The following is a 57184-nucleotide window of genomic DNA, read 5'->3' as shown; positions in this document are numbered from 1 at the left end:
GGGTCAGGCCCAGCCGGATAGAGGAGAAGATCCATTGCGGCATGGTGGTCGAACCCGGACCGGACAGGAAGGCGGTCAGCACATAATCGTCCAGCGAGATGGTGAAGCTCAGGAGCCAGCCAGAAACCAGGGCCTGCGAGATCACCGGGATGGTGATGACGAAGAACACCTTGAAAGGGTGGCAGCCCAGGTCCATGGCAGCGTCTTCCAGTGAGCGGTTGAGCTCCTTCAGGCGCGACTGCACCAGCACCGCCACATAGGCCATGCACAGCGTGGTGTGGCCGATCCAGATGGTGATCATGCCGCGCTCGCCAAAGGCCCAGCAACCCAGCCGCGCCCACAGGCCCTGCGGACCACCCTCGGCACTGCAGCCCATGCCGGTCTGCAGCGCCACGAACAGGAGCAGCATGGAAAGGCCCACAATCACCTCGGGCATCACCATGGGCGCCGTGGTCAGGCCGGCGAACAGGGTATGGCCGCGGAAGCTGCCAAAGCGCGCCAGCACAAAGCCGGCGATGGTACCCAGCACCACCGCCAGGGTGGCCGACATAAAGGCGATCTTGAAGCTCAGCCCGGCGGCATGCAGCAGGTCGGCGTCATTGATCAGCACCTCGTACCACTTCAGCGAGAAGCCACCCCAGACGGTCACGAGGCGCGACTCGTTGAAGGAGTAGATCACCAGGCTCAGGATGGGCGCATACAGGAAGAAGAAGCCCAGCCCCATGAAAATGCGGTTGGATAAAGGCATGCGGCTCATTATTCGGCCTCCTGCTGCTTTTGTTCGATGCGGTGGAACCAGACGATGGGCCCCCCCAGCAGGACCAGCATGATGACCGCCACCGCCGAGGCCTGCGGCCAATCGAGGTTGGCGCCGAAGTCATCCATCAGCTTGTTGCCGATGAACACCACGTCACCGCCACCCAGCAGGGCTGGGATCACGTACTCACCCACAGCCGGAATGAACACCATCATGCAACCGGCGATGATGCCGGCCTTGGACAGCGGCAGGGTGATCTGGAAGAAGGTGGTCCAAGGCTTGGCACCCAGGTCGGCGGCCGCCTCAAAGAGCCGGCTGTCCAGCTTCACCAGGTGGGCGTAGAGCGGCAGGATCATAAAGGGCAGGTAGTTGTAGACCATGCCCAGGAGTACCGAACCCGGGGTATACAGCATCTCGATCGGCTCATTGATCATGCCGGTGGCCAGGAGGATGTTGTTGATCACCCCGTTGTTCTTGAGGATGCCTATCCAGGCATAGACCCGTAGCAGGAAAGAGGTCCAGAACGGGATCATCACCAGCATCAGGAGCGTGTTGCGGGTCGCCTCATTGGAGCGGGCGATGTTGTAGGCGATGGGGTAGCCGATCAAGAGGGTCAGCACCATGGTGAAGAACGCCAGCTTGATGGCATTCCAATAGGCCACCAGGTACTGGCTCTCTTCCTTGGCTTCAGACCAGCTCTTCTCGAAGAAAGCATCGACCTCGCCGAACACGGTCTTGTACTTACTCGTATCGAGCACCACCGTGGTCTTGTTGTCCTCCTGCTTCACGAGCGGGGTATAGGGGGGCTGCGAGATATCGGGCTCGGCAAAACTGATCTTGAGCACGAAGAAGAACGGCAGCACGAAGAAAAACAGCAGCCAGACATAGGGCACGGCGATCACGCCCGTGCGCCCCTGTGGCAGCCAGCGTTGGAGGAGGGATTTGATCATTTGGTCAGCACCGATCCAGGTACCCAGCCGTTGGCACCGTCGCTCCACTTCACCACCACCTCGTCACCCCATGTGGCCGGCTTTTCGCTGCCCCAATGGCTGGTCGGTACGTTGGCGATCACGATGCGGCCGGAAGTCAGTTGCACGTGGTAGACCGAGTGGGAGCCCAGGTAGGCGATGTCGTGCACCTTGCCTTCGGCCCAGTTGTACTGCGAATCAGGCTTCTGCCGGCACAGGGTGATGTCTTCCGGACGGATGGAATACCAGACCGTCATGCCCTTGGGGCCGGTGATGCCATGGTCGACGTAGATGCCACGACCCAGGTCCGCGCTGTCAATCACGATATGGTCCGGCTCGTCCACCGACAGGCGGCCCTCGAAGATATTGGTCGAACCAATGAATTCGGCGGTAAAGCGGCTGTTCGGGAATTCGTAGATTTCACGCGGGCCGCCAACCTGCTCCAGCTTGCCCTCGCTCATGATGGCGATGCGGCTGGCCATGGTCATGGCCTCTTCCTGATCGTGGGTCACCATGATGCAGGTCACGCCCACGGTCTCGATCACATTCACCAGCTCGAACTGGGTCTGCACCCGCAGCTTCTTGTCCAGCGCGCCCAAGGGCTCATCCAGCAAAAGGAGCTTGGGCCGCTTGGCCAACGAGCGGGCCAGTGCCACACGCTGCTGCTGACCGCCGGAGAGCTGGTGTGGCTTGCGCTTGGCATACTTGCGCATCTGCACGAGGTCGAGGAGCTTGCCAACACGCTCGATGATCTCGTCCTTGGGTACCTTGTCCTGCTTGAGGCCAAAGGCCACGTTCTGCTCCACCGTCATATGCGGGAACAAAGCGTAGGACTGGAACATCATATTGGTCGGCCGGTGATAGGACGACTGGTCGGTGATGTCCTCGCCGTCCAGGATGATGCGGCCCTCGGTCGGGGTTTCCATGCCGGCCAGCATGCGCAGCAAGGTGGATTTACCGGAGCCTGAGCTGCCCAAGAGGGCAAAGATCTCATTCTTGGGGATCACGAGATTGACATCATCGACCGCATAGAAATCGCCAAACTTCTTGGTCACGCCCTTGATCTGCAGGAATTGCTGTTTGCTGTCGCCAGCAGCGACGTCGTTCGGGGTTACCGCCACAATAGAGACTCCATCCTGGGTTGGGTCATTGCCAAGTCAAACGCGCATTCTACAAAAACGAGCGTTTGATTTGGTAACGGATGCTGACATGGAAAGGGCCGGATTGCTCCGGCCCCATGGGCACTACTTTGCAGTCTTGAACTGGTTGAAATACTTGGTGATCAGCTTCTGCGCCGCCGGATCGATCGGCTTCTTGGCCTGCAGCTTGCTCATGGACTCGGCCGTCAGATAGATCTTGGGATCGCTGGTCAGCTTCTTGTCCACGAAGGGCGTGGCCTTGAGGTTGGGGTTGGCGTAGTTCACCTTGTTGGAGATGCCGGCCGCTTCCTTGGGGTCAAGAATATGGTTGATCCACTTGAAGGCGTTGTCCGCATTCTTGGCGTCCTTGGGGATGGCCATATTGTCCACCCACATGATGGTGCCCTTCTGCGGCACGATGTACTCGATCTGCTGCTTCTTCTTGGCCTGCTCGGCGCGGTCCTTGGCCATATAGGTATCACCATTGAAGGCCATGGCCACGCACACGTCGCCGTTGGCCAACAGGTCGATCGGCGAGGAATTGAATACCCGCACGTCCTTGCGCACCTTCTTGATGGTCTCGGTGGCCTCCTTGAGTGCCGCTTCGCTGTGGTCGTTGGCGTCCTTGCCCAGATAGATGTTGACCATGGAGAACACATCGCTGCCGGTATCCATGAAGGAGATGCCGCAGGACTTGAGCTTGCTGGTGTACTTGGGGTTGAAGATCAGTTCCCACTCATCCGTCGGCATGGGCTCGCTGCCGAGCGCCTTCTTGACCTTCTCGACATTGATGCCGAAGGCCGTGGTACCCCACATATAGGGCACCAGGTACTTGTTGCCCGGGTCGGCCACTTCGGCCTTCTTGAGGATCTCGGGGTTGAGGTTGGCGTAATTCGGGATCTTGCTCTTGTCGAGCGGCAGGTAGATGCCAGACTGGATCTGCTTGGCCGCAAATTCCAGCGAGGGGACCACCAGGTCATAACCGGACTTGCCGGTCATGAGCTTGGCCTGCAATACCTCGTTGCTGTCGTAGACGTCGTACTTCACCTTCACGCCGGTCGACTTCTCGAAGTCGGCCACCGTGGTGTCGCCAACATAGTCGTTCCAGTTGTACACATTCAACTGGCCAGCCGCCTGCGCGTGCAGGGCAAGGCTGCTGAGGCCCAGGGCTAGCAAGGTCATGCCGAACTGCTTCGTTGCCATCAGTTTGCTCCTGTGAAAAAAGGGTGCTGCCAAGTAGCTTTGCCTACATCCACGATCGCGCGGCCAGCTTGGGCTGCCGCTGCGTCAAGCACTAACCATTCCACAGCTCGGCGGACCGCCGCCCGGTGTAACACGCGGGCGGCGCCCTCAGGCCGTTCAGGCCATGCCCAGGTCCTGTGCGGTCAGCGCAATGCACTTGGCTGCCTTTTCGACCAGCACATCGATCTCGCTGCGGCTGATCACCAGCGGCGGCGAAAGCAGCATGCGATCACCGGTAGCACGCATGATCAGGTTGTTACGGAAGCAATGGTCACGGCACTGCAGGCCGATGTCGCCACCGTTGGCAAAACGCTTGCGCGTCGCCTTGTCCTCGGTCAACTGCATGCCCGCTACCAGGCCAGCCCCCTGGATCTCGCCCACCAATGGGGAGCCCGCAAGTGCTTCACGGAGCGACTTCTGGAAATAAGGCCCCGTTTCGGTGCGTACGCGCTCGACAATGCCGCCTTCACGCAGCAGCTTGATATTGGCAACGGCGACCGCAGCCGCAACCGGGTGGCCCGAATAGGTCAGACCATGGTTGAAGTCGCCGGCGGCTATCAGTGCATCGGCCACGCGGCGGTGGATGGCAACGGCGCCCATGGGCACGTAGCCGCTGGTCAGGCCCTTGGCCAGGGTCAGCATGTCGGGCTCAAAACCGAAGTGCTGGTGGGCGAACCACTCGCCGGTACGGCCAAAGCCACCGATCACCTCATCGGCGCACAGCAGCACGTCGTACTTGCGGCAGATGCGCTGGATCTCCGGCCAGTAGGTCTCCGGCGGGAAGATCACCCCGCCGGCGCCCTGGAACGGCTCGCCAATGAAGGCGGCCACGTTCTCGGCACCCAGTTCGAGGATTTTCTCTTCCAACTGGCGAGCGCACTTGAGGCCGAACTCGGCCGGTGTCAGCTCACCACCATCGCCAAACCAGTAGGGCTGGTCGATATGGACGATGTTGGGGACCATGGATGGCATCTGCTCGTGCATATAGCCCATGCCACCGAGCGAACCACCGGCAATGGTGGAACCGTGGTAACCGTTCTTGCGCGACACCACGTACTTCTTCTGCGGCTTGCCTGCGCCGGCCCAGTATTGGTGCACCACACGCAGCACGGTGTCATTGCCCTCGGAACCCGAGTTGCAATAGAAGAAGTGCTCAAAGCCGGCCGGGGTGACCTCGGCCAGTATCTTGGACAGCTCGATCACCGGCGGGTGGGTGGTCTTGAAGAAGGTGTTGTAGTACGGCAGCTCCAGCATCTGCTTGTAGGCAACGTCGGCCAGCTCCTTGCGGCCGTAACCGACATTGACGCACCACAGGCCAGCCATGCCGTCGATGATCTTGTTGCCTTCGCTATCCCACAGGTAGACACCTTCGGCCTTGGTGATGACGCGGCTGCCTTGCTTGTTGAGCGAGCCCATGTCACTGAAGGGATGCAGGTGATGGGCGGCATCGAGCTGTTGGTATTCGGCAGTGGTGCGGGCAGCGAACACGCCACCCGCCTGGCGGGCCTCGGCGTGGATCGCAGGCCGGTTCTCGAAGGGGTTGCTCATGGTTTTTCTCCGTGACGGCCGCAAGGCGGCCGCCGGGTTGTAATGAATGAAATGCGGTAGCGCGTTATACGTTGAGCAGCAGGTGACTGCGCTCCCAGGAGCTGATCACGCGGAAGAAGGTGTCGTACTCCTTCTCCTTCACCGCGCAGAAGGCATTGACGAAGTCGGCACCGAACACCTCGGCGATATCGGCCGAATCGCGCATCAGCTCGATGGCGTCTTCCAGATGGCGCGGCAGCTCGTAGTCGAGGTCGTAACCACTGGTCACCATGGGGGCCGAAGGCTTCAGGCCCTTGACCATGCCGAGGTAACCGCAAGCCAGGGTGGCCGCCATGGCGAGGTAGGGATTCACGTCCACGCCCGGCACCCGGTTCTCGACCCGGCGCGCCTCAGGGCCGGAGTTCGGTACGCGAATACCCACGGTACGGTTGTCGTAGCCCCACTGCAGGTTGATCGGTGCCGCGGTAAAGCGGCTCAGGCGGCGATAGCTGTTCACGAACGGCGCCATGATGGGCATCACTGCCGGCATATAGCGCTGCAGGCCAGCCACATAGCTCAGGAACAGGCTGGAGGGACCACCATCGGCATTGGAGAAGACATTGTTGCCTTCCTTGTCCACGATGCTCTGGTGGATATGCATGGCGCTACCCGGCTCTTCCTGCATGGGCTTGGCCATGAAGGTGGCGTAGATATTGTGGCGCAGCGCGGTTTCACGGACTACCCGCTTGAACAGGAATACCCGGTCGGCAAGGTCCAGTGCATCGCCGTGCACGAAGTTGATTTCCATCTGGCCGGCGCCGACTTCATGAATCAGGGTGTCCACATCCAGCCGCATGGCGTCGCTGTATTCGTACACATCCTCGAAGTAGGGGTCGAATTCGTTCACCGCGTCGATGCTGTAGCTCATGCGACCGGTCTCGGCCCGGCCGGTACGGCCGATAGGCGGCTTGAGCGGGATATCCGGATCGATATTGCGCTCGACCAGGTAGAACTCCAGTTCCGGTGCCACCACCGGCTTCCAGCCGCGCTCCTCATAGAGTTTGAGGATCTTGCGCAGCACATAGCGCGGCGAGATCGAAACCGGCGAGCCATCGAAGTGCACGCAGTCGTGGATCACCAGGGCGGTCGGGTCCGGCGCCCAGGGAACGAGGCGGGTGGTGTTGATATCCGGCACGCAAACCATGTCCGGATCGGTCGGCCCGGTGATCTCGTCGTCGTCAGGCCAGTCGCCAGTCACGGTCTGAATAAGCACTGCCTTGGGCAGCCGCATATTGGCCGAGTTGAACTGGCTCTTGGGGAGGATCTTGCCACGCGCCACGCCGGTCATGTCCGGTACGACGCACTCCACCTCGGTGATGCCATGCTCACGGAAAAAGTCTTGGAACTGGTTGATAGCCATGCTTTGTTTTCGCCGCTGGGCGACGAACCTCCGGTTGTTGGCAAGCCGGCAAACGCGGGAAAGCGCGGCGAGGGGGATTCCTCGTCGCTTTCCGACGCTTCCCTGGTAATCCGCTGGGCAGCTTACTCGCGGCTTGCTTGATAGCGCCGGCAATCCTCGCCGAAAGCCTGGAACAGGCTAACCGAGAGAGGGTTGTCGGCGAATTTCCACTCGGGGTGCCATTGCACCGCGAGCGTGAATGCCTTGGCGTCCTTGACCGAGAACGCTTCCACCAGGCCATCGGGTGCGACCGCTTCAGCCACCAGGCCGTCGCCCAGCCGGTCCACGCCCTGGTTGTGGATGGAGTTGACCTTGTATTCCATAAAACCGCTGGTGCGCTCAATCAGCCCGCCCTCGGTAAAACGGACCGGATGGGCCGGGCCGTACTGCACCTCCAGCGAAGCGCTGCCATCCTCGCGGTGGTCCATCTTGCCCTCGGTCTCATGCACCTTCTGCAGCAGCGAGCCACCATGCACCACATTCATTTCCTGAAAGCCACGGCAAATGGCGAACACCGGGATGCCACGCCGGATCGCCCGCTCCATGAGCGGCATGGCGGTCTGGTCGCGAGCGGTATCGAGCTGCTGGCCTTCAGGCAGACTGGGGCCACGGTAGCGGGCCGGGTCGACCATGGAGACGCTGCCGGTGAACAGAAAGCCATCCACCAGGTCGAGGATGCTGTCGAAGTCCTGCAGCTCGCCGAGCGCCGGGATCAGCATGGCAAGGCAGCCTGCCCCTTCCACAACCGCCGTGATGTACTTCTCGCCGACACAATGAAAGGGATGCAGGCCCAGTTGCTTGCGATCCGCCACCAGGGCGACGAGGGGTTTGCGCTTCATGCTGACTCCTTCAGGCTGCTGCTGACCTTGCGGTCCAGAGCAACCTGCATTGTTGCGGTTACTGCACCATTCAAATCAACCGAGCAGATGGTCTGCCGGCACGTACTCGTAGCCCAGATCACGGGCCACTGCCTGATAGGTCACCTTGCCTTCGCAAACGTTCAGGCCGTTGCGCAGGTGGGTATCGTCGCGCAATGCGCGTCGCCAGCCCTTGTTGGCAATGGCCACCGCATGCACCAGGGTGGCGTTGGTCAATGCAATGGTCGAGGTCCGCGCCACACCACCCGGCATATTGGCCACGCAGTAGTGGGTCACGCCCTCGACCACATAGGTCGGGTCCTGATGGGTGGTTGCGTGCGAGGTTTCGAAGCACCCGCCCTGGTCGATGGCCACATCCACCAGCACCGAACCGGGCTTCATCAGCTTGAGCATATCCTTGCTGACCAGCTTGGGGGCAGCAGCACCAGGGATCAGCACCGCGCCGATCACCGCATCGGCCACCTTGAGTTCGTTCTCGATCGCGTCCTGGGTCGAGTACAGCGTCTTGATACGGCCACCGAAAGCTTCATCGATCTCCTTCAGGCGAGGCAAGGAGCGATCCAGCAGCGTGACGTCAGCGCCCAGGCCGGCTGCCATGCGGGCTGCATGGGTACCGACCACGCCACCACCGATCACGGTAACATGGCCCGGCGCCACGCCCGGCACACCGCCGAGCAGCACACCGGAACCGCCGGCCGACTTCTCCAGCGCCCGAGCAGCCGCCTGGATGGCCATGCGGCCGGCGACTTCGGACATGGGTGCCAACAGCGGCAGGCCGCCGCGGCCGTCGGTCACGGTCTCATAAGCAATGGCAACGCAGCCGGACTTCACCAGCGCCGCAGTCTGTTCAGGGTCCGGCGCCAGATGCAGGTAGGTATACAGTATCTGCCCCGCACGCAGCATGGCACACTCGACCGGCTGCGGCTCCTTGACCTTGATGATCATGTCGGCACGCTTGAAGATTTCTTCCGCAGCCTGCACGATTTGCGCCCCGGCGGCCAGGTACTGCTCGTCGGGGAAGCCGATAGCGGTGCCCGCATTGGCCTGCACCAGCACCTCATGGCCGTTGCGCTTGAGTTCCTTGACACCGGCCGGGGTCAACCCGACGCGGTATTCATGGTTCTTAATTTCCTTGGGTACACCGATCAGCATGATGTCGTCTCCATTATTTTGGCTGGTTGCCACCGCCGGCTCGTGACCCGCAGGGCTGACAGAATCACCGCCTCGGTGCGTCAAACATTCTCAACGCACTGGGCCTGTGCAATGTCAAACATATTAAACACCAGCCTCCAAACAGGGCACAAGCAGCATCGGTTGTGCGTCGCAATAAAAGCAATATCAAGGACTTTCGCGCATTTGCGCACTTGCCAGCGCGGCTTTGACCGTATAATTTCCCACCACAGAGCGTTCACAATATTGCACACTCAGTCCCGCTCTGATTAGCAAGGAAGATGCCATGTCACTGGAAGTCAGCACCCGGCTCAAGCTGGTTCGCGAGAAGCACGCGCTGTCGCAGCGCGAGCTCGCCAAACGTGCCGGCGTTACCAACAGCACCATCTCGCTGATCGAGCAGAACCGGGTCAGCCCGTCCATCTCCTCGCTCAAGAAGGTGCTCGACGGCGTACCCATGAGCCTGGCGGAGTTCTTTACCTTCGACATCGCCGAGCCGGTACGCCCCTCGCCCTTCTTCGACAAGGAACAGATGCCCGACATCGGCGGCGAGGGCGTCAAATTGTTCCTGATCGGCCACGGCGTGCAGAACCGCCACATCACCATGTTGCGCGAGGTCTATGAGCCGGGCGCCGATACCGGTGCCGAGATGCTGAGCCACGTCGGCCAGGAGGTTGGCACCGTGGTACGTGGCGAGATCGAGCTCACCGTGGATGAACAGACCCGGGTACTCAAGGCCGGCGAGGGCTACTACTTCGAATCCACCTTGCCGCACCGCTTTCGCAATCTCGGCAAGGAAACTGCCGAGATCATCAGCGCCAGCCTGGTCAGCCCCAACGCGCCGCCCAGTTTCTGATTGAGCCAACTGCCGCGCACTACGCCGGGCAGCCCATTTATCTTGCAGAGGTAAGTCCATGAAACGTTACGACAAGCTCTATATCAATGGCGCATGGGTCGCCCCGCACGGCAGCGGCTACACCACCGTCTACAACCCGGCCACCGAAGAGGGCTTTGCCGAGACATGCAATGCCGACCTCGTCGACGTGGACCAGGCCTTTGCCGCCGCCCGCGCCGCCTTCCCTGCCTGGTCGCGCACCACCGCCGCCGAGCGGGCCGACTACATCCGCAAGCTGCACGCCGCACTGGAACGCCGCAAGGACGCACTGGCACTGGCCATCAGCCAGTCCATGGGCTGCCCGCTGGAGATCGCCAAGATCATCCAGGTGAACTGCGTGAAGGCGCTGGAAAAGTTCGCCGACCGCGCTTTCGAGATGGAAGTGGAAAAGCAGGTCAACAATTCGCTGGTAGTCCGCGAGGCGGTTGGTGTCTGCGCCTTCATCACCCCCTGGAACTACCCGCTCTACCAATTGATCGGCAAGGTCGCGCCGGCGCTCGCCACCGGCTGCACCATGGTGCTCAAGCCCTCCTCCGTCACGCCGCTGCAGGACATCCTGTTCGCCGAGGCGGTGCATGAGATCGGCCTGCCGGCCGGGGTATTCAACCTGATTACCGGCAAGGGCGGCGTGCTGGGCGACGCCATGGTGACCCATGCCGAGGTCGATATGGTGTCCTTCACCGGCTCCACCGCTACCGGCCGCCGCATCCAGCGCCTGGCAGCCGACACCGTCAAGCGGGTCTGCCTGGAACTGGGTGGCAAGTCGCCCTATATCATCACCGAGGATGCGCCATTGGAGCAGGCAGTGAGCTTTGGCGTGAAGGACGTGATGATCAACAGCGGCCAGACCTGCATCGCCCTGACCCGCATGCTGGTGCCCGCCAGCCGCTATGAGGAAGCCGCCGCCATTGCCAAGCGGGTAGCGGAGAGCCTCAAGGTCGGCGATCCCATGGACAAGGACACCTATGTAGGCCCGATGAGCTCGATGTCGCAACGCGACACCGTACTCGGCTATATCGAACAAGGCATCGCCGAGGGTGCCACGCTCCTGACCGGCGGCCTGGAGCGACCCGAAGGCCTGACGCGCGGCGCGTATGTGAAGCCGACCATCTTCCGCGACGTCAACAACCAGATGCGCATTGCGCAGGAAGAGATCTTCGGGCCGGTGATCTGCATGATCCCCTACCAGAACCTGGACGAAGCCATCCGCATCGCTAACGACAGCATCTACGGCCTTTCTTCCGGCGTCTGGGCCGGCAGCCGCGAGGAGGGCATCCGTATCGCCCGTCAGATCCGTGCTGGCGGCTGCTATGTGAACGGTGGCGACTTCAACTACGACGCGCCGCTAGGTGGCTACAAGCAGTCTGGCAACGGCCGCGAATGGGGTGACTTCGGCATCCACGAGTTCTACGAGACCAAGTCCATGCAGCTCTGAAGCGGTCTGCACGCCACCTCAAAGCCCCGGCTCAGACCGGGGCTTTTTCATGCACGAACGTCGGCCAACTTCCTTAAAGAAAGCTTAATTGACGCTAACGTCAGTGACGTAAACAACAACACAAAATTGTAAATTTGTATATTTGTCCAATATCCTCATCGCTATGTTTTACATTATTGACGGCTGACCATACTGCTGCAGACTCGGGGAGAGAACTTCAGTTGGCCATCTCAGCTGTACCGAGTTGCGTACTCATTACAGGGGAATTCGATGGCTACTCTAGGCAAACTGGGGCGGGCGTTCGCCGCGTTGGGGCTCGGCGGACTGGCGCTGACGGCATCCGCCGCCGGCATCCTGAACGTCTACAACTGGAACGACTATATCGGCGACACCACCTTGCCGGACTTCGAAAAGGCGTTCGGGGTCAAGGTGAAGTACGACCTCTACGACAGCAACGAGGTACTGCAGGCCAAGCTGATGACCGGCCGCTCCGGTTACGACATCGTGGTCCCCTCACTGGAATTCGCCGCCCGGCAGATCAAGGCTGGCATCTATCTCAAGCTCGACAAGAGCAAGATCCCCAATTACGGCAATATCGACAAGACCATCCTCGAGAAGATGAAGATCGGGGACCCGACCAACGACTTCCTGATCCCCTACATGTGGGGCACCACCGCCTTCGGCATCAACGTCGATCGGGTCAAGAAGGCCTTGGGTGGCGAGCCGCTGCCGGCCGATGAGTGGGAACTGATCTTCAATCCCAAGTACACCCACAAGCTCAAGTCCTGCGGTATCTCCTTCTTTGATGCAGGTAGCGACGTCTATTCCCTGGTCAATATCTACCAAGGCCGCAAGGCCAACGACTTCAGCAAGGAAGCGCTGGAGGCGAGCACCAAGGTGCTGAAGGAAATCCGCCCCGATATCCGTGTCTTCAATTCCTCGCCCATCGACCTTCTGGCCAACGGCGACGTATGCGTGGGCATGGCCTACAACGGCGATGCCTATATGGCGCGCGACCGGGCCGAACAGGCCAAGAACGGCAACAAGATCGAATACATCGTGCCGCAGAAGGGCACCATCGTGTGGATCGACACCATGGCCGTCCCCAAGGACGCTACCAATGTCGACAACGCCTACAAGTGGATCAACAACATCCTCGATCCCAAGGTGGCCGCTGGTATCTCCAACAAGGTGAACTACGCCAACCCCAACACCGCCGCCACCCAGTACGTCAGCCCCAAGCTGACCGGCGACGCCAAGATCTACCTGACCCCGGCGGTCATGGCGGTGATGCAGCCCAAGCAGCCCATCCAGAGCGATGCGCAAAAGCAGATCAGCTTCTACTTCAACATCTTCAAGACCAGCAAGTAAGGCTGGCTTGAGACTACGATACGGGGAATAACATGCAACGGAGCATCAAACCGATCAGTCTGCTGGTCGCGGCGGCCTTTGCCAGCACGGCCGTCGCCAGCCACGCCGGCGACAAGGAAAAGCGCGAGATCAATGACCTCAAGGCCCAGGTCAAAGCCCTGCAAGCGCAGGTCGATGCACTCAAGGACGCCACCCAGAGCCTATTGGCCAAGCAGCCGGTGAATACCGCCCTGCCAGCCCCTGCCGTAGCACCTGCACCGGCACCGGCGGTGGCCAGCGACGAGCCCACCCTGGAACAGCGCGTCAACAAGATGGAACTGCAGGTCGAACAACTGGCCAGCGCCGACGCCGAAGGCCCCAACGCCGGCCTCAGCATCACCGGCTACGCCGACGTGGCCTACTTTGCCAACCGCAATGCCAAGACCAGCAGCTTCAGCTTTGGCCGGCCGAACAATTCGACCTATGCCTACGACAACTCCTCGATGGGCGATATCTACCTCGATATCAAGAAGACCTTCGGCACCGGGACGGTCATGCCGGCCCAGGCAGCCAGCGTGCTGGCCCCGACCTTCGAGGTGGTGATCGCCCCCAACCGCGGCTACGGCGCAGGCTCGACCGGTGGCAACAACATCGTCCATACCGCCCAGGTGACCTTGCCGGTGGACAAGAGCATGTCCTACTTCTTCGGCCAGATCGGCTCCTTCGCCGGCTACGAGTACTACCAGTCCAACCTGCTCAACACCATTACCCACAACCTGCTGTATGACTTTGCCGACCCGGCCTACTTCACTGGCGCCGGTGTGACCTACACCAGCGGCAACGCGGCCTGGAAGTTCATGCTCGGCAACCCGAACAGCCAGCCCTTCTCGGGCGGGGTGAAGTCGCCGACCTTCGAATACCGGCTGGACTACACCTGGGACAGCAAGACCAACATCGGCTGGTCGGGCTATGTGGGCAAGAGCAGCGTGAACAACCGCCAGGATGCCCCGACCGACTTCAAGTCGGCCGTCGTCTACACCGAGGCCGACCTCGCCTATACCCTGTTCGAGACTACCCTCAACGCGCAGATCGACTACGGTCGGCAACGCAAGGCGGCCTGGAACGGCGGCGACGCCACCTGGTGGGGCCTGTCGCTCTTGGGCAACTACAAGTTCAACGACGATTGGGCCGGTACCTTGCGCTACGACTACCTCGACAACAGCAAGAACGGCGGCGGCATGCCGGCCTACTACGGCGCGGGCGGTACCGACACGGTCAATGGCTGGGGCATCGACCCGGCCTGCCTGGCCGATGCACAGGCCAACGACCCGAGCGACTACGGCTTCGCTTGCAAGGGTGCCAAGCGCAGCGCGATCTCGGCAGCGCTGCTGTTCTACCCGATGAAGCAGGTGGTGCTGAAGAGCGAACTGCGCTTCGACCACGCCAACCTGCCGGTCTTTGCCAAGAAGAACGGCGAGCAGGTCAAGAACAACACGCTCTTCGGATTGCAGGCGGTGTACAGCTTCTAGGGCCTGTTTGCTTTCACATAGCGGCTTAGTATCTGAAGTCAGCACTGGCGCCCGGGATACCCGGGCGCTTGTCATTTGTGCGGGCAGGACGAGCGGCCCTTCCCTGATTGATTCCCCCTACTCACTGCCCCCCCCGGCGGGGAACCTCGCTGACGCTCGTCAGCACATTAAATTCGCGCCGGCGCTGTAAGCCGTTTTTCCAGAGAGTTCCCAATTTGACAGGAGCCCCTGTTTTGGGGCGCTGCACACTATTGGTGCAAACGGGCGACCACAAGTAGCAACTCGCTAGACAAACCATTGATTTTAATCAGGCAGAACATCGGCACGGCTCTTGCATAGACTCCATATAAGCGATCCGGGAGTCCCTATGCACGCCCTCACCCTGCCGGCCCAAGGCCATTACGACGAGATGCTGCTGCAAAGCGGCGCAATCCGGCCGCATTACCAGCCCTTTGCCAGCTGGCTGCACGCCCAGACGCCCGAGGCGCTGGCCAAGAAACGGGCCGAGGCCGACCTGCTGTTCCGCAAGGTGGGCATCACCTTTGCGGTCTACGGCGATGAGGCCGGGGCAGAGCGGCTGATCCCCTTCGACACCGTGCCGCGCATCGTATCCGCCAGCGAGTGGCAGATACTGGAAGCCGGCCTGCGCCAGCGGGTCACCGCCCTGAACCGCTTCCTCTGGGACATCTACCACGACCACGAGATCATCAAGGCCGGCCTGATCCCGGCCGAGCAGGTCTTCGCCAACGCCCAGTACCAGCCCGCCATGCAGGGCCTGGACCTGCCGCACGGCATCTATACCCATATCACCGGTGTGGACCTGATACGCCATGCCGACGGCGGCTACTACGTGCTGGAAGACAATCTGCGGGTCCCCTCCGGGGTCAGCTATATGCTGGAGAACCGCAAGATGATGATGCGGCTCTTCCCCGAGCTCTTTGCCCAGTACCCGGTGGCACCGGTGGCGCACTACCCTACCCTGCTGCTCAACACTCTGCGCCATGCCAGCCAGGCAGATAACCCGACCGTGGTGGTGCTGACCCCCGGCCCCTTCAACTCCGCCTATTTCGAGCATGCCTTCCTGGCCCAGCAGATGGGGGTCGAGCTGGTGGAGGGGCAGGATCTGTTCGTCAAGGACGACCACCTCTATATGCGCACCACCGTCGGCCCGCAGCGGGTGGACGTGGTGTACCGCCGCATCGACGACGCCTTCCTCGACCCGCTGGCCTTCCGCGCCGACTCCATGCTCGGGGTGCCGGGCCTGCTCTCGGTCTATAAGCAGGGCAATGTGATCCTGGCCAATGCCATCGGCACCGGCGTAGCGGACGATAAGTCCATCTATCCCTATGTGCCGGACATGGTGCGCTTCTACCTCGGTGAAGAGCCCATCCTGCACAACGTGCCGACCTGGCAGTGCCGCAAGCCGGATGAGCTCGACCATGTTCTGACCCATATGCCCGACCTGGTGGTGAAGGAAGTCCATGGCGCAGGCGGCTACGGCATGCTGGTCGGCCCCGCCTCCACCACCGCCGAGGTCGAGGACTTCCGCGAGCGGGTACGCGCCAACCCCAGCAACTACATCGCCCAGCCCACCTTGTGCCTCTCCAGCTGCCCCACCTTTGTGGAAAGCGGTATCGCCCCCCGCCATATCGACTTGCGGCCCTTTGTGCTGACCGGCCGCGAGATCAGCATGGTGGCCGGTGGCCTGACCCGGGTGGCGCTCAAGGCAGGCTCCCTGGTGGTCAATTCATCGCAGGGTGGCGGCACCAAGGACACCTGGGTGCTGGAGGGTTAGTCCATGTACACCGCCTGTCGCATATCACTCCCATGCCAAGGCCGGGCCCGTGCCGCCCGGCAGCAAAGCGAGGCTTGAATGCTATCCCGTACCGCCGCCCAACTTTACTGGCTGAGCCGCTACCTGGAGCGGGCCGAGAACCTGGTCCGCATGCTGGACGTGACCCATTCGCTCTCGCTGCTACCACAGACCCGTGGCGCACTGACCGAGCTGGCCGCGCCGCTGGCCGTCACAGGCAGCCTGGATGCCTTCCACGCCAGCCACACCAAGCTGGACGCCGACCGGCTGTTCAACTTCATGGCGCTGGACCTCGACAACCCGACCTCGGTGCTGAGCTGCCTCAAGTTCGCCCGAGAGAACGCCCACGCGGTACGCGGCCAGATTACCGCCGAGATGTGGGAGGCCATCAATGCCAGTTGGCTGGAGGCACGGCAGATGCCGCAGCGGGGCATACCCAGCGTGTCCGCCTTCTTCGACTGGGTGAAGGAGCGCTCGCACCTCTTTCGCGGCGCCACCTACGGCACCTTGCAGCGTAACGACGCCTACTGCTTTATCCGGCTCGGTACCTTTATCGAGCGGGCCGACAACACCGCACGCCTCTTGGACGTAAAGTCACAATTGATCGAACCGGCTCACGCCAGCCTGATGCCGGTGGATGCTCCAGCCGAGAGCGCGCCGGACTTCTACGCCTGGAGCGCGCTCCTGCGTTCGCTCTCGGCCTTCGAGGCCTACCATGCCGCCTACCGCGACAGCCTGGACGGGCGGCGGGTCACCGAACTCCTGATCCTGCGCCCGGACGTACCGCGCTCGCTGCGTGCCTGCTGCGACGAGATCCGCCTGATCCTGCCGCAAATCGAGGCCGCCGAAGGCGCGCTCGATGCCGGCCGGCACGTCAAGCAACTGGCCGGCAAGCTGGCGGTACAGCTGGAATACGGCTCGGTCGACGAGATCCTGGCACTGGGCCTGCACGACTGGCTGACCGGTTTTCTGGCCCGCTCGGCCAGGATCAGCGAGGCAATCTCCCAAGCCTACCTGGAGGCCGCATGATCGCCACCGACACCCGCTTGATACGCCAGGCTCGTGTAGATGACAGCGAGGCCATCGCGGCCATCTACAACCCCTATATCCTCGATACCGTCATCAGCTTCGAGGAAACACCGGTAGACGCCGCCGAGATGCGGCAGCGCATGGCCAAGGTGACCGAGGCCGGCCTGCCCTGGCTGGTGGCGGAAGAAGATGGTGAACTTCTGGGCTACGCCTATGCCACACCCTGGCGTGTGCGCAGTGCCTATCGCTACGCGGTCGAGAGCTCGGTCTACCTGGCCCCCGCCGCACGCGGCCGCGGCTTGGGCAGCCAGTTGTATAGCGAACTACTGGCCTTGCTGCGCGCGCGCGGCCTGCACACGGTGATCGGCGGCATCGCCCAACCCAACGCAGCCAGTGTCGCTTTGCACGAAAAGCTGGGCTTCAAGCGGGTGGCCATGTTCGAGCAGGTGGGCCTGAAGTTCGGCCGCTGGGTGGATGTAGGCTACTGGCAGGTGCAGTTGCTAGCCGGAGAGGACGCGGATGTACCTCGAAATCGAGCATGAGACCATCTACCGCTACGACGCCCCGGTGGCGCGCAGCACCCAATACCTGCGGCTCACGCCACGTGCCGGCCGCCGCCTGCGCATCATCGACTGGCAGCTGACCCTGCCGGCCCGCGCGAGCCAGGGTCTCGATGCCTACGGCAATGTGCTGCATGTGCTGACCCTGGACCAGCCGCATAGCGAGATCCGTCTCCATGCCCGCGGCCGGGTCGAGACCCTGGACGAGCCGCCCTCGCCAGAGCAGGACGACGGCCTGCCACCGCCCTTGTTCCTGCGCGACTCCGCCCTGACCCGCGCCGACGCCGCAATCAGCCGCTTTGCTGGGCAATTCATGGAACCCCTGGCTGCCAACAGGCAGACGGGCCTCGCGCAGCTGATGCAGGCGCTCGGCGAGCATATGCCCTACACCCCCGGTAGCACCGACGCTGCCACGCCGGCGGCCGAAGCTTTTGCCAACCGCAACGGGGTGTGCCAGGACCATAGCCAGGTCTTCGTCACCTGCGCCCGCCTCCTGGGCGTGCCGGCCCGTTATGTCAGCGGTTACCTGGCCGCCGATGTGCAACATGTGGCCAGCCACGCCTGGGCCGAGGTCTGGCTGGAGGATGGCTGGCTGGGTTACGACGTGAGCAACCAGTGCCTGGCCGACCAGCGCTATGTGAAATTGGCCGTGGGCCAGGACTATCTGGATGCCTGCCCGGTACGTGGCGTGCGCGTGGGTGGCGGGCTGGAGGCCATGCGTGCCATGGTGCAGGTCAGCCAGGGGCAGGCTCAGCAATAATCCTCACCCCGCCCCCGCCTGGCTGGGCTAAGCTGGGCGGAATCACTCGCTCCCTCGCCATACCATGACCTACTGTGTTGCCATGCGGCTCAAAGCCGGCCTGTTGTTCGCCTCGGATTCCCGCACCAATGCGGGGGTCGACCACATCGCCACCTTCCGCAAGATGCACCTCTTCGAGTTGCCGGGGCAGCGCCTGATCGTGCTGCTCAGCGCTGGCAACCTGGCTACCACCCAGAGCGTGGTGAGCCTGCTGCGGCAACGGTTGGACTTCGACGCGGTCAACCTGCACAACGTCTCCACCCTCTACGACGCAGCCACCCTGGTGGGCAACACGGTCAAGGAAGTGGTCGCCCGTGACGCCGGCACCGCCACCCAGAGCCAGGGCGTGGACTTCGGCGCCAACTTCCTGGTCGGTGGCCAGATCCGCGGCGAAGGTCCGCGGCTATTCCATATCTACCCGCAAGGCAACTTCATCGAAGCCGGCATCGATACGCCCTACTTCCAGATCGGCGAGTCGAAGTACGGCAAGCCCATCATCGACCGGGTGGTAGACCACGACACCTCCTTGGCCGAAGCCGCCAAGTGCACGCTGATCTCGTTCGACTCGACCATACGCAGCAATCTCTCGGTGGGCCTGCCCATCGACATGCTCATGTACGAACGCGACAGCTTCACCCGCGCTGCACCGCACCGCATCGATGCGGATGATCCCTACTTCAACAAGTTGCGTAAGGAATGGGGGTCCGGTTTGCGTCGGGTATTCGGGAAGTTGCCGGATGCAGACTGGTTTGGAGGTACGGACCAGCGCTCGTAGTCCATCGTCCAAAAGCGTTTAGCGGCTGTCGCCGCGTTATCCGCACCTCGTGCAGTTTAGGGTGGGGTGCGGATAACGCGGCGACAGCCGCTAAACACCCCCTTCTAGGAGGGTGGCCCTCTCAATGACCTTCTACGGTCAGAACGGCCTATCCCCCAAGATCGTCGCCCTATGCATGATGCGCCGCGCCGGCAGATAGTCCGCGACCGCATAGTGCTGCGTCACCCGGTTATCCCAGAACGCCACATCGTCCAGCTCCCACCGCCAGCGCAAGGTGAATTCCGGCCTCGCCACATGGGCGTAGAGGAAGGCCAACAGTGCTTCGCTCTCCCTGGGCTGCAGATCCACGATGCGGGTGGTGAAACCCTCGTTCACAAACAAAGCCTTACGTCCGCTGACCGGGTGGGTGCGCACTACCGGGTGCAGCAGCGGCGGGTGCTTGCGGCGGGTTTCCTCCCAATGGGCGGCGGCTTCGGGGGTGATGGCATGACGGCTGGCCGGGAAGGATTTGACGAAGTCATGCTCGGCCTGCAGGCCATCAAGCAAAGTTTGCAAAGGCTTGGACAGCGCCTCGAAAGCAGCAATGCCGCTGGCCCATAGCGTGTCGCCACCGGTGGGCGGCAATTGCTTGGCCGCCAGGATGGCCCCCAGCGGTGGGGTCTGGATAAAGGTGACGTCGGTGTGCCAGTTGTCATTGTCCGGCAGATTGTTCGCATCGGTATCCAGCACCATGATCTGCGGGTGCTCCGGGATGTTGGGATAGATCGGATGCACATGCAGGTCGCCAAAACGGGCGGCGAAATCACGCTGCTGCCGCGGCGTGATCGGCTGCTTGCGGAAGAACAGCACCTGGTGCTCCAGCAAGGCCTGGCTGATGGCAGCCTGATGCGCGTCGGCCAGTGGTTCGGCCAGGTTCAGCCCCTCAACCAGGGCACCGATGGCAGGAGTAAGCGGGGTGATACCTAACGTCATGGGGAGACTCTGCTTGTGTTTGGATCAGCCCCGGCCATGCCAGGGCACGAAACGATGTTGCAGGGCACGCAGGCCCAGTTCGAGCGAGAAGGCGACCAAGGCGATGACGGCGATACCCAACACCACCACATCGGTCACCAGAAATTGCGCAGCGGACTGCACCATAAAGCCCAGACCACGGGTGGCCGCCACCAGCTCGGCCGCCACCAGGGTGGACCAGCCGGCACCGAGGCCGATGCGCAGGCCGGTCAGGATGTCCGGCAAGGCGCTGGGCAGCACCACCTGGCTCAGCAGTTGCCAGCGTGTGGCGCCCAATGACTGGGCGGCACGCAAGCGGCTACCGTCAACCGCACGCACCGAGCTGGCAGTGGCGATCACGATGGGCGCGAGTATGGCCAGAAAGATCAGCAACACCTTGGAGAGTTCTCCTATGCCGAACCAGATCACGATCAGGGGCAGATAGGCCAAGGGCGGGATGGGCCGGTACAGCTCGATCAGGGGGTCGAGTATGCCGCGCGCCCAGCGGTTGAGGCCGATGGCCATGCCCAGCGGCACGCCCAAGGCTGCAGCCGCCAGCAAAGCCAGGCCGATACGGCCCAGGCTGGCCGCCAGATGCTGCCATAGCGTCGCCTCCATATAACCCTGGGTGGCCAGCAGCCAACCCTTGGCCAGCACCGCCTGTGGCGGTGGCAGAAATAGCGGCGCCACCCAACCCTGCCAGCTCACCAGCCACCAGGCCAGCAGCAATACCAGCACGGTCACGAGACCCAGCTGGGTGGTGCTGAGCCAGGGTGTATGGCGCAGGGTAGGCTTGGTCCGCACGGGCTCGGGCTGACTGTCTTCGTACAACGCCGGAAGAATAGGGTCATACATCGTCATGCAGCCTCCAGCTCGGTGCCCAGCACCCGCGCCAGCACCTGCTCACGCACGGTAATAAAGGACGGGTCGGACTTGATGCGACGCACCGACTCGCCAGCCGCATGGCGGCGGCCAAAGTCGAGCTTGATACGCTCGACGATGCGCCCAGGCCGGGCCGACAGCAGCAAGAGCTCGGTCGCCAGGAACACGGCCTCTTCAATGTCGTGGGTGATCAAAAAGACCTGCTTGCCGGTTGCCTGCCAGACCCTGAGCAGCAAGGCCTGCATCTGCTCGCGGTTGAGCGCATCAAGCGCGCCAAAAGGTTCATCCAGCAGCAGCACGCGCGGGTCGGCTGTCAGGGCGCGGGCAATGCCCACGCGCTGGCGCTGCCCGCCGGATAGTGCCCAGATCGGTTGACTGGCGTGCTGAGCCAGGTCCACGAGATGCAGCAACTCACGCGCCCTGGCCTCCCGCTCGGCGCGCGGCACCCCACGCAGCTTGAGCCCGAAGGCCACGTTGCCGAGCACGTCCAGCCAGGGCAACAGCGCGTCGTCCTGGAACACCACGCCACGCTCGGCCGATGGTCCCTCTACCGGCACACCGTCGAGGCTGATGCTGCCACTATCTGGCGCCACAAAGCCGGCCATCAGATTGAGCAAGGTGGTCTTGCCGCAGCCCGAGGGGCCCAGCGCCACCACCAGTTCGCCGTTACCCACGGCCAGCGAGATACGGTCCAGTACCGGTGCGGCATGGTCCTCATAGCGTACCGAGACCGACTCCAGCTGCAGGCTGCTCATGACGTATTCCTATCGAAGGGACTGTCAGCCCATAAGCCTTGCGGCCATATGTGCTGACATGAAGGTGGGATTCAGCGGCCGAGGTCCTACTTGCTGGCCACCTTGGCGGCGCTGGCCTGTTTGACGAACTTGGCCTCGACATAGGGGGCGTAGTTCGGCAGTACCGCATCGACCTTGCCCTGCTCCTTGAGGAAGGCCGAGGTGGCCGCGACTGCCTGTACCGTGCCGTTACCCAGCAGGGTGGCTTGCTCCTTGAGCGTGGGGTAGCGGTTACCGGCCAGCAGCTCGGCCACCTCCTCAGGCTTGGAGCCAGTGATACGGGCGATCTTGTCGGTATTGGCCTTGTCGGCGCCAAAGGCCTTGGGGTTGCTCTCGTAGCGGGCGTAGTACTCGCCGGTCACCTTGGCAAACTGGGTGACGAAGTCCGGGTTCTTGTCGGCAAAATCCTTGCGCACGATCCAGGCATCGAAGGTCGGCGCCCCCCACTTGGCCACGTCGGCCGAGCTGATCAGTACCTTGCCATTGGCCTTGGCGGTACCGAGCGCCGGGTCCCAGACATAGGCCGCGTCGATATCACCACGCTGCCAGGCGGCGGCGATCTCGGTCGGCCTGAGGTTGAGGATCTGTACCTTGCCGGTATCGATCTTCCAGTGCTTGAGCGCGGCCAGGAGGCTGTAGTGGGTGGTAGAGACAAAGGGCACGGCGATCTTCTTGCCCTGCAGGTCCTGCGGCTTGCTGATGCCGCTGCCGTTACGCACCACCAGCGCCTCGGCCGTACCGATCTGGGCGGCGATCAGAAAGGTCTGGATGGGCAGGCTGCGGCTGGCGGCGGCAGCGAGCGGGCTGGAACCGACATAGCCAATCTGCACGTCGCCCGAGGCTACAGCGGTGATCACGTCGGCACCGCTCTCGAACTTGCGCCACTGGATAGACTTGCCGGTGGCCTTCTCATACACGCCATCGGCTTGGGCCACCTTGGCCGGCTCCACCGTGGTCTGGTAGGCAATGGTCACGGCGTCCTCCGCCTGGGCCAGAAGGCCGGCTGTGGCAAGAGCGGCGGCGAGGGTATATTGCTTGAGCTGCTTCAACATGGCGTGCACTCCTAAAATATCGCTGGTTTACGGTCGATGGCATTGCCACCTCCGATCGCCCCCGGGGCGTGCGACCTGCAGTGGTGTGAGTGCACTGTAGCCCCCTCTATTTATGTTTAATAATTATTAAAAATTAATTTTTAATTGCCAATTAGAATATAAAGCCCAGCCATAGGCTCGGCTACGATATGGTCATCCTGTTGCAAGCCCTGGAACCGCAATGCGCGCCCTGCCTTCCCTATTGATGCTGCTCGCCGCCACCGGCGCGCTGGCAGCCGCCAAGCCCCTGGTGGTCTGTGCCGATGCCGACCCCGACAGCTTCGACCCGGCGCAGAGCGCCAACGACGCCACCCATAAGGCCTCCGCCGCCAAGCTCTACAACAACCTGATCGAATACGAGCCAGGCCCCTTCCGCTTTACACCCAGTCTGGCGCAATCCTGGGACATCTCGCCCGACGGCCTGGTCTATACCTTCCACCTGCGTCGTGGGGTGAAATGGCAGACCACCGACTGGTTCAAGCCCGGTCGCGACTTTACGGCCGCCGACGTGCTGTGGACCCTGCAACGGCAGATCGACCCTGCCCATCCGGGTGCCAAGGCGGCTCCAGGCGGCTTCCCTTACGCCAATGCCGGCGACTGGCAGCACCTCTTCAAAGCGGTCGAAAAACTCGATGACTACACCGTGCGGCTGACGCTGAACCAGCCTTATGCCCCCTTGCTGGAGCGGCTGGCCCACCCGGCCCTGGCCATCGTCTCGGCCGAATACGGCCAGCAGCTCGATGCCCGCGGCACACCGCAGCTGATCGGCAGCCAGCCGGTCGGTACCGGGCCCTATCTGCTCAAGAAGTTCGACAAGGGCGCTCAGGCGCGCTACGAGGCCAACCCGCAGTACTGGCGGCAGAAGCCCGCCATACCCAAGCTCATACTCGCCACCGTGCCCGACCCGGCGGTAAGGGCGCAGAAGCTGCTGGCCGGCGAATGCCAGCTGGCAGACACCATCAAGCCGCAAGACCTGCCCAAGTTCGACAACAACCCGCGCTTCGGCGTCACCCCGCTGCGCAATCAGGCCAGCAGCCAGCTTTTCTTCAACGTGGCCCGCAAGCCCTACGACGACAAACGCGTGCGGCAGGCCCTGGCAATGGCCATAGACCGTAGCGCCATCGTCCGCGGCGTCTACGACAACCGCGCCGAACCAGCGGCCGCGCCCTATTCGGCGCGCAGCCTGTGGGGTAGCGAGGCAGTCAAGCCCGCCGCGCCCGACCTGGCCCGCGCCCGCAAGCTCTTGGCCGAGGCGGGCTACCCGCAGGGCTTCGAGGCCGAGCTGTGGGTACGTCCAGGCGGCTCAGGCACCAACCCGAGCTTTCGGCAGACGGCCGAGTCCATCCAGGCCGATTGGGCCAAACTGGGTGTCAAGCTGACGCTACTGAATGTGGAATGGGTGGAACTGGTGAAGAAGGCCCGCTCCGGCGAGGCGCCGGCGCTTTTGAGCGGTTGGAGCGGCGCATTGGACCCGGATGGCTTCTATAGCAACCTCGCCAGCTGCGACGCTGCCAGGAACGGCTACAACTTCGCTCATTGGTGCAACAGCCGGGCAGACGCGGCACTGGATGCTGCCCGGGTGGCCACCAGCCAAGCCAAGCGCAGCCAGTACTACCGCGAGGTGCAGAAGATACTGGCCGATGAAGTGCCCTTCACCACCCTCACCTACCCGCTGCCGGTGGTGGTCTACGACCGCAACCTTGTTGGGGTAGAGCCGACCGCCAGCGATAGCTACAAGATCGAGCGGCTGCGCTGGAAGTAGCGCCGAGCAAGCCTAGATTTTAGCCAGACGCGCCCTACCCGCCTTCAGGATGGCGTCGACCAGGATGTCGACGTCTTCCGGCCGGGTGCGGTGGTTGACGAAGGCCACGCGGATGACCAGCTCACCGCGTATCAGCGTGGTCGAGGGCACGGCAATGCCATCCACCTGCAGGTCGGCCACGATCTCGGCATTGAACTGGCCCTGGTCATGCCCTGGCGCCAGGAAGCGGAAGCAGACCACGTTGAGCGCCACCGGTGCGACGCACTCCAGTTCCGGCTCCAACTCCACCCTACGCTGCAACTGCGCGGCCAGCGCGCAGTTGGCGGCAATCACCTGGCCGAGCTTGTCGGCGCCGTAGGTCTTCAGCGTCATCCACACCTTGAGTGCCCTGAAGCCACGTGAGAGATCCGGACCAAAGTCGGTCGGCCAAGGGTGGCCGGCCGCCAAGCCGCGTGCCTCACGGCGCAGATAGGTGGGCTGGGTGGCAAAGCTCGCGGCATGGATATCCGCATCGCGCACCACGATGCAGCCGGCGTCATAGGGCACCTGGGCCCATTTGTGGAAATCGAAGGCCACCGAATCAGCATCGCTGATCCCGGCCAGTAGCGGCCGCTGCGTGGGCGAGAGCATGGCCATGGCGCCGAAGGCGGCATCGACATGGAACCACAGCCCATGCTGCTTGCTGAAGGCCGAGAGCGCTGCCAAGTCATCGACAGCACCGGTATCGACCGTGCCCGCGCTGCCCACCACCATAAAGGGCCGCAGACCAGCAGCGAGGTCTCGCTGCACCGCCTCGGCCAGCTTGGCCATGTCCATGCGGTGCAGCTCGGTGCAGGGGATCAGACGTAGCGCGGCGGTGCCGAGGCCAGCCATATCCATGGCGCGCGAGACGCAGTTATGCGCCTCGGTCGAGGTATAGGCCACCAGTTGCCGGCCGCCCACGCCATCGCGGCGCACCTCGCTGCCCACGGCGCGGGTGCGGGCCACCAACACAGCGATCAGATTGGCCAAGGAGGTACCGGTCACCAAGACGCCACTGGCTCCCTTGGGGAAGCCCAGCATCTCGGCCGCCCAGCGGATCACCTGCCGCTCGACCTCGATGGGCGCATGGTCGCGCCCACCCAGGTTGGCGTTCATGCTGGCGGCGAGCAATTCACCCAACACGCCCACCGGGTTGCCGCCACCGTGCACCCAGCCCAGAAAGCGCGGGTGGATATTGCCGGTGATATAGGGTTGCACCAGGCGCTGGAAGTCCTCGTAGGTCGCCCCCAGGTCGCCCGGCCCACGTGGCATGGCCTCGCCGGTCAGCTCGGCGCGCTCGGCGTCCGGCATCTTCTGCCATACCGGCCGCTCGCGCACGCTGGCCATAAAATCGACCATATCGTCGAGCATGCGGTGGCCCATTGCACGGAAGGACTCCCAATCGGCGGGATCCAGGCTGTCGGCATCGGTATGGAAAATGGGAGATTCGGACTGGGGCAAGGTCATGGCGGCAAGCGGCAGGAAGACAGAGAGGTCCGCCACCCAGGGCGCCTGATTCGGCGCCCCGGGGACGGCGGACGAGAGTCTACCGCAGCACCCGCCGGCCGGGCAGACCGGCCGGCGGTCAGAAGCCACGCCGTTTTTCGCGCGAACGCTGCTCGCCGGCCTTGCCGATGGACTTCCACTTGGCCTGCATGGCCTTGCGCTCCAAGGGTGTCTGCTGGCCACGCCGTACTTCGCGCAGCAGCTTGTGGTAGTTGAGCAGGCGATCGGGCGAGATCCCCTCCCGTACCGCACAACCCGGCTCGTCGAGGTGCTGGCAATCGCGGAAGCGGCATTGCACCGCCAGTGCCTCGATGTCCTCGAAAGTCGAGGCCAGGGTCTCGGCATCGGCATCCGGCCGCCATGTGCGCAAGCCCGGGGTGTCGATGATGCAGGCCCCGTCGGCACACAGATGCAGCGAGCGGGCCGTGGTGGTGTGTCGGCCCCGGCCATCACCACGGCGCACGTCGCCAGTCTTCTGCCCTGCCTGGCTCAAGGTATTGGTCAGCGTGGACTTACCGGCGCCGGATGAACCCAGCAGCACCAGGGTCTGACCCATGCCCAGCCAGGGAGCAAGGTCCTCGGCCGTCTCTGCGGCGTGGGCATCCACCGCATAGACCGGCACGCTGCGCGGCAGGCGCTCATGCAGCTCGGCCATGCGGGCCTCCACCTCGGTACCGATATCCGCCTTGGTCAGCACCACCACGCCCATCACCCCGCTGGCCTGTACCAGCGCCAGATAGCGCTCCATGCGCCGCAGGTTGTAGTCATGGTCCAGACCCATCACCAGGAGGGCCGTATCCACATTGCTGACCAGGGCCTGGCGACGTCCGTCACCAGCCCGACGTGCCAAGTGGGTAAAGGGCGTCAGCCGCTCACTCACCCATAGCTCGCCATGTTCATGCAGCTCAACCACCACCCAATCGCCCACTGCCAGGCTGGTGCCCTGCAGTTGCAGGTCGGCGGTCAGCCCAGGCAAGGCACGCAGCCCGTGCTCCTGCTCACCGTCATGCGCATGCAGGCAATCGCGTTGTACTTCAGTAATCCGCATCAGCCGGCTGCCGGGCGCGGCTTGGCCGAGAAAGGCCAGTTGGCTGACGATTTGTTGTGTGAGGCCGATGTTGCGCAGTACTTCGAAATCGAATTCGATCATGGTGTCGTTGTATTCCAGGTTGCAAGCCTGCGCCGTGCGCAGGCGAACCACGGCGCCAAGGGGCGCGTGGGACGAAGGCAAATGGAAGTCGGCCGCGCGTGGCGGACGTATCAACGCACCTGGAAAACGATTCGTTCGAAATCAGACCAGACCGCTCAGGGGCGGCAGGGGTACTACAGGGGGAACGAGCTCAGGCAGCGGCCGACAGGAGGGCAAGATCAATCTGACGCATGGCACTTCTCCTGTGGTTGTGAATGGGATGCTGCAGTCTGCCGCCGCCGGCCCGGCCACGTCAAGCAACAGTGCAAGCGCTGTGGTGAGCCTGGCCACAGACTGCCCATGCCGAGAGCGGTAGTCATCCCGCCACCACTACCTTGCAGGCAGCCGTTAGCATGGGCGGCAAGACACCATCAGAGGGGGGACAGAACCATGCAGCAAGCCATACGCTGGGGCATCCTGGGCACCGGTGGCATCGCCCGCCAGTTGGCCATCGCGGTCAACGATACCGAGGGCGCGGTACTACAGGCGGTCGCCTCGCGCAGCGGCCCGCAGGCGGCGCGCTTTGCCGCCGAGCATGGCAGCCGCAGCCATTACCCGAGCTACGCCGAGCTGGTGGCCGACCCGCAGGTGGAGGTGGTCTACATCGCCACCCCGCACGCCCAACACTACGCCGCCGTCATGCTTTGCCTCGAAGCCGGCAAGGCGGTGCTGTGCGAAAAGCCCTTCACCCTCAACGCCCGTGAGGCTCGCCAGGCGATCACCTACGCCAAGGCGCGCGGCCTCTTTTTGATGGAAGCCATGTGGACCCGCTTTATACCCGCCATACGAGAGGCGGAGGCCATGGTGGCGCGCGGCGAGATCGGTCGCGTACACGCGGTGCAGGCTGATTTCGGCTTCCACCATCCCTTCGAGCCGGCCCACCGCCTGTACGACCCGGCCCTGGGAGGCGGCGCCTTGCTCGATATCGGCATCTATCCCCTGGCGCTGGGTCAGCTCTTTCTCGGCCCTGTTGCCAGCACGAACGCCCAGGCAGAGCTTGGGCAGAGTGGCGTGGATGAGCAGACCGCCTTCAGTCTGCAGCACGCGGGCGGCGGCATGACCGGCGGCTTTTGCAGCCTGCGGGCACAAACACCCTGGGAGGCGACGCTCATGGGCGAGCGCGGCAGCATCAGACTGCACAGCCCCTTCTTCAAGCCGGAGCGGCTCACCCTGACGCGCGACGGAGTCAGCACCACCTCCGAATATCCCCACCGCGGCAACGGCTATGGCTACGAGGTCGAGGAAGTAAACCGCTGCCTGCGCGCCGGGCTCTGCGAGAGCCCGCGCATGCCCTGGGCCGACACCCTGATCTCAATGGACGCGCTGGATACGATCCGCGCCCAGATCGGTCTGCGTTATCCAGGCGAATAACACCCACCTTATTTAGATGCATATAAAATACTATTTTTAGCGCAAGGCTAAAAGCGTTGCAGCGCCCAAGGCCTCGTTCCGGCGGTTGGCACGCTTGCCCTCTTCGGCCACGGCCAGGCGCAACACATAGCCGAACTTCATTGCGCTGGGGCCAAGCAGCAACATCAAATGGCCGGCCACCTGGGTAGCGAGACCCACCCGATTGTTGACCACATAACCGAAGTAGAAGCCCGTCAGGGTGATCAGTACCGACATTTCCATCAGATAGATCGATATACGGCGGAACAGGGGCAGATTGCGCATGGTGTTGCTCCTTCGAGACTTCAGTGAGGAATGGCGGCAATGTCCAGCTTGGGTCTGGCGGGGATGTGGCCCAGCTCATGCATCAGGCGCAACGATTCGGCGATCCGCTCGGCCCGCTGTAGCCAGCCTTCGGCCAGCTCAGCTGCGATATGGTCATCCAGGGTGGTGCGAAATAGCGCCAGCCAGTCCACCAGCAGGTCCGGAGTGAAGCCGGCCTCGGCATGGCGGGTCGCAACATCGTAGCGGTAGTCCAGATAGCGCTGGCCACCCAGGGTGACCCACCAGAAATGCGTCAAATGTTCCTCATGCGCGGACCAATCCGCCACCTTGGCAAACGCTGTCGCCAGCGCGCTATGGGCGCGTACCCTGGCATAGAAGTCATGGACCACGGCCTTGACCTGCTCCATGCCGATCTCGCTGGCGATATTGCGCATGCTGGACTCCACTGAGCTGGTTTACGTGGGCTCATCGTATTAAATATGTATTTATTATGCAAGATATTTGCGCAGCCAAGCAGGAAAGAAAGGCCGCCCTAGCCTGCCAGCAAGGCCAGCTTGGCCGAACGAGGCAGTTTCTTGATCGCCGCCTCGCGCTTGCTGGCTGCCGAGCGGTCGGCGCATACCTCGGACCAGGCCAGCACCACCGGCAACCGCACACGGGTATAGCGCGCCCCCTTGCCAGCGTTATGGACAGCGAGCCGCTTGGTGAGGTCGGTGGTAATGCCGCAATAGAGACTGTCGTCTGCGCAGCGCAATAGATAGACGTACCAGCCGCTGTCGTTCGCCATGCTCAGAACAGGCCCATGGCAATGCCGGCCGCCAGACCTTCGCCCAGCTCATAGGCCGCCTGCAGCTCTGCCTCACCCGGTGCGCCGTGAATAACGGTGGCCGGCACCACGGCCTTGAACGGGTAGCCGCGGGCGATGCGCTCCACTGCCGTGACCGCCCCCTGGCCATCATTGCCGGCGACCACCAGGAGCGCATAGGGCAGCCCCTCCACCTTGCCTTGGGCCGGGTAGAAGGTACGATCGAAGAAGTCTTTCAGCGCGCCGGCCATATAGCCGAACTTTTCCGGCGTCACCAGCAGGAGGCCATCGGCGGCCAGCAGTTCTTCCAGGCCAGCCCTGAGCGCCGGTAGCAAGCTGACCGTGCTCCCCCCCTCGGCACCGGCGGCACCTTCATAGGCCGCCCGTGCCAGGGCGTAGCAATGGCCAGCCTCGGATTGGCCGGCATGCAGGATCAAAAGGTGGCGAGCGGCGCCTTCCGTGGTGTGCATATCGCTAGGGATTTTCTGTAACAGTCTCGGGAACCGCGCTTGGGACCACATAGAATGCATGTCGGCACGCCAAGCCGCGCCGCATTCCCGATACTTTTGCAGAGCTTCCCGGGTGTGTGCAAGGAGCTTGCGCAGTGTCAAGGCCGGCGCTGGGCAGCGAGCTGGATTTGGCCTAGGCTGGCTAGCACAGCCAACTACTCCTTCCGCCCCATGTACTACCCGGTCAAACAGCTACGCAACCTGGAACGGCAGCATCTGGCCCAGGGCCTGCCGCTGATGCAGCGTGCAGGCCAGGCCGCTGCCGATTTCGTCAGCCAGCGCTTTGGCAGTGCAGCGCAGCTGCTGGTAGTGGCCGGGCCGGGCAATAACGGTGGCGATGCCCTGGTCACCGCCCGGCTATTGAAGCAACGCGGCTATACGGTCCACCTCTTGTTCCGCGGTGAAGTCGATCGCCTGCCGGCCGATGCAGCCGCCGCTTGGCGCGAATGGCAAGCCGCCGGTGGACTGGTGGTGGATAAGATTCCACCCCACCCTGTCACCGCGGTGATCGATGGTGGTTTCGGCATAGGCTTGAACCGGCCGCTCGATGCTGACTGGAAGACGCTGATCGCAGCGGTGAATGCACTGCAGCGCCCCCTGCTGGCGCTGGATGTCCCCAGCGGCATTGCCGCCGACAGCGGCGCCCGGCTGGGCGCGGCAATGCACGCTCGCTGGACCCTGAGCTTTATCGGCCGGGCACGTGGACTGGCTACCGGTGCCGCGCGCGATCATGTCGGAGAACTGCACTGCGATACGCTGGGCCTGGATCTCACGACCACCCCGCCCCCAATCTGCTGCAGCCGTCAGTTGGCAGCAAAGACGCGGCTGCCCCGCGAGACGGACAGTCACAAAGGACGCTTCGGCACCGTCGCGGTACTGGGCGGTAGCGCCGGCATGGCTGGCGCCGCCTTGCTGGCGGGTCGCGCCGCCCTGCATGCCGGCGCAGGCAAGGTGCTGCTGGGACTGCTCGACCCACAGGCACCATCGGTCGACCCACTACAAGCGGAGCTGATGCTGGGGCCGGCCGAGCCGCAACGGCTAGCCCCCGCCGACGTACTGGTGGTCGGCCCTGGCCTCGGCCCTACCGGCGGCCCCTTGCTGCAGTGGGCGCTGGATAGCGATAAACCGCTGGTACTGGACGCCGATGCGCTCAACCTGCTGGCCGGGGCTCCTGAGTTGCGGCACCACCTGGCAGTTCGAGCCCACCCCTGCCTGCTCACGCCTCACCCCAGCGAGGCGGCACGGCTCTTGGGCGTGGACACCGCAGCAGTACAGGCAGATCGCTACCATGCAGCCCGCAGCCTCGCCAGCGGGCTGGCCGCTACGGTGCTGCTCAAGGGCGCCGGCAGCATTGTGGACGATGGCCACCACACGGCCGTCAACCCGAGTGGCAGTGCAGCCCTGGCCAATGCCGGCCAAGGCGACGTCTTGAGCGGTCTGCTGGGTGCCCTGCTGGCCCAAGGCCTCGCGCCCTGGCAGGCAGCCAACCTGGGCGCCTGGGTGCACGGCGCCGCCAGCGATGCTTTGGTCGCCAACGACGGCCGCCTGGTCACCCCGGCCAGCGAAGTCCTGCTGGCCGTCGACCGCTTGCTCGGTGCTCAGCGAGCCTGAACAGGCTCAACCCTTGGCTTGCTCGATGGGGCGGGTAGGCACGCCCAGGTTGCAGACATTCACATGTTCGGCGCTGTGCACATACCAGTCACCACTGGCATGGCGTCGGCTTTCCACCAGCGCGCGCCAGGTATCGGTGTCGGTGCGCAGCACCTCCAGCGCCGGGCGCTCGGCAGCCGGGATATCGGCCAGCAGCTTGACCTTGCTGATCGGCACGTACTGCTCCGGCTTCTCGTAAAAGCCCAGCGCCTTGGTACCTCGTGGCAAGGCGCTCAGTGCTTCCATGCCCTTGAGTACCCGGCCCACTACGGTGATATTGAGGTCCAGCGCACGCGGCGCCTGGCCGATGATGACGTAGAGGCTGCTGCCATTGCTACTGTCCACCTCATTGCCGCGGCCGGCACCGATCACGCCGTAGCAGTGCGGTATCCAGGCCTGGTTATGCTTGGGATCGGCCGCTACCGGCAGGCCATCCAGAAAGCCGCTCACCGGCGCATAGCCGTCGGCATCCTTGAGGCGGCTGATCGGCAGGCCCTTGTAGGGTATCGAGAACTCCGCCGGCAATTTGGCCTCGGCCCCACCCAGGGATTTGGCCTTGGCGGTGTCCTCATCGGCCGGGTCGCCCCATTGGGTCACAAAATTGTCCTGCACCCGGATCACCGCCAGCCCATCGTAGTAACCCTCGCTGGCCAGCTTGCGGATATTGGCCGCATGCCGCGGCGCAAAGCGCGGCGCCAGCTCGAAGATCACCTGGCTGCCATTCACGTCCATCACCAGCGTGTTCTGCAGATCCAGCGCCCGCCAATCGGCCGGCTTGGATTGCTTGATGATGTCGGCAGGGCTCGGGTTGGGCTTCTTCGCCGCCCACACGGGCGAGGCAACACTGCCGATCAGGCAGACGGCAAGAACGGCACGGCGCAAGGTAAACGACACGGCGGATACTCCGGTAGGTGGCAAAGCCCGGACCGGATAAGCCCAGGCGCAGGCCCGCAGCATGCCATAGCCCCAGCACCACAACGATTGGCCGACCGACCGCTGTCGTATTAAGTGAACAACTCAGACCAGAAAATTTCCTGCTGCTGGCTCTACGGAGCCAGGCATCCGTAAAGCGGAGCGCAATGCCCCAAGCGTAGCGAGGCTCCCCTGCGGCGGCAGGGGCGGGGTATGGAATCAACAAAGCCAAAGCGCACTTTAACTTCATATGCAGCAAAACGCCCGGCTATGCCGGGCGTTGAACGACCACCTGAACCCAAGCAAACGCCACCAAATTTCGCTAACAAGCGTCAGCGAGACTCGCTCGCGGCGGCGAAGGCGGGGGGCCGCGGGGGCTCGGACTCAATAAAGCGAAGCCCGCTTGAACATCAACTGCTGCTTAACTCCCGGCTCAGCCGGGAGCTGAGCAGACATCAACACCTCCGCAAATCGTCTTCTATTTCATGGTGGGCATGACGAACTCCGCCCCGGAGCGTATTGACTGCGGCCACCGCGCCGTCACCGTCTTGAGACGGGTATAGAAGCGGATGCCCTCAGCCCCGTAGGCGTGGTGGTCGCCAAACAGCGACTGCTTCCAGCCACCAAAGCTCATAAAGGCCATGGGCACCGGAATGGGTACGTTCACGCCCACCATGCCGACCTGGATACGTGCCACAAAGTCACGCGCAGCATCGCCATCACGGGTGAAGATGGCGGTGCCATTACCGTAGGCATGCGCATTGGTGATGCGTACCGCCTCCTCGTAGCTGTCCACCCGCACCACGCACAGCACCGGCCCGAAGATCTCTTCCTGGTAGACCTTCATATCGGTACGTACGCCGTCGAACAGGGAGCCGCCGAGGAAGAAACCCGCCTCGCAACCGGCCACCACATGGCCGCGGCCGTCGACCACCAGCTTGGCGCCTTCCGCCACACCGGCCTCGATATAGCCCGCAACCTTGTCACGATGGACCCGGCTGACCAGGGGGCCCATCTCGATATCGTTGCCGGCGTCCCAGGCGCCGATCTTCAGCATCTGTACCTTGGGGGCCAGCCGAGCGATCAGCGCGTCGGCGACTTGGTCACCCACCGCCACCGCCACCGAAATGGCCATGCAGCGCTCGCCGGCCGAACCGTAGGCGGCCCCCATCAGCGCGTCCACCGCCTGGTCGAGGTCGGCATCGGGCATCACCACCATATGGTTCTTGGCCCCGCCCAACGCCTGCACCCGCTTGCCCTTGGCCGTGCCGGTGGCGTAGATGTACTGGGCAATGGGAGTGGAGCCGACAAAGCTGACCGCCTGGATGTCCGGGTGGTCCAGGATGGCATCGACCGCCACCTTGTCGCCGTGCACCACGTTGAAGACGCCGTCGGGCAACCCAGCTTCCTTGAGCAGCCGCGCCAGTAGCAAGGATGCCGAAGGATCGCGCTCACTGGGCTTGAGGATAAAGGTATTACCGGCCACCAGGGCCAGCGGGAACATCCACATCGGCACCATGGCCGGGAAATTGAACGGCGTGATGCCGGCCACCACGCCCAGAGGCTGCCGCAGGCTGTAGCTATCGACCGATGTGCCGACGTTCTCGGCAAACTCGCCCTTGAGCAGGTGGGGCGCGCCACAGGCAAACTCCACCACTTCGATGCCACGGATCAGCTCGCCATGCGCATCGGCGCGCACCTTGCCATGCTCCTGCGAGATGGCAGCGACGATCTCCTCGGCATGCCGCTCCAAGAGTTCCTTGAACTTGAACATGACCCGTGCCCGACGCAGCGGCGGCGTAGCTGCCCAGGCCGGGAAGGCCGCGGCGGCCGCGGCAACGGCCTGGTTCAGTTCTGCCGGGCTGGCGAGCGCGACCTTGCCGCTGACTTCGCCAAAAGCCGGGTTGTAGACCTCGCTGTAGCGGCCCGAGTTGCCGGCCACAGTCTGGCCGTTGATCCAGTGCGGTATGAGATTAGCCATGGGGTAGTTTCCTGTGTCTGGGGAGCGGGAACCGGCTCAGCCGGCAGCCTGGATGGATTCGGCCAGCACGTCGGCCATGCGCTGCAGCTCGGCCGGGCTGGAGATAAAGGTCGGCCCCATGGCGATGATGTCGCCGGTGAAGCGGAACAGCACGCCACGCTTGAGCGCCTCTTCAAACACCCGGATACCGCGCAGGCCGGGCTTGCCTTCCATGGGTGCCAGCTCCACTGCAGCCGCCAACTGACAGTTGCGGATATCGATCACATTGCTCGTGCCCTTGAGACCATGCACCACGCGTTCCAGCTCCGGCACCAGCGTGTTGACGCGCTCATAGATGTGCTCTTCCTTGATCACATCCAGCGCCGCGTGGGCGGCCGCCACCGCCAGGGCATGGCCGGAATAGGTGTAGCCATGGAAGAACTCGACCAGGTGCTCCGGGCCGGTCATGAAGGTGTCGTAGATCTGCCCGGTGGCGATCACGCCGCCCATGGGTACGAGGCCGTTGTTGACGCCCTTGGCGAAGGTGATCAGGTCGGGGGTGACGCCCCAGTGCTGGGCAGCGAACGGGGCGCCCATGCGGCCGAAGCCGGTGATCACCTCGTCGAAGATCAAGAGGATGCCGTGCTTGCTGCAGATCTCGCGCAGCCGCTTGAGGTAACCCTTGGGCGGTACCACCACGCCGGCCGAACCCTGCATGGGCTCGACGATGACGGCAGCGATGGTGGAGGCATCGTGCAGCGCCACCAGCCGCTCCAGCTCGTCCGCCAGATGCACGCCCCAGTCCGGCTCACCGCGGCTGTAGGCCATCTCCTTGAGGTTGTGGGTGTGCGGCAGGTGGTCCACCCCTTGCAGCATGCCGGCAGCAAACATCTTGCGGTTGGCCACCATGCCGCCGACCGAGATACCGCCAAAGCCCACTCCGTGGTAGCCCTTCTCGCGGCCGATAAAGCGGGTGCGGTGCGCCTCGCCCCGGGCGCGGTGGTAGGCCAGCGCCATCTTCAGCGCGGTATCCACCGCCTCGGAGCCGGAATTGCAGAAGAACACGTGCTCAAAGCCCTCAGGCGCCGCCTCGGCGATGCGTTCGGCCAGCTGGAAGACCTGGGGCGTGCCCATCTGGAAGGCGGTACCGTAGTCCAGCACATCGAGCTGCCGTTTGACCGCCTCGACGAGCTTGGGGTGGCGATGACCCAGACCGCAGCACCACAGGCCGGACAAGGCGTCGTAGAGCTTGTTGCCCTCGGTGGTCCAGTAGTAGCTACCCTCGGCCTTGGCCAACAAGCGGTTCTGGTGATGCTGCTTGTAGTAGCGGTTATGGCTGAACGGCATCCAGTAGGCATCGAGTTGCTGGTGGGGGTCTAGCTCGCTGTGGCCCATGGTCGGCTCCGTGGCTGTAGTGTAATGGTCTGTACTGAATATCTTTTGTCACGGCACTTGTGACGGCGACCCAGTATCAGCCATGATTCAGGCAATCAGCCATATACATCGGGCCCGGTTTGCAAGCCTGATGTACAGACCCTCAACCCAGTACAGTTGATCATGCTGCAACTCGACCCCCAAGCTGCCAGCTCACTAACCAGTCAGATCGTCCAGCAGCTCTCAGCAAAGATTGAGCGCGGCCTCTTGGCCGAGGGCAGCCGTCTGCCTTCGGTGCGCGGCCTGGCCGAGGCTTGCGCGGTGAGCCCCTTCACCGTGGCCGAGGCCTACAACCGGCTGGTGGCCGGCGGCTGGATCGCGGCCCAACGCGCGCGCGGTTACTTCGTCAGCCGGCGGCCGCTGGCCGCGGCCCCACAGGTGGCGCGGGCGCCAGTGGACGAGGCCTGGTTGTTACGACGGGTCTACGAGGACACGCAACTGGAATTGCAGGCCGGCGGCGGCTGGCTGCCGCACGACTGGCTTTATGAAGACGGCCTGCGCACAGCCCTGCGTAACCTGGCCAAGGCACCCGGTGAGCTCTTGACCCGCTACGGTCACCCGCAAGGCCTGCCGGCCCTGCGCCAGCATCTGCAATGGCAACTGGCACTGCGGGGTATCGAGGCGCCGGCCGAACGCATCGTGCTGACCCAGGGGGCAAGCCAAGGTCTGGATCTGGTGCTGCGGCTGCTGGTCAAGCCAGGCGACACGGTACTGGTAGACAGCCCCGGCTACTCCAACCTGATCTCCGCCCTGCTGGGGCATGGCGCACGGGTGCTGGGCGTAGCCCGCACGCCACAGGGTCCGGATGTGGCCCAGCTGGCGCAATTGGCCCAGCAGCACCGTCCGGTGGCCTTCTTCACCAATAGCGCCCTGCACAACCCCACCGGCACCTCTACCAGCGCCCATACTGCGCACCAGTTGCTCAAACTGGCCGACCAGTACGACTTCCAAGTGGTGGAGGACGACCCTTTTGCCGAACTGCAGCTGGGCCACGCGGTCAGCCTGGCCGCGCTCGACGGCCTGCAACGGGTGAGCTATCTGGGGTCCTACTCAAAGAGCATCAGCCCGGCGCTACGGGTGGGCTATCTGGTCGGCAACGAAGCGCTGGTCGCCCGCGCCAGTCGTTTGAAGATGGCGGCCGGCCTGACCAGTTCGGAGATCATGGAAGCGGCAACGCTCGCCATGCTGACCGACGGCCACCACCGCAGTCATCTGGACCGGCTGCGTGAGCGTTTGCAGGAAGCGCAGGCCAGGGTCTGCCGGCGGCTGGGGGAGCTGGGCTGGCGGGTCTTTCACCAGCCGCAGGGTGGCTTGTTCCTGTGGGCCGAGGCACCAACGGCGGTGGATGCGAGCAACCTGACCGAGCGTGCTGCCGCCGCCGGCATCGCCCTGGCACCGGGCCGCTTCTACCTGCCCGAGCCGCAGCCCTGCCGCCATTTTCGCTTCAATGCCGCCTGGGCCGACCATAGCCGGCTCTATGGCTGGCTAGCCGCCCAGGGGCATTGAAGTTCAGCCCAGGCCCTGCGCCCAACGACGGTAGATCGCCGCTGCAGTGGCCTGGCTCTGTACCAGGGTTTCGGCCAGCGTAGGCAGGATGGCCTCGGCCTGCTGTACCGCAGGCGAAGCGCTGCGTATCAGCTCATCGTGGCCAGCGATCAGCCAGCGGCGCACCTTGGTCTCGTCCACCTCGCAGTGGAACTGCATGCCCAGGTGACGACCATCGAGCACAAAGGCCTGATTGGCACAGTACGGGCCAGTGGCAATGCGCGCGGCGCCAGGCGGGATGGAGAAGGACTCGCCATGCCACTGGAAGGGTCGCAGCCGGTCTGCACCACCAAACCACTCAGCCCCCACCCCTTCCACCGCCAGATCGCTCCAGCCTATCTCGACTTGCTCGGAGGCCTGCACCGTGCCACCCAAGGCGCGGCTCAGCAGCTGCCCACCCAGGCAGTGACCGATCACCGGCTTGGCGGCATCAACCGCTTCGCGGATCAGGCCGAACAGCTGCGGGTAATAGGGCAAGGCGTCGTTGGCACTCATCGGCCCACCCAGGACAGCCAGCCCACGGTAGGCCGCCAGATCGGCCGGCAAGGTTTCTCCTGCATACATACGGTAGACCCGGTAGCTGAGCCCCTCGGCTTCCAGCCAGGTGCCAAGGTAGGCCGGGTCGTCGTTGGCGCAGTGTTCGATGATGGCGATATCGGGCATGGCAGAACTCGGAATAGGCGATTGCCGGCCGTCTTGTGGCAGCACCGGGGGTATTTACCAGCCCCAGGCTCTTTCGGCAGAATGGTGTGAATATTAAACAGAGTGATGAAATATTTCACCACCGAGGCAGACCATGCAGACCCAGACCGGCATCGCCCCTACCGCCATAGAACGGCTGATGACAGAGGAGCGGCAGCGCTATATTGCCGCCCGGCCCCGCTCCCAAGCCCTGGCTCAGCGCACCGACGCCCACCTCCTATACGGCGTGCCGCTGCACTGGATGGCCGACTGGGGCACACCCTTCCCGCTCTTCGTGGCCGAAGCGCAAGGCGCCGGCTTTGTCGATGTGGATGGCCACCACTACGCCGACTTCTGCCTGGGCGATACCGGCGCCATGTTCGGTCACGGCCCGGCCGCCGTGGCCGAAGCGGTGGCAGCGCAAGCCCGCCGCGGCTTCACCACCATGCTGCCGGGCGAAGATGCCGCCCGGGTCGGAGAGCTCTTGGCCGAGCGCTTCGGCCTGCCCTACTGGCAATTCGCCATGACCGCGTCCGACGCCAACCGTTTCGTGATCCGCTGGGCACGTGCCGTGACCGGGCGCAGCAAGGTGCTGGTCTTCAACGGCTGCTACCACGGCACGGTGGACGACGTCTTCGTCGACCTGGTGGACGGCCAACCTCGCCAGCGCGACAGCCTGCTGGGCCAGGTCTACGACCTGACCCAGCACACGGTGGTGGTGGAGTTCAATGACCTGGCAGCACTGGAAGCCGCGCTGGCCGGGGGCGACATCGCCTGTGTGCTGGCCGAGCCCGCCATGACCAATATCGGCATGGTGCTGCCCGAGCCGGGCTACTGGGAACACGCCCGCGCCCTGATCAAGGCGGCTGGTACGCTGCTAGTTTGTGACGAGACCCACACCATCTCCAGCGGCCCCGGTGGCTACAGCCGCCTGCACGGCCTGGCACCGGACTGCTTTGTGCTTGGCAAGCCGCTGGGCGGCGGCGTGCCCTGCGCCGCCTACGGTTTTACCGCCAAGCTGGCGCAGCGCATGCGGGCTGCCAAGTCGGCTGCCCCTCCCGGCCATTCCGGCATCGGCACCACGCTGACCGCCAATGCCCTGGCCATGGCGGCCATGCGCGCCAATCTGGAATCGGTCATGACGGAAGCGGCCTACCGCCATATGCATGCCCTGGCCCACCAGCTGGCCAGCGGCCTGCGCAACCTCTTGGCCAAGCATGGCTTGCCCTGGTGCGTGACCGAGCTGGGTGCCCGGCTGGAATTCCAGTTCTGTGCCACGCCACCACGCACCGGCAGCGAGGCGGACGCCGCCATGCAGCCGGCGCTGGAACACGTGCTGCACCTCTACCTCTTGAACCGCGGGGTGCTCATCACCCCCTTCCACAATATGATGCTGCTGAGCCCGGCCAGCCGGCTGGAAGACGTGGCCCAGTTGCTGCAGCACCTCGATGCAGCCATCTCTGCGCTACGGCGCTAGCGGCCCTGGCGGCGAGGCGTAGGCGCGCTCGCGCGCCAGCTCCTCGCCCAGGTAGCGGGCCATCATGCGGCGAAAGCTGCCATCGTCGCGCACCGCCTCGACGGTCTGCTTGAGCAAGGATATGTCTTGCGGCGCCAAGGCCGTGGTATCGAGCATCACCCCGACCACGACACGGCGCATGGCAGGCACCGGTAGCACCCTGACCTGCCCCTGCAGTTGTCCTCTGTCCATATACCAGCGGTAGACATAGGCATTGCCAAAGGTAGCGCCGATACGCCCGGCACCGAGCTTGCGGTAGACCGTCTCCGCATCGATCGAGACATCATGCCGGCCCGCCGGCAGATCACGCAGAAAGCGATTGACCCATTCGCCGTAGCTGGCACCCCGGATGCTGCCGAACACCAGCTTGCGGTCCTCCTCGGCTTGCCGCCAGCCCTCGATCGGCAAATCTTCGCGGATGATCAGGTCCATCGGTTCGCGCGCCATGGGGATGAACAACAGGGCAGGATTGGCTTCGGCGCTACTGGCGCCGGTAGGTGCCATGATGGGGCTGGGCCGGACTTCCCTAAGTGCACGAGCCCTTGCCGCCGGCAGTATCTCCAGCAGCAGGCGGCAGCCACTGCGATTGGCCACCTCGCGCAACAGGTCCACGTAAAAGCCGCTGGGCTCGCCTTGCTTGTCCGCGCCGCTGGCATAGCCCAGCGGTATCAGCGGTACACGGTAGCCCTCACGGCAATCGGCACTGGCCGGCATGGCCAGGAGCAACAGCCCCAGTACCCCCAACCAGCCCCGCATGTTGACTCCCTTATCGCCAAACCCAATTTCTTCTTAGCAGACGTCCCGCTGCCAGCAGATATATTCTCGCTCGCCCTGCACAGAGGGTAACGCGCAAGACATTGATCGGAAAAGCCTTCCCCCCAGTACGAAAAAAATTCGCAAAAAAAGTGCGGAAAATGTTTGACGAATGCTCGTCTTGCCCTTAAAGTGCGCCTCCTTTCCTCGATAGCTCAGTCGGTAGAGCGCCGGACTGTTAATCCGTAGGTCCCTGGTTCGAGCCCAGGTCGAGGAGCCAGATGTAAGCAAAAAGCCCAGCCTAGCTGGGCTTTTTGTTTTGCCTTGCCACCATCGCTCAGCGCATTTCACTGGCCTGCAACAGCCGCTCCAGCAAGGGATTGGTCAACCGCGCGGCGGAGGTAATGGCGTAGTAGTCCTCATCAAGCTCAGGCAGCTCCCGCACCAGCTCTACCCCATACTGCTGTGCCAGCATTTCCCCGAGCACCGTCGCCGCCGGGAAGTAACCGGCGCCATTGCCACCAAAAGTAGTCAGCAAGGCACTGTCGTCGAACTCCCCCGCCAATGGCGGCCGCAGGCCCTCGCTCTCCAACCAGCCATCCAGCCGCGCTCTGAGCGAGCTGCGCCGGCTGGGTAGCAGCAACGGCGCGCGGCTCAGGTCGCCGCCGTAGCGGGCATGCAGCGCCGGAGTGGCAAAGAGACCAGTCGGGCTGCTGGCCACCCGCCGTGCCTGCAGGCGGTGCTGCGACTGCGGCAGGTCACGGTCGGACAGTACCAGGTCCAGCTTGTGGCGCGCCAGGGCCGAGACCAGTTCGTCGAAATTACCCTCGTGGCAGGTCAGCCGCAGATTGGGCGTATCGCCCACCATGGGCGCCAAGAGCTGGTAGGCCACCAGCTTGGGGACCGAATCGGCAATGCCCACGGTCAGCCGTGCAACCCTATCCAGCGCCGGGTCGGCCAGGGCGGTCCGCAGGTGCTCACCCAATAGGAATATCTCATCCGCGTAGCGCAGCGCCTCGCGCCCCGCCTCGGTCAGCTCCAGCCGGCGGCCTACTTGGCGGAACAAGGCACGCCCCAACTCCCGCTCCAGGCTGCCCAGCTGACCGCTGATGGTCTGCGGTGTCACCTCCAACCGCTCCGCAGCGCGGGCCACTCCGCCTTCCTTGGCGACCATCCAGAAGTAATGCAAGTGCTTGAAGTTCAGTGGCTGCATGACAATACATCGAAAAAACCGATCATTCAGTCAGAATAAGCTCGATTCTTCTTTCTGCCTAGTTCACCTATCCTTAGCCCCGTAATGAGTCCGCAAGGACGGTCGGGCACCTTGTCCGCGCCACATCGTCCAAAGCGGCAAGCACTTGATTGTATTGAGGGCGCAACCACCTTAAGGGTGGTTAGCTTCCCCGGAAAGGAAATCGCCATGAAACGTGTCGTCTTATTCCTGCTGACCAACCTGGCCGTCATGCTGGTGCTGTCGGTCAGCGCCCGCCTGCTGGGCGTCGATCGCTTCCTGACCGCCAACGGCATGAACTTTGGCATGCTGCTGGTGTTCTCCGGCCTGATCGGCTTCGGTGGTTCGTTTATCTCGCTCCTCATGTCCAAGACCATGGCCAAATGGAGTACCGGCGCCGAGGTGATCAGCCAGCCACGCAACGCCGACGAGGCCTGGCTGGTGGAGACGGTGCGCAGCCTCGCACAGCGCGCCAATATCGCCATGCCCGAGGTCGCCATCTACGAAGGTGCGCCGAATGCCTTCGCCACCGGTCCCAGCAAGTCCAATTCGCTGGTAGCGGTCTCGACCGGTCTCTTGCAGACCATGCGCCGCCGCGAAGTGGAAGCCGTGCTGGCCCACGAGGTCGCCCACGTCGCCAACGGCGATATGGTGACCCTGACCCTGATCCAGGGCGTGGTGAACACCTTCGTGGTCTTCCTCTCGCGGGTGGCCGGCTATCTGGTGGACAGCTTTCTGCGCCGTAACGACGAAGAAAGCAGCGGTCCCGGCATCGGCTACATGATCGCCAGCTTTGTGTTCGAAATCATCTTTGGCATTCTGGCCAGCATCGTGGTCATGTACTTCTCGCGCCAACGCGAATACCGCGCCGACGCTGGAGCCGCCAAGCTCCTGGGCAGCAATGCCCCCATGATCGACGCGCTGCAGGTGCTCGGCGGCCGCGAGCCGGGTGAGCTACCCAAGAACATGGCCGCCAGCGGCATCGCCGGCGGCATAGGCAGCCTCTTCAGCAGCCACCCGCCACTCGAGGCACGTATCGAGGCCCTGCGCCAAGCTGCCCGAGCCTGACGGCGGGCACACTGCCCCGCCTCTGACCGGCGGCCCCGCTCGGGGTCGCCGCCCCCCTTCCGCGGGCAGACCGACCCGCAAAGACTAGACTGGAACCATCATGAGCTATCCCATCTGGATGTGGGGTACCTTTGCGGCTGTCGTATTGGTGCTGCTGGTACTCGACCTGGGCGTACTGAACAAGAAGGACCACGAGATCGGGGTCAAGGAAAGCCTCAAGCTCTCGGCTTTCTATATCAGCGCCGGCCTATTGTTCGGCGGCTGGGTGTGGTACCAGCTCGGCCCCGCGGCCGGCATGGATTACCTAACCGGCTTTTTGGTCGAGAAAAGCCTGTCGATGGACAATGTGTTCGTCATCAGCCTGATCTTCACCTACTTCGCCGTGCCCCGCGTCTATCAGCACCGCGTGCTGTTCTGGGGCATTCTGGGCGCCATCGTCATGCGCGGCCTGATGATCGGCCTCGGCGCCGCCCTGATCCACCAGTTCATGTGGGTGCTCTATCTGTTCGGCGCCTTCCTGGTGATCACCGGCGTGAAGATGCTGTTCATGAAGGACGATGAGACCGACGTGGCCAGCAACCCCATGATCGGTTGGCTCAAGCGCCACTTCCGCTTTACCGAGCAACTGAGCGGCAAGCAGTTCTTCGTCAAGCAGGCCGACCCCAAGAACCCGGCCCGTCAGCTGTGGTGGGCTACGCCGCTGTTCCTGGCACTGGTGATGGTGGAGGTCACCGACCTGATCTTCGCGGTGGACAGCGTGCCGGCGATCTTCGCGATCACCACCGACACCTTTATCGTGTTCACCTCCAACATCTTCGCCATCCTGGGCCTGCGCGCGCTCTACTTTGCGCTCGCCGCCATGGTGCACCGCTTCCACTACCTGAAGTACGCGCTGGCCGTGGTCTTGGTGTTTATCGGCGTGAAAATCTTCCTGGTGAATCTGGCGATCAAGATCCCCTCGCCCATGTCGCTAGGCGTGACCTTTGGCCTGTTGGCTGCCGGGGTGCTGTATTCGCTCTGGAAGACGCGTGGCGAGCCGATTCCGGAGACCACCGAGGGCTAAGTCCCCCCGAACCATTTTGTCCTCCCTGGTGCCCGCCCTGGCTTAGGCCTTGGCGGGCTTTTTTGCATCACTACGAGCCTTCGGGGAGTTCCCGCAGCGTAAGCCACAGACGCAGGTCGAATTCCAGCTGGTGGTAGTCGGCCAGCATATGACAACAGAGCTGGTAGAAGGCCTTGTTGTGGTCGCGCTCCTTCAGGTGCGCCAGCTCGTGCACCACGATCATCTGCAGAAAGGGCTCTGGCGCCTCGCGAAACAGGGTTGCGACACGGATTTCCTTCTTGGCCTTGAGCTTGCCGCCCTGTACCCGGGAGATGGCGGTATGCAGGCCCAGGGCGTGGTGCACCACGTCGAGCTTGCTGTCGTAGACCACCTTGTCGATGGCCGGCGCGGTCCGCAAATAGCGGTCCTTGCGCTCGCAGACGTACTGGTAGAGGGCCTTGTCGCTCTGGATGGCGTGGCCATCGGGGTAGCGGCTGCCCAGGTGGCTACCCAGTCGCCCTTGCGCAATCAGGCCGCGCACCTGCTCCTGCAGGGCGGGCGAATAGGCGGCAAGGTATTTGAGCGGTGTGGTCACGTAGGCGGGCCTGCAAAGCAAAAAGCCTGAAGCTAGGCTTCAGGCTTTTTATGTTTCTTGGTCGGAGCGAGAGGATTCGAACCTCCGACCCCTTGCACCCCATGCAAGTGCGCTACCAGGCTGCGCCACGCTCCGACTCGAAGGAGGCCGGATTATAGCCGATTTCTCGGCCCTGGCAAGCAGTCTTGTAGGCGAAAGTACCGGCCAGATTGGCGATCAACCGCCAGCCAGAGCCCGCCAGAAAAACTGCCGGTGGGTAGGCACCATGAAATCAAGCATTTACCGCCCAACAGCTTGGTCACCCAGTTCACCGACGTTGGTCGGCGAACCGGCCTGGTGCCTCAACTATCGAGGTAGGCGCGTAACGCGAGCAGCTCCTCGCGTACGCTCAGCAAGGCAGCGCTGGCCGCCTGCACCGCTTCAGCCTCGTGCTCCAGCGCCTCGCCAAGATTGGCCTCGCCATGGGCGACCGCGTCCAGCGCCTGGTGCTCCAGGCGGTTGCGGGCGCCGCTGATGGTGAAACCCTCCTCGTACAGCAGGGTACGGATGCGCCGGACCAGCAGCACCTCATGGTGCTGGTAGTAGCGGCGATTGCCGCGCCGCTTGACCGGTCGCAACTGAGTGAACTCCTGCTCCCAGTAGCGCAGCACGTGCGGCTTCACCCCGCATAGCTCGCTGACCTCACCAATGGTGAAGTAGCGCTTGGCGGGGATGGGCGGCAGTTCAGCTCTCGGTAACGAGCTTTCCATCTGCATAGTTGTCTTCCACCATGCCCTTCAGCTTCTGGCTGGCGTGAAAAGTCACCACACGGCGGGCGGAGATAGGAATCTCCTCGCCAGTCTTGGGATTGCGGCCAGGCCGCTGTGGCTTGTCGCGCAACTGGAAGTTGCCGAAGCCGGACAGCTTGACGCTCTCCCCCTCTTGCAAGGATTGGCGGATCTCTTCGAAGAAGGCTTCCACCATGTCCTTGGCTTCACGTTTATTCAGACCGACCTTGTCAAAAAGAAGGTCGGCAAGTTCAGCTTTAGTCAGTGTCACAGGCATGATTTTTTGGTGCGGAATTCGTCGCGATGGGCTCAGCTGCGGAGCTGAGCCTGGACGTGTTGTTGCAGCGTGGCGACGAGCTGGGAGACGGCGGAATCGATGTCCGCGTCCGAAAGCGTTTTCTGAGTATCTTGCAATATCACCTTGAATGCAAGGCTCTTTTTCCCATCCGGGACCCCTGCACCACGGTACACATCGAAGCCTTCGATGGTCGTCACGAAGGGTTGTTTGGCGGCCGTAAGGGCATCCAGGATCTGCTGGTACTGGACGCTTTCATCAACCACAAAGGCGAGGTCGCGGCGTACCGGCTGGAACTTCGAGACCGGTTGCGAGCGGATCAGATAGCGCTCCAGCAGCACCGCAGCGTCGAGCTCGAACAGCACCGGCGCAGCCGGCAGATCGTAGCCCTGCACCCACTTCGGGTGCAGCTCACCGATCACGCCCACGGCCTTACCGTCGAGCACGATGCGGGCGCAGCGCCCCGGATGGAAGGCCGGGTGCTCGGCACGCTCAAAGCGGGCCTGGCGCGGAGCCAACAGCGCCTCGACGTCGGCCTTCACATCGAAGAAATCGATACGTACCGCCTTGGCACCCCACTGCTCACGCTGGCGCGGGCCATAGGCGAGACCGGCCAGCTTCTCCGGCTGTTGCTCGGCTGCCACGCCATGAAACACGCGGGCCAACTCGAACAGACGCACGCGCTCGTGCTTGCGGTTCAGATTGCCGACCAGGGTATTCACCAGACCACCGATCAGGGTCGAGCGCATCACGCTCATCTGGCTGGCGATCGGGTTCATCAGTTTCACCGGAGTAGCGTTGGCGGCAAAGTCCGCCTCCCACTGCGCCTCAACAAAGGCGTAGCTGACGATCTCCTGGTAGTCGCGTGCGGCCAGGGCCAGCTTGACCGCCAAGGCCGGGCGCCGCTTACCATCCTGCGGCAGCATGGCCTGGCCGGACAGCGGCGGACGGGTCGGCACGTTGTCATAGCCGTACAGACGGGCCACTTCTTCGATCAAATCCTCTTCGATGACAATATCGAAGCGATAGCTCGGTGGCGTGACGGTCAGGGTCTCGCCATCGCGCACCACGGCCAGGCCCAGCTTCTGCAGCATGCCGCTGATCTCGTCAGCCGACAGGGTCACGCCCAACACACGCGCCACACGGGCCACGCGCAGACTCACCGCCGGACGCTGGGGCAGCTCGGCCAGGGCCTCGGTCACGGGGCCTGCCTGGCCACCACAGATCTCGAGCACCAAGGCGGTCGCGCGCTCCAGGGCCTGGCGACAGTTGCCGAAGTCCACGCCACGCTCGAAGCGGTGGCTGGAGTCCGAACTGAAGCCCAGACGACGCGCCTTGCCGGCGATCACTTCAGGAGCAAAGAAGGCGGATTCGAGGAAGACGTCCTGGGTCTCACCGATCTGCACCGAGGTCGGCATGCCGCCCATGATGCCTGCCAGGGCGACGGGGCCGCTGGCGTCGGCGATGACCAGCATGTCCGCTTCCAGCGTCAGCTGTTTGCCGTTCAGTAGCTCCAGCTGCTCGCCGGCCTGCGCCATGCGGGCGACGATATCGCCTTGCAGCTTGGCCGCGTCAAAGGCGTGCATGGGCTGACCCAGCTCGAGCAACACATAGTTGGTGATATCGACCAGGGCCGAGATCGAGCGGATGCCGCTGCGCTCAAGGCGGCGCTTCATCCAGTCGGGCGTGGCGGCACCGGCATTGACACCGCGCACCAGCCGGCCAGCGTAGCGCGGACAGGCACTACCGGCCGCCAGCTTGACGTTACGGACCGCGTCGATGGCCGGCGCGACCGGGGCGACGACCACCGGCTTCATGTTGCTGCCGGTCAGGGCGGCCACCTCGCGGGCAATGCCGGTCAGGCTCAGGCAGTCGGCGCGATTGGGGGTCAGCTTGAGGGTGTAGAGGCGGTCGTCGAGCTGGTAGTAGTCGCGGAAGGACATGCCCACGGGCGCATCCTGCGGCAGCAGCAAGAGACCATCGCTCTCTTCCGAAACGCCCAGTTCACGGGCCGAGCACAGCATGCCGAAGCTCTCCACACCGCGCAGCTTGGCTTCCTTGATCTTGAAGTCGCCCGGCAGGCTGGCGCCGACCAGGGCACATGGCACCTTGACGCCAACAGCCACATTGGGCGCGCCGCAGACAATCTGCAGCGGCTCGCCGCCCAGGCCCGCATCCACCTTGCAGACGTTGAGCTTCTCGGCGTTCTCGTGCTTGCGTACTTCCAGCACCTGGGCCACCACTACCTGGTCGAAAGCCGGCGCGGCCGGCTCATTTTCCTCGACCTCGAGGCCGGCCATGGTCAAAAGTTCGGCCAGCGCCGCATTGTCCAGCGCGGGGTTGACCAGTTCGCGCAGCCACTGTTCAGAAAATTTCATGCCTCTATCCCTCGTGGGAACGGCACGGCCCGCATGCGGGCCCTGCCTTGACGATATCGAATCGGGTTGGTCGTTCGCTCAACGGAACTGGCCGAGGAAGGCCAGATCGTTGTCGAAGAACAGGCGCAGGTCGTTGACGCCGTAGTACAGCATGGCGAAGCGGTCGAGGCCGATACCGAAGGCAAAGCCGGTGTACTTCTCCGGATCGATGCCCACGTTGCGCAGCACATTGGGGTGCACCATGCCGCAGCCACCCACTTCCAACCAGCCGCGCTCTCCGAGCACATCCACCTCGGCCGAAGTCTCGGTAAACGGGAAGAAGGAGGGACGGAAGCGCACCTGCAGGTCGTCACGCTCGAAGAAGCGGCGCAGGAAATCGCTCATGGTGGCTTTGAGGTCGGCAAAGCTCACACCCTCGGCAACCCACAGGCCTTCCATCTGGTGGAACATGGGCGAGTGGGTGGCATCGGAATCCACACGGTAGACACGGCCCGGCGCAACGATCTTGATCGGTGGCTGATGGTTCAGCATGTAGCGAACCTGGATGGGGCTGGTATGGGTACGCAGCACCAGTGGCTCGCCGTCCTTGCCGCCTTCAACGTAGAAGGTGTCCTGCATGGAGCGGGCGGGGTGGCCCTTGGGGGTATTGAGCGCCTCGAAGTTGTGCCAGTCGTCTTCGATCTCGGGGCCGTCGGCCACGTCAAAGCCCATGGACTGGAACAAGGCGACGATGCGCTCCTTGACCAGGGAGACCGGGTGCAGGCCGCCGGCGGCATTACCACGGCCCGGCAAGGTAACGTCCAGCGCCTCGGCAGCCAGCTGCTGCGCCAGCTTCTCGGCAGCAATCGCTTCGCGGCGACCATTGAGCGCCTGCTCGAAGGCAGTCTTGGCCTGGTTGATGACGGCGCCCTGGGCGCGCTTTTCCTCGGGCGGCAGAGCCGCCAGCTGCTTGAGGAGTTCGGTCAAGGCACCCGACTTGCCCAGATAGCGGGCCTTGACGTTTTCTAGCTCGATCGGGTCGTGGGTGACCGCCAGCGCGGCCAGACCTTCGTCGAGAATGGTTTGGACGTTGCCCATACTGCATCGCTCCTCATCAAATCCAAGGGTGCGACCCCGGCCGAGGTGGCCAGGATCGGCCCCAACGCTGGCGATGGATTCTCTACGCGAAAACCCATGGCGAGCGGCCCGACAGACAGGCAAGGGAAATAGGGCACGGGACAAAAAAAGGGAGGCTTACGCCTCCCTCTTTCAGCTACCGATAGCTCAGGCAGGCAGATTGGCCTTGGCTTGCGCAAAGATTTGCGCAAACGCAGCCTTATCAAACACTGCCAGATCGGCCAGCACCTTACGATCGATATTGATCGAAGCGCGCTTGAGGCCGTTCATGAACTTGCTGTAAGACAGGCCCAGTTCACGCGAAGCCGCGTTGATACGAGCAATCCACAGCTGACGGAATTGACGCTTCCGCTGACGACGGTCACGGTACGCATATTGACCGGCCTTCATCACCGCCTGTTTGGCGATGCGATAGACGTTTTTGCGACGACCGCGATAGCCCTTGGCGAGAGCGAGAACTTTCTTGTGACGAGCGCGGGCTGTTACACCACGTTTGACGCGAGGCATGGTTTATTCCTTTCCCGAGAAGATTAAGCGGCGTACGGCAGCATGGCGCGCACGGAAGCCATATTGGTCGGGTGGACCATGGTCGTACCGCGCAGCTGGCGCTTGTTCTTGGTGGTCTTCTTGGTCAGGATGTGACGCTTGAACGCTTTGGAGCGCTTGACGCCACCGTTACCCAGCACCTTCAAACGCTTCTTGGCGCTCGATTTGGTCTTCATCTTCGGCATGACGTACTCCGTTTTGCCTAGTTAGATTTGGCGATGGGCGGCGGCAAGCCGCACTTAGTACCCAACACCACGCTTATTTGCAGCAAGAGCGCCCGGCTTACGCCAGGCGGGGCTTGCTACCACCCCTTATCCATCAGCTATCAGACCTTCTTCTTGGGCGCCAGCATCATGATCATCTGGCGGCCTTCGAGCTTAGGGAACTGCTCGACGACGGCAAGTTCGCCCAGATCGGTCTCAATGCGCTTGAGCTGCGCCATGCCGATCTCCTGGTGCGCCATCTCACGACCACGGAAGCGCAAGGTGATCTTCGCCTTGTCGCCCTCTTCCAGGAAGCGCGTCACGTTACGCAGCTTGACCTGGTAGTCGTTCTCGTCGGTACCCGGACGGAACTTCACTTCCTTGATCTGGACCTGCTTGACCTTCAGCTTCTGCTCGTGCCGCTTCTTGCTCTCGCGGTACTTGAACTTGCCGTAGTCCATCAGACGGCAAACCGGCGGGGTGGCGTTCGGGGCGATCTCAACCAGATCCACCTCGCGCTCTTCCGCCATACGCAATGCTTCGGCCAAGCTCACAATACCGAGCTGTTCGCCTTCTTCGTCATTCAGACGCACCTCGCGGGCGGTAATCTCACCGTTGATCCGCGGCTCTTTGTCCTGAGCGATAGCGCTTACTCCCAAGTAAAAAACGAAAACCGCGCGACCCGAACGAAACGGCCTCGTATTTCAACGAGGCCGTCGGACTCGAACCTAGATCAGCTCGGCTTTCCAGCGCTCAACCAGCGCATCTACCGTCATCTGACCCAGATCTTCGCCACCGCGGGAACGCACGGCAACCAATCCAGCAGCTTTTTCCTTATCGCCGACAACAATCTGATAAGGCAGCTTCTGCAAGCTATGTTCGCGTATTTTAAAGCCAATCTTGTCACTTCTCAAGTCCGACTCGACCCTAAACCCCTGTTTTTTGAGGGAAGCCGTGACTTCAGCCGCGTAATCGGCCTGGTGTTCGCTGATGCTCATGACCACAGCCTGGGTCGGCGCCAGCCAGAGCGGGAAGGCGCCGGCATGGTTTTCGATCAGGATGCCCAGGAAGCGCTCCAGCGAACCCAGGATGGCCCGGTGCAGCATTACGGGGCGCTTGCGCAGGCTTTCCTCGGAGCTGACGTACTCCGCATCCAGCCGCTCAGGCAGCACAAAGTCCAGCTGCAGGGTGCCGCACTGCCAGGAACGGCCCAGCGCGTCCTTGATGTGGTATTCGACCTTGGGACCATAGAAGGCACCCTCGCCCGGCAGCTCTTCCCACTCCACGCCACAGGCGCGCAAGGCGTCGCGCAGGCCGTTCTCGGCCTTGTCCCAGGTCTCGTCCGTGCCGGCACGCTTCTCGGGCCGCAGGCTCAGCTTGACGGCCACATTGTCAAAGCCGAAGTCGCGGTAGACCGACATGGCCAGCTCGTTGAAGGCCTGTGATTCAGCCACGATCTGGTCTTCGGTACAGAAGATGTGGGCGTCATCCTGGGTAAAGCCGCGCACGCGCAGAATGCCGTGCAGCGCACCGGACGGCTCGTTGCGATGGCAGGCCCCGAATTCAGCCAGGCGCATGGGCAGGTCCCGGTAGGAACGCAGGCCGCTATTGAAGATCTGCACGTGGGCCGGGCAGTTCATGGGCTTCACGGCGTAGTCGCGCTTTTCCGACTCGGTCGTGAACATATTCTCGCGGTAGTTCTCCCAGTGGCCGGACTTCTCCCACAGCACGCGGTCCATCACCATGGGGGTACGGACCTCCTGGTAGCCCGCCTTGTCGAGGCGCTTGCGCATGTACTGCTCGACCGACTGCCACAGGCTCCAGCCCTTGGGGTGCCAGAACACCATGCCCGGGGCCTCGTCCTGCATATGGAACAGATCAAGCTGCTTACCCAGCTTGCGGTGATCGCGCTTCTCAGCCTCCTCCAGCATGTGCAGGTATTGCTCCAGGTCTTCCTTCTTGGCCCAGGCGGTACCGTAGATACGCTGCAGCATCTCGTTGCGGCTGTCACCACGCCAGTAGGCGCCAGCCAGCTTCATCAGCTTGAAGACCTTGAGCTTGCCCGTGGAAGGCACGTGCGGGCCGCGGCAAAGGTCAGTGAACTCACCCTCGCGGTACAGCGACAGCGCCTCATTGGCGGGAATGCTCTCGATGATCTCGGCCTTGTACTTCTCGCCTATGCCCTTGAAGTAGGCCACCGCCTCATCACGCGACAGCTCGTAGCGCTCGACCGGGATATCGCGCTTGGCAAGCTCGACCATCTTCTTCTCAATGGCCTCGAGGTCCTCGGGCGTAAAGGGACGCTTGTAGCTGAAGTCGTAGTAGAAACCGTGCTCGATGACCGGACCGATGGTTACCTGGGCATCCGGAAACAGCTCCTTGACGGCGTAAGCCAGCAAGTGGGCGGTGGAATGGCGGATCACCTCCAGGCCATCGGCATCCTTTTCGGTCACGATGGCCAGTTGCACGTCGCGATCGATCAGGTAGGAGGTATCGACCAGCTTGCCGTCGACCTTGCCAGCCAGCGCCGCGCGGGCCAGGCCGGCACCGATGCTGGCGGCCACGTCGGCGACGCGGACGGGTTGGTCGAAGCTGCGCTGGGAGCCGTCGGGAAGCGTGACGATGGGCATTTCATTCCACCTTTGCGTTGCATTACGAAGAGTACAGACGAAAAAAAAGTGCGACCTAAGTCGCACTTTTTTTGAACAAACGAACTTCCGAAAGCCGACTCAGCTCAGATGAGAATTGCCGGTAGTAGTAGTTCGGAATGACATAGTCGTTTGCTCCGATGTTGGTAGGCGCGATTGGACTCGAACCAACGACCCCCACCATGTCAAGGTGGTGCTCTAACCAGCTGAGCTACGCGCCTGAAGAGCTGCGCATTCTAGGGATCTCCGGGTGTTCTGGCAAGCCCTTCCTACGAAATTCTTCAAAAAACTTTTGCTACATGCCTGGCTTGCGCCAGAAGTACTTGATTACAAAGCCAGGAAAGGCCGCGATCAGAAATAGCGCGAAGGTTGGCACATAGAAGTTCAACAGCTTCTTGGGGTGCAAAGGGCCCATACGCGACTCTAGCCACAGCCCCACCCCTACCATCAGGAGATAGAGCAGTACCAGCTCCAGGAGCCGCCAACCGAAGGCCTTGCCCCCTTCCCTGCGGTTGGGCAGCAGGAACAGGATACGCTCGGCCATGAATGGCAAATTGGCGGCCAAGGCCGCCAATCCGAGAAAAGCAAACAGCGCTGCGCTCACAGCATGCCCAGGCTGGTCTTGACCGATTCGTAGCAGAGCTTGAGCAGCGACTGCGGCATCAGGCCCAGAACCAGGATGGCCAGACAGTTGATCGACAACAGCACGCGCATGTCGAACTTCACGGCGATCGGGCTCGCATCCAGCGGCTCATCCATGAACATCAGCTTGACTACACGCAGGTAGTAGAAGGCACCGACCAGCGAGAACAGCACGGCCACCACGGCCAGCCAGATCAGCTTGTCGTCCGCCACCACCGCCTGGATCACCGCCAGCTTGGCAAAGAAGCCCGAGAACACCGGGATACCGGCCATGGAGAACATCACGAACAGCATCATCCAGGCAAACCAGGGGCTGCGCTGAGCCAGGCCCTTGAGATCGGCCAGGCGCTCTGCCTCAAAGCCCTGGCGCGACATCAGGAGGACCACGCCGAAGCCGGCGACCGACATCAGGGCGTAGACGATGGCGTAGAACATGGAAGCCGAGTAACCCTGCAGCGAACCGGACAGTATGCCCAGCAGCAGGAAGCCCATGTGCGAGATAGTCGAATAGGCCAGCATGCGCTTGAGGTTGGTCTGGGCGATGGCGACCACGTTACCGATACCGATGGACAGCACCGCCAGCACGATCAACATACCTTGCCACTGCGCCTGCAGCGAGGGCAGCGCCTGCACCAGCAGACGGATGACGAAGGCGAAGGCAGCGAGCTTGGGAGCCGAACCGATCAGCAGGGTGACGGCGGTGGGCGAACCCTGGTACACGTCGGGCACCCACATATGGAAAGGCACGTTGCCAAGCTTGAAGCCGATGCCGGTGACGATGAAGACCAGGCCGAACACCAACAGGGTGGCGTTGGCGGAACCACTGGCTACCTTCTGGGCGATCTCGTGCACGTTCAGGCTACCGGTGGCGCCGTAGATCATGGACATGCCATACAGCAACATGCCGGAGGCCAGCGCGCCGAGTACGAAGTACTTCATGGCAGCTTCGGTCGCGACCTTGTTGTCACGCGGCAGGGCCACCAGGGCGTACAGCGACAGCGACAAGAGCTCCAGGCCCACGTACAGGGTCAGGAGGTTGGTGGCCGAAGCCATCACCATCATGCCCAGGAGCGCGAACAGCGAGAGCGTGAACAACTCGCCCTTGTAGATCTGCCGATCGGCGGCGTAGCTGCGGCTGTAAGCCAGCATCAGGCCCACGGCAGCGTACATGCCGACCTTGAGCACGTCGGACATCGCATCCGCCACGAACATGCCGGAGAAGGCAGCACGCGGCGCTGCCGAGTAGCCCTCGATGGTGAACACCGCGGCACCGACCAGCGCCAGCAGCGACAGCGCGTAGGTGATATCGCGCTGTTCATCCTTGAGGAACAGATCGATCAGCAGGATGGCCGAGGTTGCGCAGAGCAACCAGATTTCCGGCAGGGCGGCGACCAGATTCAAACTAGCGAGCGTCATTCTTGTTCAATCCCGTTTTCCGTATCGCTTATCAAGGCAGCTTGGACTGCTTGACCTGCGAGATCAGCGTATCGACGCTGGTATGCATCTTGGAGGTGAAGGCTTCCGGGTACAGACCCATGCCCAGCACCGCCACTGCCAGCACGGCCAGCACTGCAAATTCACGCAGATTGATGTCCTTGAGCTCGGCCACGTGGCTGTTGGCCACCTCGCCGAAGATCACGCGCTTGTACATCCAGAGGGTGTAGCTGGCGCCGAACACGAGGGTGGTGGCAGCCAGCGCGGCGTACCAGAAGTTCACCTGCACGGCACCGACGATCACCATGAACTCGCCCACGAAGCCGGAAGTAGCTGGCAGGCCGGAGTTGGCCATGGCAAACAGCAGCGCGAAGGCAGCGAACTTGGGCATGGTATTGGCCACGCCGCCGTAGTCGGCGATCTTGCGGCTGTGCACGCGGTCGTACATCACCCCGATGCAGAAGAACATGGCGGCCGATACAAAGCCGTGCGAGATCATCTGGACCAGCGCACCTTCCACGCCATAGGTGGTCGGGGCACCATCCACGAGCATATAGAAGCCCAGCGTCACAAAGCCCATGTGCGAGATCGAGGAATACGCCACCAGTTTCTTCATATCGGTCTGCACCAGGGCGACGAGGCCGATGTAGACCACGGCGATCAGCGACAGCAAGATGATGATCCAGCCGTACTGGCGGGCAGCATCCGGGGCGATCGGCAGCGCAAACCGCAGGAAGCCGTAGGCGCCCAGCTTCAGCGTGATCGCGGCCAGGACCATGGAGCCACCGGTAGGCGCTTCCACGTGGGCGTCCGGCAACCAGGTATGCACCGGGAACATCGGCACCTTCACTGCAAAGGCGAAGAAGAAGGCGACCATCAGGAGGCCTTGCACCGACAGCGGCAGTGCAATGCGCTGGAAGTCAGCGATCTCGAAGCTATGGCCGGTCTTGAAGAACAGGTAGATGAAGGCAACCAGCAGCAGCAAGGAGCCCATCAGGGTGTACAGGAACAGCTTGATGGCGGCGTAAACGCGGTTCTGACCACCCCATACACCAACGATCAGGTACAGCGGAATCAGCATCGCCTCGAAGAACACGTAGAACAGCATCGCGTCCATGGAGGAGAAAGCACCATTGATCAGGCCGGACATGATCAGGAAAGCGGCCATGTACTGGGCCACGCGTTCCTGGATCACTTCCCAGCCCGCGACCACCACCAGCAGGGTGGTGAAGGCGTTGAGAATCACGAAGAACATCGACAGGCCGTCGACGCCCAGGTGGTAGTTGATGTTGAAGGCGGGAATCCAGGCCCGCATTTCTTCGAACTGAGCCCCACCATGCAACGGGGCGAAGCTGGTGTAGAGCGGGATGGTGACCAGGAAACCCAGCACCGCGCCGATCAGGGCCAACACACGGGCCACGCCCGCGTTACGGTCCCCACCAGTCGCCAGCACGATGAGACCGGCCACGATCGGCACCCAGATCGCCAGACTCAACAGATGTTCAGACATATCCACCCTTACCTACTGAATGTGTTTTCTTTAATGCGCGCAAGCACGGATCAATGCGGGATGACGTAGCGGCCGAGCCACACGGTCAACAGCACCAGAGCACCGATGATCATGGCGAAAGCGTAGTGATAGATGTAGCCGGTCTGTACGCGACGTACCAGGCCGGAAATCGCACCCACCAGCTTGGCTGCACCGTTCACCACCAGGCCGTCGATCAGCACGGTATCGCCCGCCTTCCAGAACACCTTACCGAGGCCACGGCCGAACGCGGCGAAGCCCTGGATATAGAGGTGGTCCATGTAGTACTTGTTTTCCAGCAGCGTGTTGATCGGGCCGGTCTTAGCCTTGATCGCGGCCGGGATGTCCGGGCGCTTCATATAGAAGAACCAGGCTACCACCACACCGAACAGCGCCAGCCAGAACGGGGCGGTCATCAGGCCGTGCAAGGCCATGCCGGCGGGACCGTGGATCTTCTCGAATTCTTCGGCCAGCTCGTGCATCACCGGGTGCTGGCTGACGTCGATCACGCCCTTGAAGAAGTCACCGTACAGCATGGGCTCGATGGCGATGTAACCGATGATCAGCGAAGGCACGGCCAACAGAATCAGCGGCAGGGTCACCACCCAGGGCGACTCGCGCGGCTTGTCGTTGGGGCCCAGACCGTGATGGTGCTCGTCGGCATGCTCATCGCTGTGGTGATCGTGCTCGTG

General features: G+C 63.0%; 52 protein-coding genes, 3 tRNA genes and 1 pseudogene (1 of these 56 cut by a window edge). 17 read left to right on the top strand and 39 right to left on the bottom strand.

Translation table 11 applies throughout. From position 1 onward, the window contains the following. The 8 genes from VIM95_RS02580 to ald all read right to left on the bottom strand — a co-directional run. Nucleotides 1–748 carry the 5' portion of an ABC transporter permease subunit gene (locus VIM95_RS02580; RefSeq protein WP_331982730.1) on the bottom strand. It extends 143 nt beyond the left edge of the window, so 748 of the gene's 891 nt are visible here — the first part of the coding sequence; it begins with the start codon at nt 746–748; its stop codon lies beyond the left edge, outside the window. Between the two features lie 8 nt (nt 749–756). Further along, entirely contained in the window at nt 757–1707 is a 951-nt protein-coding gene (locus tag VIM95_RS02575) for an ABC transporter permease subunit (RefSeq protein WP_331982653.1), read from the bottom strand. After that, complete coding sequence (locus VIM95_RS02570) at nt 1704–2846, bottom strand: ABC transporter ATP-binding protein (protein ID WP_331982651.1); 1143 nt, start codon at nt 2844–2846, stop codon at nt 1704–1706. The genes VIM95_RS02575 and VIM95_RS02570 overlap by 4 nt, the downstream gene beginning before the upstream one ends. A gap of 123 nt (nt 2847–2969) precedes the next feature. After that, nucleotides 2970–4067: a polyamine ABC transporter substrate-binding protein gene (locus tag VIM95_RS02565; RefSeq protein ID WP_331982649.1), complete on the bottom strand. Its 1098-nt coding sequence runs from the start codon at nt 4065–4067 to the stop codon at nt 2970–2972. A gap of 156 nt (nt 4068–4223) precedes the next feature. Continuing rightward, nucleotides 4224–5654, bottom strand: coding sequence for an aspartate aminotransferase family protein (locus tag VIM95_RS02560; RefSeq protein ID WP_331982647.1), 1431 nt, complete (start codon nt 5652–5654; stop codon nt 4224–4226). A 64-nt stretch (nt 5655–5718) separates the two neighbouring features. Beyond that, a complete protein-coding gene (locus VIM95_RS02555; protein ID WP_331982645.1) occupies nt 5719–7053 on the bottom strand; it encodes a glutamine synthetase family protein in 1335 nt (444 codons plus the stop codon). A 122-nt stretch (nt 7054–7175) separates the two neighbouring features. Next, nucleotides 7176–7931 (bottom strand): gamma-glutamyl-gamma-aminobutyrate hydrolase family protein, encoded by a 756-nt coding sequence (locus tag VIM95_RS02550; RefSeq protein WP_331982643.1) that lies wholly within the window; start codon nt 7929–7931, stop codon nt 7176–7178. A 75-nt stretch (nt 7932–8006) separates the two neighbouring features. After that, entirely contained in the window at nt 8007–9122 is a 1116-nt protein-coding gene (gene ald / locus VIM95_RS02545; protein WP_331982641.1) for an alanine dehydrogenase, read from the bottom strand. Nucleotides 9123–9432: 310 nt separating this feature from the next. On the opposite strand from ald, the gene VIM95_RS02540 reads away from it, so the two are divergent. From VIM95_RS02540 to VIM95_RS02500, 9 genes are all read left to right on the top strand, one after another. Beyond that, complete coding sequence (locus tag VIM95_RS02540; protein WP_349258176.1) at nt 9433–9996, top strand: cupin domain-containing protein; 564 nt, start codon at nt 9433–9435, stop codon at nt 9994–9996. 58 nt (nt 9997–10054) lie between these two features. Next, nucleotides 10055–11470, top strand: coding sequence for an aldehyde dehydrogenase family protein (locus VIM95_RS02535; RefSeq protein WP_331982637.1), 1416 nt, complete (start codon nt 10055–10057; stop codon nt 11468–11470). Between the two features lie 270 nt (nt 11471–11740). Further along, nucleotides 11741–12841, top strand: a complete 1101-nt coding sequence (locus VIM95_RS02530) for an extracellular solute-binding protein (protein ID WP_331982635.1) — start codon at nt 11741–11743, stop codon at nt 12839–12841. A 32-nt stretch (nt 12842–12873) separates the two neighbouring features. Then, nucleotides 12874–14349 carry a DUF3138 family protein gene (locus VIM95_RS02525; RefSeq protein ID WP_331982633.1) on the top strand — a complete coding sequence of 492 codons (1476 nt, stop codon included), beginning with the start codon at nt 12874–12876 and terminating at the stop codon, nt 14347–14349. A gap of 367 nt (nt 14350–14716) precedes the next feature. After that, nucleotides 14717–16144 (top strand): circularly permuted type 2 ATP-grasp protein, encoded by a 1428-nt coding sequence (locus tag VIM95_RS02520; protein ID WP_331982631.1) that lies wholly within the window; start codon nt 14717–14719, stop codon nt 16142–16144. Between the two features lie 78 nt (nt 16145–16222). Then, complete coding sequence (locus VIM95_RS02515) at nt 16223–17191, top strand: alpha-E domain-containing protein (protein ID WP_331982629.1); 969 nt, start codon at nt 16223–16225, stop codon at nt 17189–17191. Beyond that, nucleotides 17188–17733 carry an arsinothricin resistance N-acetyltransferase ArsN1 family B gene (locus VIM95_RS02510; RefSeq protein WP_331982627.1) on the top strand — a complete coding sequence of 182 codons (546 nt, stop codon included), beginning with the start codon at nt 17188–17190 and terminating at the stop codon, nt 17731–17733. The genes VIM95_RS02515 and VIM95_RS02510 overlap by 4 nt, the downstream gene beginning before the upstream one ends. Further along, complete coding sequence (locus VIM95_RS02505; protein WP_331982625.1) at nt 17711–18511, top strand: transglutaminase family protein; 801 nt, start codon at nt 17711–17713, stop codon at nt 18509–18511. The genes VIM95_RS02510 and VIM95_RS02505 overlap by 23 nt, the downstream gene beginning before the upstream one ends. A gap of 82 nt (nt 18512–18593) precedes the next feature. Further along, nucleotides 18594–19325 carry a proteasome-type protease gene (locus VIM95_RS02500; RefSeq protein ID WP_331982623.1) on the top strand — a complete coding sequence of 244 codons (732 nt, stop codon included), beginning with the start codon at nt 18594–18596 and terminating at the stop codon, nt 19323–19325. 138 nt (nt 19326–19463) lie between these two features. Here VIM95_RS02500 and tauD read toward each other — a convergent pair whose 3' ends face one another. The 4 genes from tauD to tauA form a co-directional block, all read right to left on the bottom strand. Continuing rightward, nucleotides 19464–20297 carry a taurine dioxygenase gene (tauD, locus tag VIM95_RS02495; RefSeq protein ID WP_331982621.1) on the bottom strand — a complete coding sequence of 278 codons (834 nt, stop codon included), beginning with the start codon at nt 20295–20297 and terminating at the stop codon, nt 19464–19466. A 24-nt stretch (nt 20298–20321) separates the two neighbouring features. Next, nucleotides 20322–21176, bottom strand: a complete 855-nt coding sequence (gene tauC / locus VIM95_RS02490; protein WP_331982619.1) for a taurine ABC transporter permease TauC — start codon at nt 21174–21176, stop codon at nt 20322–20324. Continuing rightward, the gene (gene tauB / locus VIM95_RS02485; protein ID WP_331982617.1) at nt 21173–21952 is read right to left on the bottom strand and encodes a taurine ABC transporter ATP-binding subunit; all 780 of its coding nucleotides are present in this window, start codon (nt 21950–21952) and stop codon (nt 21173–21175) included. Before tauB ends, tauC begins: the two co-directional genes overlap by 4 nt. Before the next feature lie 86 nt (nt 21953–22038). Then, a complete protein-coding gene (gene tauA, locus VIM95_RS02480; protein ID WP_331982615.1) occupies nt 22039–23043 on the bottom strand; it encodes a taurine ABC transporter substrate-binding protein in 1005 nt (334 codons plus the stop codon). A gap of 220 nt (nt 23044–23263) precedes the next feature. Between tauA and VIM95_RS02475 the strand changes: the two genes are divergently transcribed. Then, nucleotides 23264–24844 (top strand): ABC transporter substrate-binding protein, encoded by a 1581-nt coding sequence (locus VIM95_RS02475; protein ID WP_331982613.1) that lies wholly within the window; start codon nt 23264–23266, stop codon nt 24842–24844. Nucleotides 24845–24856: 12 nt separating this feature from the next. Here VIM95_RS02475 and VIM95_RS02470 read toward each other — a convergent pair whose 3' ends face one another. Together VIM95_RS02470 and rsgA are read right to left on the bottom strand one after the other, a co-directional pair. Further along, nucleotides 24857–26368: a pyridoxal phosphate-dependent decarboxylase family protein gene (locus tag VIM95_RS02470; RefSeq protein WP_331982611.1), complete on the bottom strand. Its 1512-nt coding sequence runs from the start codon at nt 26366–26368 to the stop codon at nt 24857–24859. A gap of 82 nt (nt 26369–26450) precedes the next feature. Continuing rightward, complete coding sequence (gene rsgA / locus VIM95_RS02465) at nt 26451–27521, bottom strand: ribosome small subunit-dependent GTPase A (RefSeq protein WP_331982608.1); 1071 nt, start codon at nt 27519–27521, stop codon at nt 26451–26453. 429 nt (nt 27522–27950) lie between these two features. Between rsgA and VIM95_RS02460 the strand changes: the two genes are divergently transcribed. Then, nucleotides 27951–28931, top strand: a complete 981-nt coding sequence (locus tag VIM95_RS02460; RefSeq protein WP_331982606.1) for a Gfo/Idh/MocA family oxidoreductase — start codon at nt 27951–27953, stop codon at nt 28929–28931. Nucleotides 28932–28967: 36 nt separating this feature from the next. Here VIM95_RS02460 and VIM95_RS02455 read toward each other — a convergent pair whose 3' ends face one another. From VIM95_RS02455 to VIM95_RS02440, 4 genes are all read right to left on the bottom strand, one after another. Further along, on the bottom strand, nt 28968–29234 hold the full coding sequence (locus VIM95_RS02455; protein WP_331982604.1) for a hypothetical protein: 267 nt from the start codon (nt 29232–29234) through the stop codon (nt 28968–28970). A 20-nt stretch (nt 29235–29254) separates the two neighbouring features. After that, nucleotides 29255–29668 carry a group III truncated hemoglobin gene (locus tag VIM95_RS02450; RefSeq protein WP_331982602.1) on the bottom strand — a complete coding sequence of 138 codons (414 nt, stop codon included), beginning with the start codon at nt 29666–29668 and terminating at the stop codon, nt 29255–29257. Between the two features lie 98 nt (nt 29669–29766). After that, entirely contained in the window at nt 29767–30021 is a 255-nt protein-coding gene (locus VIM95_RS02445; protein WP_331982599.1) for a GIY-YIG nuclease family protein, read from the bottom strand. Between the two features lie 2 nt (nt 30022–30023). Then, nucleotides 30024–30509: a flavodoxin family protein gene (locus VIM95_RS02440; RefSeq protein WP_331982597.1), complete on the bottom strand. Its 486-nt coding sequence runs from the start codon at nt 30507–30509 to the stop codon at nt 30024–30026. A gap of 210 nt (nt 30510–30719) precedes the next feature. Here VIM95_RS02440 and VIM95_RS02435 point away from each other — a divergent pair, with 210 nt between their 5' ends. Beyond that, nucleotides 30720–32159: an NAD(P)H-hydrate dehydratase gene (locus VIM95_RS02435; RefSeq protein ID WP_331982595.1), complete on the top strand. Its 1440-nt coding sequence runs from the start codon at nt 30720–30722 to the stop codon at nt 32157–32159. A 6-nt stretch (nt 32160–32165) separates the two neighbouring features. On the opposite strand, the gene VIM95_RS02430 is transcribed toward VIM95_RS02435, so the two are convergent. From VIM95_RS02430 to VIM95_RS02420, 3 genes are all read right to left on the bottom strand, one after another. Next, nucleotides 32166–33092: a peptidylprolyl isomerase gene (locus VIM95_RS02430; protein WP_331982593.1), complete on the bottom strand. Its 927-nt coding sequence runs from the start codon at nt 33090–33092 to the stop codon at nt 32166–32168. 496 nt (nt 33093–33588) lie between these two features. Next, complete coding sequence (locus VIM95_RS02425; RefSeq protein ID WP_331982591.1) at nt 33589–35091, bottom strand: CoA-acylating methylmalonate-semialdehyde dehydrogenase; 1503 nt, start codon at nt 35089–35091, stop codon at nt 33589–33591. A 36-nt stretch (nt 35092–35127) separates the two neighbouring features. Further along, on the bottom strand, nt 35128–36465 hold the full coding sequence (locus tag VIM95_RS02420) for an aspartate aminotransferase family protein (RefSeq protein WP_331982589.1): 1338 nt from the start codon (nt 36463–36465) through the stop codon (nt 35128–35130). Nucleotides 36466–36627: 162 nt separating this feature from the next. On the opposite strand from VIM95_RS02420, the gene VIM95_RS02415 reads away from it, so the two are divergent. After that, nucleotides 36628–38010 (top strand): PLP-dependent aminotransferase family protein, encoded by a 1383-nt coding sequence (locus VIM95_RS02415; RefSeq protein ID WP_331982587.1) that lies wholly within the window; start codon nt 36628–36630, stop codon nt 38008–38010. Between the two features lie 3 nt (nt 38011–38013). On the opposite strand, the gene VIM95_RS02410 is transcribed toward VIM95_RS02415, so the two are convergent. Further along, a complete protein-coding gene (locus VIM95_RS02410; RefSeq protein ID WP_331982585.1) occupies nt 38014–38712 on the bottom strand; it encodes a type 1 glutamine amidotransferase in 699 nt (232 codons plus the stop codon). A gap of 133 nt (nt 38713–38845) precedes the next feature. Between VIM95_RS02410 and VIM95_RS02405 the strand changes: the two genes are divergently transcribed. Then, nucleotides 38846–40207 (top strand): aspartate aminotransferase family protein, encoded by a 1362-nt coding sequence (locus VIM95_RS02405; RefSeq protein ID WP_331982583.1) that lies wholly within the window; start codon nt 38846–38848, stop codon nt 40205–40207. On the opposite strand, the gene VIM95_RS02400 is transcribed toward VIM95_RS02405, so the two are convergent. Next, entirely contained in the window at nt 40196–41002 is an 807-nt protein-coding gene (locus VIM95_RS02400) for an ABC transporter substrate-binding protein (protein WP_331982581.1), read from the bottom strand. The genes VIM95_RS02405 and VIM95_RS02400 overlap by 12 nt on opposite strands. 201 nt (nt 41003–41203) lie before the next feature. Here VIM95_RS02400 and VIM95_RS02395 point away from each other — a divergent pair. After that, a tRNA-Asn gene (locus VIM95_RS02395) sits at nt 41204–41279 on the top strand. A gap of 57 nt (nt 41280–41336) precedes the next feature. Here VIM95_RS02395 and VIM95_RS02390 read toward each other — a convergent pair. Continuing rightward, nucleotides 41337–42212 carry a LysR substrate-binding domain-containing protein gene (locus VIM95_RS02390; RefSeq protein ID WP_331982579.1) on the bottom strand — a complete coding sequence of 292 codons (876 nt, stop codon included), beginning with the start codon at nt 42210–42212 and terminating at the stop codon, nt 41337–41339. Nucleotides 42213–42419: 207 nt separating this feature from the next. Between VIM95_RS02390 and htpX the strand changes: the two genes are divergently transcribed. Beyond that, complete coding sequence (htpX, locus tag VIM95_RS02385; protein WP_331982577.1) at nt 42420–43298, top strand: protease HtpX; 879 nt, start codon at nt 42420–42422, stop codon at nt 43296–43298. A gap of 100 nt (nt 43299–43398) precedes the next feature. Further along, entirely contained in the window at nt 43399–44361 is a 963-nt protein-coding gene (locus VIM95_RS02380) for a TerC family protein (protein WP_331982575.1), read from the top strand. A 70-nt stretch (nt 44362–44431) separates the two neighbouring features. Here the strand turns inward: VIM95_RS02380 and VIM95_RS02375 are convergent, their stop codons facing one another. The 15 genes and pseudogenes from VIM95_RS02375 to VIM95_RS02305 all read right to left on the bottom strand — a co-directional run. Continuing rightward, the gene (locus VIM95_RS02375; RefSeq protein WP_331982573.1) at nt 44432–44935 is read right to left on the bottom strand and encodes a M48 family metallopeptidase; all 504 of its coding nucleotides are present in this window, start codon (nt 44933–44935) and stop codon (nt 44432–44434) included. Nucleotides 44936–44993: 58 nt separating this feature from the next. Further along, a tRNA-Pro gene (locus VIM95_RS02370) sits at nt 44994–45070 on the bottom strand. A gap of 206 nt (nt 45071–45276) precedes the next feature. After that, on the bottom strand, nt 45277–45684 hold the full coding sequence (locus VIM95_RS02365; protein WP_349258175.1) for a MerR family transcriptional regulator: 408 nt from the start codon (nt 45682–45684) through the stop codon (nt 45277–45279). After that, nucleotides 45659–45973, bottom strand: coding sequence for an integration host factor subunit alpha (locus VIM95_RS02360; RefSeq protein ID WP_331982728.1), 315 nt, complete (start codon nt 45971–45973; stop codon nt 45659–45661). The genes VIM95_RS02365 and VIM95_RS02360 overlap by 26 nt, the downstream gene beginning before the upstream one ends. Nucleotides 45974–46011: 38 nt before the next feature. After that, complete coding sequence (gene pheT / locus VIM95_RS02355) at nt 46012–48375, bottom strand: phenylalanine--tRNA ligase subunit beta (protein ID WP_331982569.1); 2364 nt, start codon at nt 48373–48375, stop codon at nt 46012–46014. 78 nt (nt 48376–48453) lie between these two features. After that, nucleotides 48454–49452 (bottom strand): phenylalanine--tRNA ligase subunit alpha, encoded by a 999-nt coding sequence (gene pheS, locus VIM95_RS02350; RefSeq protein WP_331982567.1) that lies wholly within the window; start codon nt 49450–49452, stop codon nt 48454–48456. A gap of 186 nt (nt 49453–49638) precedes the next feature. Beyond that, complete coding sequence (gene rplT, locus VIM95_RS02345) at nt 49639–49998, bottom strand: 50S ribosomal protein L20 (protein WP_331982565.1); 360 nt, start codon at nt 49996–49998, stop codon at nt 49639–49641. Between the two features lie 23 nt (nt 49999–50021). Further along, nucleotides 50022–50222, bottom strand: coding sequence for a 50S ribosomal protein L35 (gene rpmI, locus VIM95_RS02340; RefSeq protein WP_028445459.1), 201 nt, complete (start codon nt 50220–50222; stop codon nt 50022–50024). Between the two features lie 140 nt (nt 50223–50362). Next, a complete protein-coding gene (infC, locus tag VIM95_RS02335) occupies nt 50363–50884 on the bottom strand; it encodes a translation initiation factor IF-3 (RefSeq protein ID WP_349258174.1) in 522 nt (173 codons plus the stop codon). An 84-nt stretch (nt 50885–50968) separates the two neighbouring features. After that, entirely contained in the window at nt 50969–52870 is a 1902-nt protein-coding gene (thrS, locus tag VIM95_RS02330) for a threonine--tRNA ligase (protein WP_331982560.1), read from the bottom strand. Between the two features lie 162 nt (nt 52871–53032). Then, a tRNA-Val gene (locus tag VIM95_RS02325) sits at nt 53033–53109 on the bottom strand. Between the two features lie 74 nt (nt 53110–53183). After that, nucleotides 53184–53492 carry a DUF2818 family protein gene (locus VIM95_RS02320; protein ID WP_331982558.1) on the bottom strand — a complete coding sequence of 103 codons (309 nt, stop codon included), beginning with the start codon at nt 53490–53492 and terminating at the stop codon, nt 53184–53186. Next, complete coding sequence (gene nuoN / locus VIM95_RS02315; RefSeq protein WP_331982556.1) at nt 53489–54946, bottom strand: NADH-quinone oxidoreductase subunit NuoN; 1458 nt, start codon at nt 54944–54946, stop codon at nt 53489–53491. Before nuoN ends, VIM95_RS02320 begins: the two co-directional genes overlap by 4 nt. 31 nt (nt 54947–54977) lie before the next feature. Beyond that, the gene (locus tag VIM95_RS02310) at nt 54978–56474 is read right to left on the bottom strand and encodes an NADH-quinone oxidoreductase subunit M (RefSeq protein ID WP_331982554.1); all 1497 of its coding nucleotides are present in this window, start codon (nt 56472–56474) and stop codon (nt 54978–54980) included. A 50-nt stretch (nt 56475–56524) separates the two neighbouring features. Beyond that, nucleotides 56525–57184: pseudogene (locus VIM95_RS02305) on the bottom strand (NADH-quinone oxidoreductase subunit L); the annotation flags it as partial.

The organism is Chitinimonas sp. (assembly GCF_036568685.1).
Taxonomy (GTDB): domain Bacteria; phylum Pseudomonadota; class Gammaproteobacteria; order Burkholderiales; family Chitinimonadaceae; genus Chitinimonas.
The sequence above is the reverse complement of the archived record's forward strand: the minus strand, read 5'-3'. Positions and strand labels throughout refer to the sequence as shown.

Coding starts and splice junctions, on each gene's coding strand:
- VIM95_RS02575 (WP_331982653.1), bottom strand. CDS start 1,707: ATGATCAAATCCCTCCTCCAACGCTGGCTGCCACAGGGGCGCACGGGC.
- VIM95_RS02565 (WP_331982649.1), bottom strand. CDS start 4,067: ATGGCAACGAAGCAGTTCGGCATGACCTTGCTAGCCCTGGGCCTCAGC.
- VIM95_RS02560 (WP_331982647.1), bottom strand. CDS start 5,654: ATGAGCAACCCCTTCGAGAACCGGCCTGCGATCCACGCCGAGGCCCGC.
- VIM95_RS02555 (WP_331982645.1), bottom strand. CDS start 7,053: ATGGCTATCAACCAGTTCCAAGACTTTTTCCGTGAGCATGGCATCACC.
- VIM95_RS02550 (WP_331982643.1), bottom strand. CDS start 7,931: ATGAAGCGCAAACCCCTCGTCGCCCTGGTGGCGGATCGCAAGCAACTG.
- ald (WP_331982641.1), bottom strand. CDS start 9,122: ATGCTGATCGGTGTACCCAAGGAAATTAAGAACCATGAATACCGCGTC.
- VIM95_RS02535 (WP_331982637.1), top strand. CDS start 10,055: ATGAAACGTTACGACAAGCTCTATATCAATGGCGCATGGGTCGCCCCG.
- VIM95_RS02530 (WP_331982635.1), top strand. CDS start 11,741: ATGGCTACTCTAGGCAAACTGGGGCGGGCGTTCGCCGCGTTGGGGCTC.
- VIM95_RS02525 (WP_331982633.1), top strand. CDS start 12,874: ATGCAACGGAGCATCAAACCGATCAGTCTGCTGGTCGCGGCGGCCTTT.
- VIM95_RS02520 (WP_331982631.1), top strand. CDS start 14,717: ATGCACGCCCTCACCCTGCCGGCCCAAGGCCATTACGACGAGATGCTG.
- VIM95_RS02515 (WP_331982629.1), top strand. CDS start 16,223: ATGCTATCCCGTACCGCCGCCCAACTTTACTGGCTGAGCCGCTACCTG.
- VIM95_RS02510 (WP_331982627.1), top strand. CDS start 17,188: ATGATCGCCACCGACACCCGCTTGATACGCCAGGCTCGTGTAGATGAC.
- VIM95_RS02505 (WP_331982625.1), top strand. CDS start 17,711: ATGTACCTCGAAATCGAGCATGAGACCATCTACCGCTACGACGCCCCG.
- VIM95_RS02500 (WP_331982623.1), top strand. CDS start 18,594: ATGCGGCTCAAAGCCGGCCTGTTGTTCGCCTCGGATTCCCGCACCAAT.
- tauD (WP_331982621.1), bottom strand. CDS start 20,297: ATGACGTTAGGTATCACCCCGCTTACTCCTGCCATCGGTGCCCTGGTT.
- tauC (WP_331982619.1), bottom strand. CDS start 21,176: ATGACGATGTATGACCCTATTCTTCCGGCGTTGTACGAAGACAGTCAG.
- tauB (WP_331982617.1), bottom strand. CDS start 21,952: ATGAGCAGCCTGCAGCTGGAGTCGGTCTCGGTACGCTATGAGGACCAT.
- tauA (WP_331982615.1), bottom strand. CDS start 23,043: ATGTTGAAGCAGCTCAAGCAATATACCCTCGCCGCCGCTCTTGCCACA.
- VIM95_RS02475 (WP_331982613.1), top strand. CDS start 23,264: ATGCGCGCCCTGCCTTCCCTATTGATGCTGCTCGCCGCCACCGGCGCG.
- rsgA (WP_331982608.1), bottom strand. CDS start 27,521: ATGATCGAATTCGATTTCGAAGTACTGCGCAACATCGGCCTCACACAA.
- VIM95_RS02460 (WP_331982606.1), top strand. CDS start 27,951: ATGCAGCAAGCCATACGCTGGGGCATCCTGGGCACCGGTGGCATCGCC.
- VIM95_RS02455 (WP_331982604.1), bottom strand. CDS start 29,234: ATGCGCAATCTGCCCCTGTTCCGCCGTATATCGATCTATCTGATGGAA.
- VIM95_RS02450 (WP_331982602.1), bottom strand. CDS start 29,668: ATGCGCAATATCGCCAGCGAGATCGGCATGGAGCAGGTCAAGGCCGTG.
- VIM95_RS02445 (WP_331982599.1), bottom strand. CDS start 30,021: ATGGCGAACGACAGCGGCTGGTACGTCTATCTATTGCGCTGCGCAGAC.
- VIM95_RS02440 (WP_331982597.1), bottom strand. CDS start 30,509: ATGCACACCACGGAAGGCGCCGCTCGCCACCTTTTGATCCTGCATGCC.
- VIM95_RS02435 (WP_331982595.1), top strand. CDS start 30,720: ATGTACTACCCGGTCAAACAGCTACGCAACCTGGAACGGCAGCATCTG.
- VIM95_RS02425 (WP_331982591.1), bottom strand. CDS start 35,091: ATGGCTAATCTCATACCGCACTGGATCAACGGCCAGACTGTGGCCGGC.
- VIM95_RS02420 (WP_331982589.1), bottom strand. CDS start 36,465: ATGGGCCACAGCGAGCTAGACCCCCACCAGCAACTCGATGCCTACTGG.
- VIM95_RS02415 (WP_331982587.1), top strand. CDS start 36,628: ATGCTGCAACTCGACCCCCAAGCTGCCAGCTCACTAACCAGTCAGATC.
- VIM95_RS02410 (WP_331982585.1), bottom strand. CDS start 38,712: ATGCCCGATATCGCCATCATCGAACACTGCGCCAACGACGACCCGGCC.
- VIM95_RS02405 (WP_331982583.1), top strand. CDS start 38,846: ATGCAGACCCAGACCGGCATCGCCCCTACCGCCATAGAACGGCTGATG.
- VIM95_RS02400 (WP_331982581.1), bottom strand. CDS start 41,002: ATGCGGGGCTGGTTGGGGGTACTGGGGCTGTTGCTCCTGGCCATGCCG.
- VIM95_RS02390 (WP_331982579.1), bottom strand. CDS start 42,212: ATGCAGCCACTGAACTTCAAGCACTTGCATTACTTCTGGATGGTCGCC.
- htpX (WP_331982577.1), top strand. CDS start 42,420: ATGAAACGTGTCGTCTTATTCCTGCTGACCAACCTGGCCGTCATGCTG.
- VIM95_RS02380 (WP_331982575.1), top strand. CDS start 43,399: ATGAGCTATCCCATCTGGATGTGGGGTACCTTTGCGGCTGTCGTATTG.
- VIM95_RS02365 (WP_349258175.1), bottom strand. CDS start 45,684: ATGGAAAGCTCGTTACCGAGAGCTGAACTGCCGCCCATCCCCGCCAAG.
- pheT (WP_331982569.1), bottom strand. CDS start 48,375: ATGAAATTTTCTGAACAGTGGCTGCGCGAACTGGTCAACCCCGCGCTG.
- pheS (WP_331982567.1), bottom strand. CDS start 49,452: ATGGGCAACGTCCAAACCATTCTCGACGAAGGTCTGGCCGCGCTGGCG.
- rplT (WP_331982565.1), bottom strand. CDS start 49,998: ATGCCTCGCGTCAAACGTGGTGTAACAGCCCGCGCTCGTCACAAGAAA.
- rpmI (WP_028445459.1), bottom strand. CDS start 50,222: ATGCCGAAGATGAAGACCAAATCGAGCGCCAAGAAGCGTTTGAAGGTG.
- thrS (WP_331982560.1), bottom strand. CDS start 52,870: ATGCCCATCGTCACGCTTCCCGACGGCTCCCAGCGCAGCTTCGACCAA.
- nuoN (WP_331982556.1), bottom strand. CDS start 54,946: ATGACGCTCGCTAGTTTGAATCTGGTCGCCGCCCTGCCGGAAATCTGG.
- VIM95_RS02310 (WP_331982554.1), bottom strand. CDS start 56,474: ATGTCTGAACATCTGTTGAGTCTGGCGATCTGGGTGCCGATCGTGGCC.